A 57671-nucleotide genomic window follows, 5' to 3' on the forward strand; every position below is an offset into this window, starting at 1 on the left:
AGCTCGAAGCGCTCGATCCGCTGCCCATACCGGTATTCAGCCAATACGATATGATCAAAATCGATCGCCCGCCCGAGGTTCAGCTCAATCACGGCGTATTCCGTGCCCTCCTCAGGGCTCCAATACGTATCCTTGCTGCCATCGACAACAAATCGAGCCTCCAGCCCCGCCTTCGTCTCGGATGCCGTAACATCCGCATCAGCAGCCAGATTGGTTTCAAATGTATTTCGAATGGCGTCACCCAGTTCCTGCAGACGCTGCAGATCGTTCTCATGAACAAGTCCGCGGGTATCGGGCGGAATATTGAGCAGAAAGGTGGCATTGCCGCCAACCGAGCCGTAATAGATATGCAGCAATTCTTCCAGCGATCGGACTTTATCGTCTTCGGACGCATGGTAGAACCAGCCGGGACGGATCGAGGTATTGACTTCGGCCGGATACCATACCAGCTCCTTCTCGCCCTGAATGACGCTCCGGCTGCCGAGATCCTCTTCGCTCGATTCATAGCGGCGCGCAAACTCCCGGTCATCGGTTTGCTGCGACTTTTCCTGGATCGCTTCATTCTGACGCAGCGACGCCGGAACGACGCTCCACTCCGACTCCCTGCAATGCCCCGCTTCATTCCCGCACCAGCGAATGTCCGGTCCGCATACCGAGATGGCGGCATTTGGCTGCAGTTCCCGAATCAGGGCGTAATACGACTCCCAATCGTATTCCTGACGCTTGCCATTCGGACCTTCGCCGCAGGCGCCGTCAAACCAGACGCTGAATATCTCCCCGTAGCCGGTCAGGAGCTCTCTTAGCTGATTCAGAAAAAATTGATTGTACCGCGGCGAATCCCCATATGACGGTTCATGCCGGTCCCAGGGGGACAAGTAGATGCCGAACTTGATTCCGCCTCTCCTGCAGGCATCGGCAACCTCCTTCACCACATCCCCGCGTCCGTTTCGCCACGGGCTGCTCTTCACGGAATGCTCCGTATACTGACTCGGCCATAAACAGAAGCCGTCGTGATGCTTGCAAGTCAGGATCAAGCCGCGCATGCCGGCACTGACACAAGCGCTTACCCACTGATCCGCATCCAGCTGCTCCGGATTGAACAGGGCAGGATCTTCTTTTCCCGAGCCCCATTCCATATCCGTGAACGTATTGATGGTAAAATGAAAGAAGGCATAGAACTCCATCTCCTGGACGGCTAATTGACGTTCCGAGGGCATAATATTGGCCGCGTATTCAATAAAATTGTGCAAGCGATAAACCTCCTATACCTCTATCCTTGGTTGTCTAATGCTTTCTGATGGATCTCCAGATACTTATCCAGCTGCAATCCTTTAAATCCGCTGACATAGGCATCCCAGTCCTTCTCGATGTCCTTGCTGCCGGTTACGAATTGGGCCAGATTCGATTTCACGTAATCCTGAATCGTCTTCTGAATCTGCGCGATGAAGGTTGCGTCTTTCGGATCGATGAACACGTCCGTCGGGTACACAAGCTCCGGTTTGGCAAAAGGCTCGTATTTCTTCGCAGCCAGCCACAAGCGATATTCGTAGGCTCCGTTGCCGAGCGGATCTTCCGGAGCGACAAAGGATTCACGGAGGGAATTCACCATCAGCATCGTACCGAGCTGCCACCAGGTTACGTCAAGCGATCCCTCTGGCACATCCCGCTTCAGCGCTTCATATGCAGCCGGCTCGCCGTTGTAATCAAGCGCGCCGGACTCCGCCTTCCTCCATCCTTCTCCTTCAAAGCCCCAGGAGGTCATCACGGTGCCTTCTTCGGAGAACAGGTAATCCGCCAGCTTAATGGCCGCGATCCGCTGCTCCTCCGTCGCTTTGTTCGTGATGACAAACGATCCGTCCCCTGCTCCGACGCTATAACCTGCAAGCTGCACGCCGTTCGGTCCTTTCAGCGGCGGAACAACATCGTATTCCTTATGACGGGGCTTCGCGTCGGTCGGCTCCAGCACGCTGCTGATCAGCGCATAACCAACGGCGCCGACCACATTGTCCGCTTTGTTCCCGAGCTGCTTGACGGCATCGCCGTTTTGCGTAAACGCTCCTTTGTCAATCAGTCCTTCACTGTACAGCTTGCTGAGATATTTCAAGCCTTCCTTCCATTCGGACTCAGCCGCGGACAGAATCACCTTGCCATCCTTCACGCTTAGATAGGTCGTGCCATTGTTATATATAAAAGCATTCATCAAAAAGGCATCAACTCCTCCTCCCCACACATCAAGAGAAGTGGTCATCGGAATTTCGTCGGCCTTGCCGTTCCCGTTCGGGTCCTGCTCTTTAAAGGCTTTCAGCACTTGATAGAATTCATCGGTCGTGGTTGGCATCTCTAGACCTAACTTCTCAAGCCAGGTCGTATTGATCCACATCCGCTGGCCATACGTGCAGTGCAGGCACTCGTTCACCTTCGGAAGCGCGTATATATTGCCGTCCGGCGCGGTCATCGCCGATTTTAAATAGGAGACTTCCTCCAGCGCTTTTTTAATGTTAGGTGCATGCTGGTCGATTAAATCATTCAAGGGAATAAAGGCCCCCTGCATACCGTACTTGATCTGATCGGCCTTGGATATGCCGGCATTCATAATGAGCGCCGGATAGTCACCGCTTGCCAGCATCAGCAGTTTCTTATCGTTAAATACCGCGTCAGGTGTCGTATTCCACTTAAATGTAAGCCCCAGCTTCTCTTCGATATGCTTGGAGAATGGATTGACATCAAGACTCTCGATACCGGCGGACTGAGGAGCAAATACCGTCAGTTCAACGGGTCCCCCTGACCCCGGAGGGCTTGCCGGTCCTTCAGTTCCTGTTTCACTCGTCTTGCCGCAAGCGGATAGAGCCAGCACTGCCACGAGAACCAGACTTAAACCTAATCCAGTGAACCTTTTCAAATGAATTCCTCCCTAGTATGAAATACCTGCCCTTACTTCGTAAGTGAAACCGTGTTTGCATTTACCCCCTATATGTCCGAACATCGGAATTACCTATTCTATAGTGCCGGCATCACCTCCTTCACGGAATAGGAATCACCCTTTTAAGGATCCGATCATTACGCCTTTGACAAAATACTTCTGCACAAACGGGTAAATGATCAATACCGGGGCGCTTGCCACCACGATCAGCGAATACTTCAGCAAATCCTTCAGCCCTTCACGGACCAGCAGTTCGTTGACGTTTGTCACCATCTCGGCGCTGACGGAATTCAGGATCAGAATATCCCTCAGGAAGATCTGAAGCGGAAACAGGCTGCTGTCCTTCAAATAAATCAAGGCATTAAAATAGGAATTCCAATGGCCAACGGCATACATGAGCGCGAGCACAGCCAGAATCGGCTTGGATAGCGGAAGAACGATTTTCAGGAAAAAGGTAATGTCGCTGCTCCCGTCCATCTCGGCCGCTTCGGCCAATTCATCCGGAATCGTCGTCTGAAAAAAGGTTCTGGCGATGATGACCTGAAACACGGCTAGCGCCCCCGGTATAATCATGGCCCAGCGTGTATCGAGCATGCCGAGCGACTTCACGAGAAGATAGTTCGGAATGAGCCCGCCGTCAAAAAACATCGTAAACACCAGCAGCATCATGATGATGTTGCGAACGTAAAACGTTTTGCGGGCGAGCGGATAGGCAAGCATCACGGTGAATGCGACATTTACGATCGTGCCGACAACGGCATAGAACAGCGAATTGCCAAACCCGATCAGAATGTTGGAATTTTGGAATACCGCTTTGTAGCCGATCAGGGTCACATCCACCGGCCACAGCCACACTTTGCCGGAGGACACTGCGCCCGGAGAGCTAAAGGATGCGCTTACAATATGCAGCAGCGGAAACAGGATGACGATCAGTACGACAGACAGAAACAAATACACGATACCAAGGAAAATCCGGTCTGCAGCGGACTCCCGTACGGTTGACCTGCTCATGCGCTACCTCCTACCATAGACTTGTTGATGAAACTTTTCGGGATACGTAATTGACAATGACCAACAGAATGAAATTGATAATGGAGTTGAACAGGCCGATGGCGGCGGAGAAACTGAAGTTGGCTCCGAGCAGGCCGACCTTGTACACATAGGTAGAGATGACTTCGGACGTGTTCTGATTGAGCGGGTTTTGCATAAGATAAATTTTCTCAAAGCCTAGACTCATCAGATTGCCCAGGTTCAATATAAGCAAAATAACGATGACCGGAAACAAGCTGGGAATATCGATATTGATGATCTTTTGAAGCCGGGTTGCCCCGTCTACTCTTGCCGCCTCGTACAGATCCGGGTTGACTCCCGCCAAGGCCGCAATATAGATGATGGCACCGTAACCGGTGAACTGCCACACATCAGACCAGACATAGATTGACTTAAACAGTTCCGGCACGCCAAGGAAATCTACGGTCTCAAGCCCCAGTGCACGGAATAGATTGCTCATCAGCCCCGTGTTGGGCGAGAGGTTCACGATGAGAATCGAGACGATGACCACCGTTGATATGAAGTACGGTGCGTATGTCACCATCTGGACGGTTTTCTTGAAGCGGCCGTTCCGGATTTCATTCAGTGCCAGCGCTAACAGAATGGGGGCCGGGAATCCGACCAGCAGGCCGTACAGGGAAATCTCGAGCGTGTTGCGGACATACTGCCAGAAGAACGGAGCGTCGAACAATTGCTTGAAATAATCGAACCCTACCCAGGGACTGCCGAATATCCCCTGTACGACGTTGTATTCCTTGAATGCAATCAAGACGCCGAACATCGGAACGTATTTGAAGAGGATGATGTAGACTAACGGGAAGAACACGAGCAGATAGAATTGCCAATGCTTCATCAGCTTCTTCCTCGTTCGGTTCATGGGCTTGTTTGGTGGTAAATTCGTTGGCGCCTGTGCATCTGCAGGTACTGGGATTGCGCTGCTCATACGAGCCACTTGGGTCACCCTCCTTCGCTTTGTGTTGATCCCAAGTCTAGGGCCGACAACGCCATCCGATCAATAAACAAGATTCTCCGAATCAACGTATTTCCGCGAGCAGAGGGAACTTCAGGGCCGACAGGCCGTAAGGGCGAATAAACCTTTTTCCGTCGCTAAACCTATCTCCGTTTACAGCAAAAAGCCCGCGGGACGGTTCATCCGCAGGACTCTTTTGCTTGGTTATATATGCATGACCTAGTCAGAAGATTCTCTACTAGATTCAGTTATGCATGAAGCAGTCAGAAGGATCGTTAGTTCCCGTAATTCTGCTGCTTATAAGCAGCCTGCTCACGGTAATCCCCCGGTGACATCCCCATCAGCTTTTTAAACATCCGGCCAAACGAGATGGCATTGGAATACCCAACTTCGGTCGCGATATCTTGTACAGGCAGCAAGGTCTCCTCGAGCAGCTTCCGTGCATGGTTCATCCGCAGCTCAATTAAATAATCAACGAACTTCTGACCGGTCTCCTCCCGGAACAGCTTGCTCAGCGTCTTCCAGTTCATATTGAAGCGTTCGCTTAAATAATTGAGAGACAAATCCGGATTGCTCGAGTTCTGCTCCATAAACAAGCGCACCTTCTGAATCGTGTCCGCATGATTCCGGCCCTCCATGAGAGCGAGCATACTGTCGTACAGAGCGGATAAAGCCTCCCCGAACTCCTGTTCCAGTTGCTCCAGTGTATCGGATGATTGGAGCGCGTTCCGTAACGCAGGCTGCCCCTCTGTCAGCCACAAATCCTGAAATTCTTTTGCCATGCACGACATTTCACGTCCGAGCGAGTACACCATGTAATCCACCAGGTTCACCACGCCGTCCCGGTCCAGCATGTTTTGACCAATGTTATGGATGAGAGCATTGTATTTCTCCTGCCAATCCCTGTTGCCGAGCCGGAAGGATTGAGCCATCGAACGGATCAGGTTCAAGAAATCAAAGGCATGGCCCCGCTCCTCCCCGGATACTTGGGTGTAATGAATGATTCGGTTCTCGCCGAGGATCATTTTGTATTTCAATGCGGTGCGTGCCTGCTCATAGGAGTCCGGGATATCCGTATATCGCTCCGTTTTCTCCCCGATACCAACGGTTATGGTCAGCTTCAGATGCTGCTCCACCCACTGGCGGGTCTGCTCAAGCAGCGTGACCACATACTGTACTGCGTCCTGGTCGTCCGCCATCGCCATCACGCCCAGTTTCGAAGCGGATATCCATTCTGTCCAAACACTCGTTTCCTGCCCGGCTGCAATTTCTTGAACGACGCTTTTGAGGGCAAATTTGATCAAATACTGGTCCTGCTGCGGGTACTGCTCGCAGAACAATGGATATTTATCGATTTCGATGACATTGACGATCTGTGATTCGGACAAGTCCGGCAGTCCCATGACATCCCGCTGCTCGTTCCACTGCTCCATATGGGACGGGTACTGTCCCTCCATCAGCTGCTGGAACAGATACGCTCTGCGCAGCAGCAAATCCTCTCGATGCTGCTGTTGAAAACTGCTCGCCTGTTCCAGCATACTTTCGAGTGCCGATTCGATAAATGCGAACTCATCCTGTTTACTGTTATGGATCAGCGCGCTCGTTTTAGACTGCGAATAATTATGAATCCGGGACACGATGGCTTCAATCGGCTTATAGTTTCGGCGCGTAACCAATACGATCCAGACCACCCCGGCAAGGCACATGAGCAAGCCAACGATAAACCAGATATTGTACAGCTGGCTGACGATACCGACCACTCTGCCTTGAGTAAGACCTCCCTCATATACCCATCCGGTATAAGGCGAAATCGTCTTAGAGACAAGCTCACCACTCTCTGCCATGGAGGTACCGGAGAGCATGGACTGCCCCTGCGTATCCTTCATATGAATAAAACTAACATCGGGATTTACCATGCCCTGAATCATGTTATGTATGGCGTCCACCTTGATATTAACGGCAATAACGCCTTTCCCATGGGTAACGAAGGGTGCATCTCGAACCAGGGTTACCACATGCTGCATGCTGTTGAAGCTGAACTCCCGGAAATTCCGCATAGAACTCCACTCTGCTTCACTATTGACCTGGCCCAAATAAGGCTTGAGAAAGTCATAATCCGCATAATCCGGCAAGTTGAACGAGGACGAAGTACTCAACACGAACTCATCCTGGGTCCGCACGAGCACCATGGAATCCACAAGCGGATTGGACACCTTGAACTGCTTCATGGCCTTCACCGCCTGCATGTTCAAATAGACGTTGTCCTGATCCTCATGATTGAAAAATCCCGACATATCGGGGTTGAACAACAATTCCTGCACGAGCATCTGATCGATGGCCTTCAGCGAGTTGTCCACCGAACGCATCGCCTGATGAATCATCGTCTCATTGGCCTGAATCGCACCTTGCCGGGACTGTTCCCCGAGCATTTGGAAAAAGACAAAAAACACAAAGGAAATCACGATAAAGAAGACCGGCATATACGATAAAAGCTGACGGTAAAACCACGCTTTTCTTCCCATAGGCATCCCCCCGAGCGAATAATTCCTTATCACATCGTCGATTTGAAGTAATTTCATCATAGAAGAATGAGCGGAGTTTACCAACACTTTTTTAAAGCGCGGAACAAAAACAAGTCTAAAGCATCACGACTTCCATAGCATGGACGGGGTCATTAACCATATGTTATTTGGTTTTATGCATGTAGACAGAAATATTAACCAATCTGCTAAAAAACAAGATTATCTCCAAACAATTGTAGAAACTAATACAAAACCCTGGCATACATCGCCAAGGTTTTTTCCTTAGTCCTCTTGGAGAGAATTATGTCCTGTAAAATCATCCTGGATCTTTTTCATTCTTTTAAGGTGTGGTTTCAACTGCCGTAGTATCTCCGCTTTGTGTGACTCTATTTGATCTTGGAAAAACATGTGATGTGCGTCACCCTTAATCGACGTAATCGTTTCGTTTAACGCACGGAGCTCAGTCGCCAATGAGCGCAAGGTTTCTCTAGTCTTGGCGTCTATTGTTTTAGGATTAGACTTCCAATACAAATAGCTTATATGGTATAACGGTGGCCATGTCCTTGCCTGAGTTGCAAGATAAAACATATCCTGCTGCATATCCGTTGTCATTGCCGCATTATTAACTGAAAGCTGTGGAACAGCATTGTTTCTGAAGGTATCGCTAAATTCAATGATTGTTAACAGTAACTCATCGATTTCTTCCGCTTGGATCTTCGCCCTATCGATCAATTGCCGAATCTTAGCAGGATCTTCATTTTCCTTCGACTCACTGATCGCCATCAAAGTATCGGCAAACGGATTCGTTTCAGAAGCCTGCTTTACTGAATAGACAAATGCCGAGTCATTCTTCTGCTGATACAGTGAATAGAGGTCATTGTATTTTACAGATGATTGGTTTTCCAAATGTCTGTACATCGCAGCGTTTATTAATATGAAAATAATAAGCATTAGTGCGTAGATCTTCATGTGCTTGGGCAAAGGGGACTTCCTTTCTGAAACATTTAATTGTCCTGCTATCGTAAAACATTCAAAAAAAATAGTTTAGCATGGAATTCACCACCCATAAATGGATAATATATTCCACTAAACTGCCCGTTTGCTTTAATAGGCTGCCAAGATGGATTGACCTTAGGCAACCTTGTAATCGGGTATGCTTTCTCCTGAACTTACTCCGTAATCATTCAATAATGAAAGAATTTGTACATCTTTCGCCTACAGGCCTGATTTTCATCAGGATACAATGAGAGCTATCAATAGGCGAGAGGTGATTAATCATGAATGCACAAACGGTACAGCCGGCGGGCAAGGCCAGGCTGGACAAGAATATGAAAGCGGTTGCCAAGACGTTCAAAGGGCGCTGGAACGCTCCGTTAGCCGGCTACCTGTTCATCGCGCCCTGGCTGCTGGGCTTTCTCATTTTGCAGCTGTGGCCCATCATCCAGTCCTTCTATTTATCCTTCACCGAGTATTCGCTGCTGGAGCCGGCCCGCTGGATCGGACTCAAGAACTACCAGGACATCGCTCACGACCGGCTCTTCTTCAATTCGCTAAAGGTGACATTTCTGTACGTGATCGCTTCCGTGCCGCTGAAACTGCTGGTGGCGCTGGCTGTAGCCCTGCTGCTGAACCGGAACATCCGGGGCATATCCTTCTACCGGACGATCATTTACCTGCCCTCTCTGATCGGTGGGAGCTTGGCGGTAGCTGTGCTGTGGCGCAATATTTTCGGTCTGAACGGCTTCATTAATCAGCTCGTGATTTTGGTCGGGATCGCCCCCAAAAACTGGATCGGCACCCCCTCCACCGCCCTCGGCACCCTGGTGCTGCTGACGGCCTGGCAGTTCGGTTCATCGATGATTATTTTCCTTGCCGGTCTCAAACAAATCCCTAGTGAATTATATGAGGCCGCCTCCGTGGACGGGGCCTCGCCGCTCCGCAAGTTCATCCGGATTACCCTGCCTATGTTGTCCCCGGTCATCCTGTTTAATCTGATCATGGGCATCATCAACGCATTCCAGATGTTCACATCGGCTTTTGTTGTCACGAATGGAGGACCGGTTAATTCAACCGAAATGTTTGCCCTGTTCCTGTACAATAAAGCCTTTGGATCCCTGCAGATGGGCTACGCCTCGGCCCTGGCCTGGATCTTGCTCGTTATCATCGGCATCGTCACGGCGCTTAATTTTATCGCGTCCAAATACTGGGTCTTCTACGAAACCGAAACGGAGGGTCGCAAATGACAGGTGCTCATAATAAACAAAACTGGCTGGTCCATGTGCTGATGATTGCATTCTGTTTTGTGATGTTTTATCCCGTCCTGTGGTGGATCGGCGCCTCCTTCAAATCAACACCGGAAATCAGTCTACCCACTCTGTTCCCCAAAGTATGGTTGTGGCAAAATTATACGGAAGGCTGGATGGCACTGCCCAAGTATACATTTACACGCTTCTTTATGAACAGCCTTAAGCTCAATGTGGCGACCACGATCATTCATGTCATTTCAGCCAGCCTGGTGGCTTTTGGCTTCGCTAGGCTGACCTTCCCGCTGAAGGGGTTATGGTTCTCCATCCTGCTGATGACCCTGATGCTTCCGGGACAGGTCACGCTCATCCCGCAGTATACGATGTTCCATTCCTTCGACTGGATCAATACCTATCTGCCGCTGATCGTCCCGTCAGCCATGGGCGGAGCCTTCTTTATATTCCTGATTGTCCAATTCATCCGCGGTATTCCGCGGGAGCTCGATGAGTCGGCAAAAATCGACGGCTGCACCTGGTTCGGCATTTATCTGCGCATCATCATGCCGCTGACGCTGCCGGCGCTCATCACGGTTACGATTTTCTCGTTTATTTGGGGCTGGGACGAATATTTTGGGCCGCTGATTTATCTGAATACCGTGGACAAGTATACTGTCCCGCTCGCGCTAAGAATGTTCATCGACTCCCAGTCGGCCGTTCCGTGGGGGCAGCTGCTTGCCGTATCCCTGCTCTCCGTGCTGCCGCCGGTGATCATTTTCTTTCTCGCACAAAAGCATTTCGTGGAAGGGATCGCCACATCCGGGCTGAAAGGTTAGGTTTCAGAGCGGTAAACGGATACTGTGCCGTGTTCTTCCAGCTCTTCTTCAGGCAGCGGCCAAGCCGGACGATTTCAAGCATCCGGCTTCCGCCAACAAGGACATTGAGGCAGCAGCGCGAATGCAGAGTCCTCATGGCTTCTTAAGGGGAGGGGAAAACGCATGAATCCGTTTCGTACGTTCCGTATCGATTACGTTTTTTTCTTCAGCTTTGCCGGTTTTATCGCGGTTCTCATCACGATTATGATGATTGTCAGCTATCGGTTTACGGCCGATGAGCAGGCGGACAGCGCCTCCATGTACCAGCAGGCGGTGCTGCAGCAGCTCAACAAGCAGCTTACCGACCAGATGAGCGCTGTAGAGCAAACCTCGCTAGCCGTGTCCATCAACTCGCCTCTGGTCAACTATGTAACGATGAAAGGAGATTATTATGCACGCAAGAAAGCCAGGGACGAGCTGAACCGGGATTATTTGGCGCCGATGCTGAACAGCTCGCGCTCCATGTTTTCCTTTCAGATTTATATGAAAGATCCGCTTCAGGTCGATCCCAACGCCAACATTCAATACCTCCCGCTCGCCTCGGCCGGCGGGGAGAGCTGGTATCCGGCCGTCGACAAATCCGATTTTCTCTGGATCGGCCAGCGCGAGGTCGGTTCGCCGCAGGGAAAGCAGCAGGTGATCAGCTTCGTCCGTAAAATCACCACGCTGGATGGCGTAAACCGGGGAATTTTGATCATCAATGTTCGGGTTAAATTTTTGCAGGAAATTCTGACGGAAGACAACTCCTCGGCCAGTCGGCTGCTGCTCGACTCCGGCGGCCGGATGATCATGCACACCCGGATTGCTCCGCCCCCCGGGGAAATCAACGCCATCCTGGAGCGGGTCAGCGGGGACACCGGCCATGCGCATCAGCTGCTGGCCGCCGCCGGCTCGCTCCCGGAGAAGGACATGCTCACCGTGTGGTCACGAACGTCCCCGGGCAGCTGGATGCTGGTGGAGCTTACGCCCTGGAAGGTAATCACCAGCGGGAGTGTCCGCCTCGCGTGGACGATGGCCGTGGTTGGAGCCGCCGCCATACTGCTGTCCCTGTTCTTCACGTTGTTCCTTTCCCGAAATTTCACACGGCCGATTCGGAAGCTGGTTCAGCTAATGCAGGCGTTCAATCCCGGGAAACGCGGGCAGACGCTGCCGACGGAATACCGCAACGAATTCGGCAGCCTGTTCAGCGGCTACCGCAAGCTCACAGAGCGGATCGAAAGGCTGTATGAGTCGCTGGAGCAGCACTATAAAGCGCAGCGCGAAGCGGAGATCAAGGCGCTTCAAGCGATGATTAACCCCCATTTTCTCTACAATACCCTGGACCAGCTGAACTGGATGGCGCTTGAAGCCGGCCAGGAGAAGATCAGCCACGTACTCGAGCTGATGGGGCAGATGTTCCGCATCGGGCTGTCGGGCGGCGAATCTATGATTTCGATTCAGGAAGAGCTTCTGCACGTTGATTGCTATCTGAAAATCCAACAGTTCAAGTGGGGTGAAGGATTGGAATGGCACTTCGATTGCCCGGAAGATTTGCGGCAGCTGATGATTCCGAAACTGACCCTGCAGCCCTTTGTGGAAAATGCCGTTATGCACGGTTTTCATGGCAAACGCCAAGGCCGGATCCATCTGATTTGCGCGGAAGAGGACCGAGGCATCCGGATTAGGATTCGGGACGACGGCATCGGACTGCTTGAAGACTGGAAAACGCGCAAACGCCATCCGACGGGCGGATATGGCATTCGCAACGTGACGGAGCGCATCCAGGTTTATTTCGGTCCGCCCTTTGGCGTTTCGCTTCGAAACCGTACCGATGCGCCGGGCACCGAAGCGGAGATCTATTGGCCGAGGCTAAATCAGCAGTGGGGTCAGGATCAGGAAGGGGGAGGAAACCATGTGGACCATCGCTATCGTGGATGACGACCGCCAAGTGCTCGGCGGCATGTCCCGGCTGATTCCCTGGGAGCAGCTCGGAGTTCGGCTCGTAGGGGAGGCCATGGATGGTGAAGAAGGACTGCGGCTGATTGAAGCAAGCCAACCCGACATCGTCATCACGGATATTTATATGCCGGTGATGAACGGTCTCGACATGATCGAACAGCTCCGTAAGCAGCAGTACGCCGGCAAAATCATCATTTTGAGCGGGTACTCGGATTTTGATTACGCTCGTAAGGCGCTGCGGCTTCAGGTCGACGATTATTTGCCCAAGCCGGCCTCACCGACCACGATCCGCGAGGTGCTGCAGCGCGTCACCCGCGAGCTAACGGAGCGCCGTGCGCTGGAAAATAGAGAGCGGGAGCTTCAAAGCCAACTCATGGAGTATGAGCCGTATCTGGAGAGGGAATGGGTCAAATCCATCCTCATCGGAGGGACCTCCTCCCCGCTGACGGATCCCTCTCGAATGCTGGAGCGGCTCGGTTGGAAGAATGCCCAATTCATGATGCTGGCCTTAGAAATCAAGCGCCAGGGACGCATGGAAGGCATCTCCGTCCGGGACTGGCACCTATTCCGCTTCGCCGTAGGCAATACGGTGGAAGAGCTGGCCGGTCAGGACGGGCTGCGCAGCTATTTCCTGGAGCTGCACAGTCACCATATGGCACTGCTGCTGTATAAGCCACTCTCCTGGCCGACAGAGGCGTTCCGCTCGGAAGTTCTGGCGCTGGCTGGGCGAATCATTTCGTCCGTGCATCGATTCCTCAAGGTCAAGCTGCATATCGGTGCCGGTCTTCGCAAGGACGACTGGCTTGCCATCTCCGACTCCACCGAAGAAGCGTTTCAAGCACTCGCCGAGCGGCACGAACCGGATGTCGCCCATCCTTGTGTTTACGTATATAGCGAAGGAGGCTTCCGGCTTACAGCCCCCCGGAACGTGCGCCCTGTGCGTTTTTTCCAGGAAATGACCGACGCCGTGCGGACCTTTGACGAGCCCAGGGCGCTGCTGGCGCTGGACGACTTCTTCCTCAAGGACGACGGCGCGGCTCAGCTCCAGCCCGATGAGCTTACTGCCATCGGTACGCAGCTGTTCGCCATCCTCTCCTTTACCCTGTACGAGTCCGGCATCCGGCTCGACGATGAGCTGCCTGTGACGGACTTGACCAAGGAGCTCGGACAAATAGAAGATGCCCAGCAGTGGAAAGCATGGGTAGCGGAAAAAGTGAAACGAATCTGTTCGCGTTACACACCAAATGAAAACCTCAAGCATAAGGAGACGGTCGATTATATCATTCAATACATTCATGAGCATTACGCCGAGAACATCCATCTTCAGGATGTGGCCGACCAGGTGTATATCTCCAAAAACTATCTCAGCACCTTATTCCGCCAGTTTACAGGTGAAACCTTTGGCGATTATCTGACTAGGGTGCGCATGGAAAGAGCCAAGAGCATGGTTCTCGAGAAAAAGCTGCTGATCGCCGAAATCGCCGAGCGGGTCGGTTACCGGAATGTTCCGTACTTCACCACCCTGTTCAAAAAGCATACCGGGCGCAGTCCAACCGAGTTCCACAAAGCCCAAACCGCCGGTCCGCTTTATTCTTGGCGCCTGTGCATCTCGCCCCTTTTTCGATAATCGTAAAATACTGAAACGATTTGTTGTTTTGTCCCCTACGAGAAGGACCCTGGACTTGGTACGTTAAAGGAAGAAGAAGATCAGTTACTTAAGGAGGTTCATCCAATGAGAAATTCATGGCACCGTCTCGCCGCCGGCGCTGCGGCCGTGCTGTCACTGTCCCTGGTTCTCTCCGCTTGCAGCGGGATCAAGAAGGAAGAAGCCGGATCCGCGGAGTCGGGAGACGGCAAATCCATCACGCTCCGAATCATGTGGTGGGGCTCGCAGGCACGGCATGACGCAACTTTGAAAGCGCTTGATTTGTACTCTGAAAAGAACCCGGGCATCACGTTCGAACCGGAGTATCAGTCTTTCGACGGGTATCAAGACAAGCTGTCGACCCAGTCTGCCGGAAAAAACACGCCGGATATTTTCCAAATGGATGCCGCCTGGTTCAACGATTGGGCGTCCAGCGGACGGCTGGAGGATCTCTCCTCCATTCCGGCGGACCATATCGATAAGGCGCTGCTCGAGACAGGCACCTACCAAGGCAAACTGTACGCGATGCCGCTCGGCAACAACGCCTGGGGCATGGTGTACAACAAGACGATGATGGACAGCCTCGGCGTTCAGCCGCCGAAGACATGGGACGAATTTTTCGCCATGGCGCGTGACCTGAAGCCGAAGCTGGCCAAGGACCAGTACCTCACGCGGGATCTCACCGCGGACGGCGCGTTCTACATGTCGTATCAGCTGAGCATGGGCAAAGGATTCTCCATGAGCAAGGACGGAAAATTCCATTATGACGAGGCTACCTGGAAGGATTGGATGAACAAGTGGGCGGAGCTGCGCAAGGACAACCTCGTGACACCTCCTGACGTAACCGTATCGGATAAAGCACAGGACGCACAAATGGACCTGCTTATCCAGGAAAAGATTCTGCTGCGGGGTGCGCATGCTGCGGAATTCGGCGGAACGGATGCGTTAAAGCCCGGCGTGATGGCGTTAACGACCCAGCCAAGGGGAACGCAGGCGGGCGGCTGGCTGAAAGCGTCCATGTACTGGAGCGTCAGCCCCAACAGCCAATATAAAGAGGAAGCAAAGAAGTTCATCGACTGGTTTGTCAACAGCGAGGAAGCCGGAGAAATTTTGGGCACTTCGCGGGGGATTCCTGTCAACAAAACCGTAGCCGATGCCCTCCAGCCCAAATTTACGGACGTCGATAAAAGCTCCCTGGGACTAATCAACGAGGTGTCCAAGGACGGCGTCGCGTTTGACCCCGGCCCCGGGAATAAGGGCGGCTGGGCCAACTTCACGAAGGAATACGACAACATCACGCAGTCGATCATGTTCGGTAAAATCAGCATCGACGAGGGCTGGGACCAGATTGTCAAATTGAGCAAAAGCCTGGAATAATCCATGCCGAAAAGCTGCTGTTATAAGTTTGGATAGAAACCGTCATCGAAGCGGTGGCACGCCAAAAAGCACCTGAAGGAATCGGGTGCTTTTTTCTCGTTTTTATTTTTACAAATCTGAGCAGCATCTCGCAAAAAATCGTCTGCAATTCGTTCTGCCTGTGTAACTGTCTTTTGAATATGGCCTCACGTCATTCACCAGTACATATCCCAATCTTTAAAGACCCTCACCAACGCCTCGAAATAGAAATAGTCCCCCCAAATGCAGCATTCGTCGATGCCGTTGCCAAGCGGCTTTCCGTAGACCGCATGCTGCAGAATGCCGTTGGATTCAGGGAGCGTTGCCGTCGTATATCCATCGCTTAAAGACGCCAGGATGCGCAGTACCGCGTTCTCGTATGTACGGCGCTGCGGGTGCGAGAGCGGTACATGCTTGGCCAGCTCCAGCATTCCGCATACCGATATGGCGGCTGCCGAGCTGTCCCTCTCTTCCCGCCCTTCGGTGAATATCAAATCCCAATAGCACACATCATCCTCAGGCAGCCGATTCAAATAGTAATTCGTGACTCGCTCGGCATCATGCAGCCGTGTTTCTTCCTTCGTGTAGGCATAGCTGAGCGGCATACCGTAAATAGCCCAGGCCTGACCGCGGGACCAGCACGAATGATCCGCATATCCTTGGGACGTTTGCCCAAACCTTGGTTCTCCGCTCTCAACATCCATATAATACGTGTGGTATGTTGAGGAATCCTCGCGAATCAAATAGCGAGCGGATTGCTGTGCATGGCTTATGGCGGCGCGCCGATACTCCGGTTTGCGGGTTTCCTCCGTCGCCCAATAGAGCAAAGGCAAATTCATGCAGCAGTCGATGATCATTCGGCCGCGCTGTGACGGCCTGTCTAGCTTGCCCCAAGCCTGAATGATCCCGGCTTTCTCGAAATACCGCTCCATCAGCAGGTCTGCTGCGGCCAAGGCAATCCGTCTCGCTTCTTCATTCCCGGTCAGCTTATAAGCGGCAACGCAGGACAGGGAATACAAAAATCCCAGATCATGCGTCTCGGTGGCGATGCGCTGCTTCACGCGCTCCTTATAGCTGTGGAGCTGAAGCTCCGCTATCGACCGGTACTTCGTTTTCCCCGTGACCTCATAAGCAAGCCACAGCATTCCGGTCCAGAAGGACGAGGTCCATTCCGTATTGCTGATTGGCTCATAAATATGATTGCGGCTTGCAGGAGATGGAAAATGGTCCGAAAATGTGTCTAAATTCTCATCGATCTTATCCAGCACGAATTCGATGGCGGCTTCGGTCCTTTGCCGCGTCCATATCGTTGCCTCGCCGTATTTTAAAGGTTCCCGGATCGCTTCCATGGCTAATTGGCCACTCCTCTCCTCGTTTAAGCGTTACTGCCCGCTTGCGCTCACCCGATATTTGCCAGGGGTGACCCCCTCCAATTTCTTGAATGCCCGGATGAACACAACATCATTGGTATAGCCGACCAGTTGGGCCAGCTGCGCATTGGTCAGTTCCGATTGCTCCATCAATGTCTTCGCCTTCTCAATCCTCGCGCGTGTAATATAGTCGGTGATATTGCATCGATTCATCTTTTTGAAGAAACTCGAGATATACTGCGGCGTCATGCCGAAATGATCGGCAATCATGCCAAGTCCTAAATTATAATCGGTTAAATTCCTGTCGATGAATGCCATCATATCCTGCTGCAGCTGGATGCTGTGATCGCTATGCTCCGTATGAAAGAGACAGGTCAGTTTGTCATATAACCGCTTGGTCTCGGCTTGCATTTCATCACTTGTGGAACAACCGAATATGTGCTTTACGGGATCAAAGCTCGGGCCCAGCAGGCTTTCATGATCCGTGTTCGTCAAGTTCAGTATTTTCAGAAAGGTGCTGATGATATTAAAGAACAAGCATCTTCCCAGTTCCGGGGTCATCCCCGCCGATTTAAAATTCATCGTATAAATATTGTCCAGCAGCTTAGCGACATTTTCCGTATCGCCGCCTCTCACATGGTTGACAAGCTGCGTCTCGAATTCGATCGGATAGTAATAATGATGCTTGATGTCGCGCACATGCCCGAAGTGAATGATCGAATTTCTTCCGCTGAACATACGGTAATCCAGGGCGGCCATGGCTTCGAGATAAGCGCTGCCGATTGTTCCGTTTCCTGTGTGTACGCTGCTGACGGCAATCGTCACGGAAATATGGAAACGGTCCTCCAGTACCCGGAGCAATCGCTCTGCAATCTCATGAAGGAAGAGCTCGGCTTCCGCCTCCTCAACCGGATGAAAATTAACCAGGATCGCTACCCGGTCGCGTTCCATATCGACGGCGAATCCCTGGTGACCCGAATTTGCGATTTCCGTGCCGATATTCGAGATAATAAACCGAATTTGCGTCCAACCTTGCTCGGATGGCTCCGGCGACAGCCTTGTAATATCCACGGCTTGAACAATGATTACGGCAAACTTGTCGGACTCGAAGCGGATGCCCATGGTCGCTAATGTCGGACCCCCTTGATCCCCCGCATGATCCGGATCGATGTATCCCCGAATGAGCCTTGACAGAAAATCAGCGCGGATGACGGGCGTCTGCCTGAACAGGCGCTCCCTCAGATGCCGCTGCTCAACGAGCGAGCCTTCGATCGTTTGCAATATGAAGTCATATTCGTTCGCGGCCGGCTTATCCTGAATCGGCTTTCCTTGAAGAATGGCATCCACCACCCGTTTGACGGGACTGTATTGTCGGTATGCAAACCAACAAGCAACGGCCGCTCCTGCGACAAGCGATGCAACAAACACCGTCAGCGCCATTCTCTTCAGTTGTGCTACTCGTTCCATGACACTGCCCATCGGCATGACGGACACATATTGCCAGCCGGCCTCCTTGGATTCCGTAAAGGTTACCATGCTGTCCGTGCCATTCAATGCTGTCTTGAACAATCCCGATGGACCGGCCAGTCTTTCCGTCACCTGCGTGGACAGCTCCGAGTCCGATGAGCTTGCAATCACGCCCCGGTCCTTATCGAGGATATAAATCTCGCTGTCGTTGGCGGACTCGATTTGGCGGAACATCTCTTGAAGCTGCTGTCCATCGATCATAATGACCAGCGTTCCGCGGATATTGGACACGTCATGAAGCGGAAGGGATTGCGCATAGGTAATCACATCCGCCGGGTTGCCATTTCCTTGGTTCGGGTTCTGCAGCAGCACATCGGAGGGCAGGAATGCCTTGTTGTGGTAGCTGTCAAGCATCGTCCGCTTCCATGTTTCAAAGTCCATATGCTCAAACCGGTAATACTTCTCGTAAAAAGTTCTGGCATCCGTCCGCAATCCAGGCTTCAGGATGACGTCTCCGGCCTGCAGATGAACATAGTAGTCTCTCACGAATCCGCTTACAAAAGATTGATAGCGATTTAAGTAATCGCGAACGAATTCTACCTGGCGGTACGCCCCTCCTTGATCATGCCGATCAAGATTCAGCAAATAAGTTAGTTTAGAGTTAAACATGATTTGCTTAGCCAAGATATCCACTTCTTTAAGCTTGCTGTCCACGGAAAGCCGCAGCTGCTCCAGCATCGCCGAATTTGATCGTTCCGCATTGTTTTCCATCACGTTTTCCACCCGTCCATATAGAAAAAGCCCCACGGTCATAGGCAACAAAAGGATGAACATATACGAAACGATCATGGTTTTCAAGACGCGTCCCCGGCTGCTCTTTCGCTTGCCGGGAAGAAGGCCGGGTATCGAGATCATGTGCATTCCTCCAAGAAAATGTATGGAAACCTATTTCTTGAATCCTTCGCCGAACGGACTAGCAAACCCTTTAATCAATTCGGTCACCCAAGAGAGAAGCGCACCGTTATAAGGAATGTTTACATTTTGGGTACAGCGGGGTATTTAAAGCACCTGAACTAATCGCACGGAACGAAGCTTCACGGCAGCCGCCTGCCAAATTTCCGGTCCAAAAGGTTTCGGCTTCGCAAGCTTGCTCGATAAGGTCAACGCATACGTGCCCGGATTCTCTATTACGATCCGCCCGATCGATGAATGAATCTCGGTGTACGGATGCTGACAAGAAATGGAGTCGCTGACGACCTTATCCTCTCGGGGAATACACGCAATCGTCTGTCCAGCTGCCCGTACGGTGACTTCATGATCATATTCCTGTTCCCAAACGGCATCGGATTTTTTGAAATTGACGAGGTTGACTTCATATATGCCGGACGACGCTGCCTTGAAGGTCCACCGGGCCTCGTTCAACCCGTTGCCTGTCGTTATTTCCGACAGTACAAGATCCAACTTAACAGCGCCGTTCGCCTGTTGGATAAACCCCTGATCTACATCGATCCTGCCCTTGAGTTCCAAAACAATAACCGACACATGGTCTTCTGGCGGAAGTTCAGGCAAGCGGATCCGCATCTCGTGATGGTCCGTTTCCGGCCGATAGCTCTGGTCCACAGGAAGACATGTGCTGGAGTCCGTGAGCAGATAAGCTTTTTCAACCGTATTTCTTACACCGTTCAATACCAATTCTTCCGCAGGCCAATAGCGATTGTACACATGTAGGAAGAGCGTATTCCCTTTTACCGTAACCGCTCCCCATTCCAGCTCATAAGGGAACGGGCTTGCGCTTGTGCCGTAGACCGCCTCTCCATTTCGCGCAAGCCATTCGCCGACTTCCTCCAGGCGTAGAGCGGATTTTTCCGGAATGATGCCTGTTTCCGTAGGGCCGACATTGAGCAGCAGGTTCCCTCCCTTGCTTACGATATGCACCAACTTTCGGATCAGAGCATCCGTGGATTTCCACACTTGATCCTTTGTGCTGTACCCCCACGATTGATTTAAGGTCATCGGTGTCTCCCATTCCCGCGTTTCCTCGCCTTGCATCGGGATTTCGTTGTCACCCTTGGATTGGTAGTCACCGAAATCAGGCCAATGGCTTACCCTGCTGTTAATCAGGCAATCGGGCTGAAGCTCGCGGATCATGTTTACCATCGCTTCGCTCTCCTTCTTCGACAATCCCCCGGATGTGTCGAACCAGAGCAGCCCGACCGGACCATATTCCGTCAGCAGCTCACGTACTTGTCCCTTCGCTTTATGGTTCCAGTAACGAAAGAACGCCTTCTTCTCCAGCTCATAGTCCCATAGATTGTTAAACGTATCGTGAAGCGCATGCGGGTGATGCCAATCTATGACATGGGAATAGTAGAAGCAGAGCCGGATTCCTTCCTCCCTGCAAGCCTCGGATAATTCCTTCAACGGATCCCGGCCGAATGGAGAAGCATCCACGATATTGAACGGGTCCGTCCGTGAATGATACATGGCGAAGCCATCGTGATGTTTGGCTGTGATGACGATATATTTCATGCCTGCCCTTTTGGCGCAATTGACCCAAGCCTTGGCATCAAACTGCGTCGGATTAAATTCCTTGGCGAGTTTTTCATATTTCTTTACCGGAATTTTGTTGGCATACATGACCCACTCCCCTTTGCCGAGCAGCGAATATACCCCCCAGTGGATGAACATGCCGAATTTGGCATCCTTCCACCACTGCATCCGGCTCTTGCTTTGCGTTACGATATCTAATGAGTCAGCCATCGTTCTCCTCCTATTCCTTAATGGCGCCGATCAAAACGCCTTTGACGAAATATTTTTGCAAAAACGGATACAGAAGCAGTATCGGCAATGTGGAAACGATAATCGTTGCATATTTAATGGTGTCCGCGATCGCCATCCGGTCTCCCGAGGCCTCCGTCATCATGTTGTCGGTCGTATTGGTTATGAGAATTTCCCGGAGCACGAGCTGGAGCGGAAATAGCTCCCGATCCCTCAGATAGATGAGCGCCCCGAAATATGAATTCCAGTGTCCCACGGCATACCACAGAATCATGACGGCGATAACGGGCATGGACAGCGGAATAATGATCCGGAACAGAATGATCAGGTCGTTCGCCCCGTCGATTTTCGCCGATTCCTCAAGACTTATCGGAACGGACTGAAAGGCGGTCCGCATAATGATCATATTGAACGTCCCGATCATCCCGGGGATCAGCATCGCCCAGATCGTGTTCAGCATTCCCAGGTTATTGATCAGCAGATAAGTCGGAATCAGCCCGCCGCCGAAAAACATGGTGATGACGATCAGCATCATCAGGACATTTTTGAAGTACAAATTTCTGCGGGACAGCACATATGCGCCGATCGCCGTGGCCACCAGATTGATGGCCGTTCCTGCCACGACGTAGATCAGCGTGTTCCGATATCCCGTCGTAATCATCGGGTTGTTAAACACCGCCTTATAGGCTTCGAAGTTAATATCAAGCGGCGCGAACAGCAGCCCCCGGTGCTGGGCCAATGAAGCGGGATCGCTGAACGAAGCGAAGGCAACATACACGAACGGATATAAGGTGACGAAGCAGAGGCCCGTCAGGATCAATGCATTCAGACAGACGAAGGTTATCTCGCCTGCGGATCGTTTGTTAGCCATGGACGACCTCCCTCTCTACCACAGTTTATGTTCGCTGACCCGCTTGCTGATGGAGTTCGCGAGTACAAGCAGGATAAAGCTGACTACCGCATTGAATAATCCAACGGCGGTCGTGAAGCCGTAATCCGTCTCCAGAACCCCTCTCCTGTAGACAAAGGTCGAGATCACGTCTGCCGTTTCATAAGTAAGCGGGCTGTACATCAGCAATACTTTTTCGCTGCCAACGCTAAGCATGGAGCCCATATTGAGAATAAAAATGATGATGATTGTCGGCAGCATGCCCGGCAGCGTGATGTGCAGCATCTGTTTCCAGCGGCCTGCGCCGTCCATCTTGGCCGCCTCGTACAGGGTCGGGTCAATGGTGGCGATGGCGGCAAGATAAATGATCGAACCCCAGCCTACGCCTTGCCAAATGCCGGAGCCGACATATATCGTACGGAACCAGCTGGCCTCGCTCATGAACGGAATCGATTCGATGCCGAAAAAGCCCAGAATCTGATTCACCAAGCCATCTCTTGCGAGAAAATCGAACATGATCCCGGTTACCACGACGATGGATACGAAATGCGGCAAATACGATATCGTCTGAACCGTACGCTTAAACAGCCGGCTGCGGATTTCGTTCAGCAGCAGGGCAAGGATAATCGGTGCCGGAAACGCGAAGATGAGCTCATAGATATTGATCAGAACGGTATTGCGCAGAAGGCGTTCGAAATAATAGCTGTTAAAAAAATTACGGAAATGCTCAAATCCGATCCACTCGCTTCCCCAAATACCATCGGCAATGCTGAAATCTTTGAAAGCCATCAACAGACCGTACATCGGTCCATAGTGGAAGACGGCATAGTATAGAATGACGGGAAGCGCCAGTATGTAGACGTATTTGTTCCGTTTCAAATCGTTCGCAATCGTTGTCCATTTCCCTTTGCGATGCTCGAAGGGATACTCCTGGGTTGCTGACAATCGAATCCCTCCCTCCAAATCAATTTATATGGCGCCAAGAGCGGCGGAGCTGCATGTTTCCGCCGCTTCAGGACGTTTCCGTTTACCGCTTACCGTAACGCTCCAAGGCTTTCTGCTGTATTTCCAGAGCTTCGGCAAGACCCATGGATTCAATGGTTTTCACATACTTGTCAAACTGATCCAACGGCTCGGCGCCCATGACGAACTTCAAGTACATCTCGTCCTTGTACGTGTTGATATCCGTCATGATGGAAGCGTAGCGGCTGCTCTCGGATTGGGTCGGCGTTGTGCGCGGCATTTTCTTCTCCATGGTCGGCTCTGCCCAGATGATCTTGGACTCCAGCTGATCCGGCTCGGTCGTATATTGTTGATCGAACCGAATATCAAGCATGAACGGCCCGCTGAAGGTTGCGCGGTTATGCTTGGACATGGACTGGATCACCGGCAGTCCCGAAGGGTCCTTCAATACATCGGGCTTAAACATCGGCTTGCCGTCCTCCATCGAGTAGCTGACGCCCTCTTTTCCGAAGTTAAACAACAGGGTGCCTTCCTCGGAATAGCCGTAATCCAGCCACTTCACCGTTTCAATCGGATTTTTGTTGCTGGTAGTAACTGCTGCCCCTATTCCGTTAAATGCATAGTCTTTATATCCCCAAATCTGCTTGTCGCCTTGGTTCATGACAGGGTAGGGGGCTGCCACCAACCTGAAGTTCGGATCTTTATCCTTCATGAGCGTTCCATACTTGCCGATCCCGCTGCCGGTGTATAGAATCGCTGATCCGATCTGCCCGCCCGTAATTTTGGCCTCCAGCATTTTCTCATCGGTCGTCGCAAAGTCTTGATCAAGCAAGCCTTCCTTGTACCACTGGTTCATGAGCGTCAAGAACTCTTTGAACCTCGGATCCGTCGGGCCGTATTTAACCTGACCCTCCTCTTGATAAAATCCGGCATTAATGCCCCATGCCCCGAGAAAAGCGGTCGTTGTATCGACATCTCCTTTCGTCAGATACAGGGGAATCTCATCCGCCTTGCCATTGCCGTTCGGATCTTGCTCCTTAAAAGCCTTCAATACGTTGTACCATTCATCAACCGTGGTCGGCATCGAAAGCCCCAGCTTATCGAGCCAATCCTGCCGGATCGTCGGTCCGAGAAATACCTTAAGCTTGTCGTCGGTGCGGAGGAACGGGAACACATAGATGCTGCCGTCATCGGTCATAATTTCCTTCTTCCACTCCGGATGCTCCTCGAGCACCTTTTTAAAGTTCGGGGCATATTGGTCGATCAAATCATTGAGTTTGATGATTTTACCGTCCTTGATCGCCTTCTCCGGTCCTCCCGGATAGCCGGCCCATGAATATTCGATCACGTCCGGGAGTTTATCCGAGGTCATCATCAGATTGAACTGCTCCGTCGCCTGCTGGCCCTGCGGAGGATGCTGAAAATCCACTTTCACCCCGGTGATCCTCTCCAGCTCCTTATAAGCCTCGATTTCGTTGTAACTCTTCATCGTAGCGGACACCTGGCTAACGATTTGCACCCAATACGTCAGTTCCGATAGAACCGGAGGGGCTTCCGGGTCCGACGCTACCTCCGGTTGTTCCTTGGCAGGGCCGCCGCACCCTGCCGCCGTTATGGCCATGGTGACAGCGAGCAAAACAATCCAGAATACTTTAAACCTGTTGACCTTCATTATCATTTGCCTCCCTTTTCCTTTGTTTGTTGTGCGAATTTCTGGTTTGTTAAGCACCACCTTACTGAACATTTTGTCGATTGAACACCGCCGTGTTTTCTAATTGTGCAATATATTTTTAAGGCAGTACATTGTCTATATTTAATCTTGGACTGATTTATTTCATGATGGATGGCCATTACAGAAATGAAGGGCGGCCGAAACGGCCGCCCTTTTCATTAAGTAAGCTGCTAGGAAGCCGAGCTGCGGCTTCGGATGTAGTCTATGTCTCCAAGAAGCAGCTCCGCGAAGCCGAAATCGAGATGCTTGCCCTGCTGCGCCTTAATGGCATTCTCCAGCGAAGTGATTGCATCCTCAGCTACTACGCTTCCAGGCGAATGCTGCTGGAGATTCGCAATTTTGGCCAATAAGCTTTGCGTGATGCCGTGATTATCGATCCAGCCTTTCTCTTCCCCTGCTCTTACGATATCGTCGAGCTGTTCCAGATCGACAGCAACCTCGAATGGGTATTCGCGAACCGTGATATTCCCGGCTGCATCTTCTGCCGTTATGCGAAGGATGTGCGGACCGGCAGTCAGCGTTAACGGCTCTATAACCAGCGTTTCCGCAGCTTCCTTGTCATCCAGTTCCACGATGACGGCGGATACGCCGCTTAATGCGTCCGTGATGTGAGGTGACATGGTGAAACGCTCGGTTTGGTATACGGACTGGGTCACGTTTGTCGTGATTTCCGGTCCGCTCCGGTCGATCTTCACCGTCTTAATCGCTTCATTACTTGTCACTCCGGACAGGGCAGCTGCCCGAGCGTATATCGTTGTCTGACCTTCTGTTTCTACAATTATGGGAGCCGTGTAATCGGTCCATTTGCCATTGGAGTCCATTTTGTACTGGTTCCGCATGCCTGCCGCTTCAGCTTCCGGTGTCATCGTGATGGTGACCTTCACTGATTCGCGGCTCCACTCGGAATCCTGATCGACCTTGATCTCGGGAGGAGCATTTAACGAGTGGGTCTCCCTTAAGCGCCAAAGCTCCTGCTTAGGTAAGGGTAAGTTCAAGGCGGCGATACGGGATTGAACCTCAGCCTTAGAATACGGAAGCGCCCATTTATCGAAGAACTCCGTCAGGTTTTCGCCTGCGGTTTTCGAGGCCATGATAACAAACGTGTCGATCTCTTCTTGGTTTGTCGCTGGCAGCTGGGATGCCGGCAGCTCCCGGTACGCCTGATGAAGCTCAGCATAAAAGTCCCATCCGTAAGCCAGGGAAAGCTGGCGGAACATTACGAGATAGCCGAAAAGATCGAGCTGGCCCGAGGTGCCGAACGACTTGCCCGGAAGATCGCTTTCGATATATTCAAACGCTAAGTCATAGAAATCTTTCCCATCGGCATTGCGAATCAATAAGTTGCTGCTGTTGCCGAATTTCTCTTGGACATATAAGGAGTAAATATTTACCGTAATTTCACCCGTTACGTTCCAGTTCCAGGCTCCTTGCTGATATTCGTGACCGGTCTCGTGCCAGAAGCCCCATCCTCCCTGAGTAACTCGGGATATGTCCACGGCGTGGCCCGCCGAAGGATCGATGTGGAACATGATCGGATAGCCGGCATGCATATAACCCGCACTAATTTGGCGATCCGCAACGTAACGGAACGGAAGGTCTATACTTTTGTGCGGCAGCGGTTGATCCGGGGAAAGCCCCGCGACTTCCTCTGTGTAGTCCACGATTGCATCCCACTTCTCCACTAATTGCTGCGGATCTTCAAGCTGCCTGATATACTCGGACGGAAGCGTCAAGATCACTCTGCGTCCCTGAAGCTCTGCCCATGGAGCGGGATGATGCCGAATCGTGTCTTCCCATTCAGCCGAAGAGGTCTCGCCAAGGATATAATACGGAGCGCGAACTCCGCCGCTGATTTCAATATCCTTCGCAACGCCCGGCTCCGGCTTGGTCGGAATCAGGTAAATCAGGCCGCCATAAGGACTGCGGATCCGGTTCTCGCCCGGAAGGAGCGGCTTTCGCTGCGAGATGACCGGAGGTCGTTCCCATTCCGTTTTACTTGTCAAATTATCCGTGTGAGCCCCTACCTGCACATCTAAATTCTGGGTGCCTTCAGGAACATGAATCGTTACCCATTCTCCGGCCGGTGCGTATAACCCCGTGCTGATCCAATTCTTCGGAACCGTCCCTTGGCGTAAATAGTCAAAGGTTGAATAATCAAAATTCACGTGAACGGATTGTCCTGACACTCGCGGTGCGTCCGCCGGAACGGTTCCGGGAAATTGATCGGCATAAGGGGATTTGGGGGCCGTCAGGTCATTGCCGATCCGTCCCAATTGAAAAGCTAACAATGCGCTGGTATAGGGCGCTTTGGAACGGTCGAGCGGAAACGTAAGCTGGGACTCCAAATCGCTGGCATCCTGCTCGATCACAGCATATAGCGGACTTTGCGGGGAGATGCTGCTGACGGTTCCGCCGGTCACCGAAGCGATGACTTGCAGCTTCTTGTCAGCGCCGGCGCCAGGCCGTCCGACGTTCACCTGATCCGGTGACAGCGTTCCAGCCTCAATCGCCTCGGCCTGCTCCAGCAGCTTTAGGGAATGTTAATTGGCCGATTGCTCCGGTGTCAATGTGGGCAAGGTTTCCGTTCGAGTCGACGCCGTATTGTTCATCAGACCAAGACCCATCCGGTTCAATAGGCGCTGCACCGGAAAATCTTCACTGAGCCTGCCCGAACGGCCCTGATATTCATTCCCGAGGAAGACATGCGGATATTGCTCCATCACCTATCCTTTTAAGGGGACAACGACATGACCTCCTTGCGCGACGTAATGCTCGACGGCATCGACCTCGCTATCCTTCAGCGTCCCGTCAATATAAGCTACGGGGTAACGGGAGGGATCCAGATGCTCCTCCGTGAATTGGTCCAACCGAACCAGATCGATCGGCACATCGGTTTCGATGATATAATTCTTCCACGTTGCCGACAACATGGGCAATCGCCCCTTGCCTTCCAACGCCTCCTGATAAGTCAACGTCTCGGAATCCTCTGTTAACCACAGGAGGATGTTGCGTGCCACCGTCTTCCGCTCATCGGTAATATCGGAGGTGAATTTGAAATAGGAGTCATCGCCTGCAACAACGACTTTGCCCTTTCCGTAGCGAGCCGCTGCAAGTATCGGCGTCGTGTCGGGGTTGACCGCCAGAACGAAGGCTTGATCTCCGATGGCCGCGACACCGCCGTTATAGGTGGCCGATACCGTCGGATAACCGGACAAATCCTTATAAATTACATCAAGATCATGCTGGATTGCCAGGCTCGCTGCGGTATTCGTGCCTAATGCATGAACGTCGGCCTGCTCCGTCATTCCATCCGCCGCCATCAGTGTCTTCCCTGACGGCGGAACGGCTGCAAGCGTGCAAGCAACCCCCAATAACAGCTTCAACCACTTTTTGGTGTGGAAACCCATCAACCGCTCAACTCCTTTGCCGATGATTTCGTAATAGCAACGAGAAACGAACTGCTTCCGTTTCGCCTCCCCCTCCCTCCAATTTCCTTTTTCCCTGCGTCCTAAATATAAAACAGCCGCCCGGAACACCATACAGTCGATATTTAAGATCGGACTGTATTTTTTCCGGGCGGCACTAACTTTTTTTAATATTTGGTTGTCGGTAATCAATAAGTGCGGCTGTTTATCAAGATCATCCTCTGGCTGCGGCATCCGCATAGAATATAATCGTGTAAAATTTCGTGGTTTCATTCCCAGGGTTAACGTACCGATGTGGCCGATTAGCCGAGAAATGCACAGAGCTTCCGGCAGGGACGGTGTAGCTTTCGTCTTCGCGCCACAGCTCCAGCTCTCCCTGATGCACAAAAATATATTCCTCCACGCCATCATTATGCGCTTCTGAACCATGGTCACAGCCGGGATCCATGATGACCATATAGGACTCGAATTTGGTGCGCAGGTTGTAGGAGAACAAAGGGTAAACCCGGTAAGCGCCTTCGGCCTCGTGAAAAGGCTCCACGTCCTCCGGGGATACCACGGTCACTTCGGTTTCCGCCTCTTCGATGAGCGTGGTGAATGAAATGCCGAGGCCGCTGACGATGCGCCACAATACCGAAATCGTCGGGTTGGAATCCCCCCGCTCGATCTGTCCCAGCATGGCTTTGCTTACACCGGTCAACTCGGCTACGTTATCGAGGCTGAGGCCCCGTGATTTGCGGATAGCTTGCAGATTTCTCCCTACTTTTTTATGAATGGGTTCCAAGTGTAACCATATCCTCCTTCTGAAACTAAGCCGTTAACTGATCTTGCTCTGATCCGCTTGCGGCTTCTCCATAAGCTTTGACACCATATCATCGGTCATATGGTTCAAATCATATTGTACATCAAATCCCCATTCTTCGCGTGCCGCAGTTGCATCGATAGAATCCGGCCATTCGTTCGCAATCGCTTGACGGACAGGATCCACGTGATAGTCGAGGCTGAAATCGGGTATATGGCGGCGGATGCTGGCCGCAATCCCCTCAGGGTCGACGCTCATCGCCGTAACATTAAAGGCATTACGGTGCTTCAGTTTAGCCGGATCTGCTTCCATCAATGCAATGATGGCGGAGATCGCATCCGGCATGTACATCATGTCAAGGTAGGTCCCTTTATCAATGTAGGAAGTATAGCAGCCGCTGCGAATAGCGTCTACATACATCTCAACCGCATAATCCGTCGTTCCCCCGCCCGGAGGGGCGGAGTGGGAGATCAGGCCAGGAAAGCGCAATCCACGGGTATCCACTCCGAATTTATGGTAATAGTAGTCACACAACAGCTCGCCGGAGACCTTGCTGACACCATACATCGTTAACGGGCGCTGCAGCGTATCTTGCGGTGTTGCTCTTTTCGGGGTGTCCGCCCCGAATGCTGCGATAGAGCTCGGTGTAAAGAACTGGCAGGATAATGCCCGTGCCGTCTCGAGCCCGCTTAACAAACCGCCCATGTTCAGGTTCCACGCCAGTGCGGGATTGGATTCCGCCTTGGCGGACAACAGGGCTGCAAGATGGATAATCGTATCCGCGCGGTGTTCTTTAGCTGCTTCATGGAAAGCTTGGTGGTCGGTTACATCCAGTATTCGGAACGGTCCTGATTGCACCGTTTCATGATGGATTTGGCGAATGTCCGTTGCAAGAACAGCTTCTTCGCCGTAAACTTGCCGCAATTTCGCCACCAGGTCCGAGCCAATCTGCCCGAGCGCACCGGTTACCATAATTCGTTTCATCACTTGTGCCCCCTTATTAGATCAGACCCAGTTCGCGTCCGATGGTTTCATATGCGGAAAGTGCGCGATCCAGCATCTCCTTCGTATGCATGGCGGTAGGCATGTTCCGAACTCTACCCGTGCCTTTTGGCACCGTAGGGAATACGATCGATTTGGCATACACGCCTTCTTCGTACAATCTGGTGCTGAATTTCTGGGTGGTTGCTTCATCTCCAATAATGCAGGGCGTAATCGGCGTTTCCGTACGGCCGACGGAATAGCCAAGACGCTTAAGGCCTTCCTGCAGATAACGGGTGTTCTCCCACAGCTTCATTTGCAGATCTTTGCTGTTCTGCAGGATGTCGATAGCGGTAATGCAAGCGGCTACGGTACCTGGAGGGAGCGCCGTGGAGAACAGGAACGGACGGCTGCGGACCTTAAGCCAATCGACCAGATCCCGTGATCCGGCAACATACCCGCCGACAACGCCAACCGCTTTGGACAGCGTGCCGATCTGGATATCCACTCGCTCCGACAATCCAAAATGCTTCACGGTGCCTGCTCCGCCGCCAAGAACACCTGAGCCATGCGCATCGTCCACATAAGTGATCAGATCATAGGTCTCGGCGATCTCCACGATTTCGGGAAGCTTCGCAATATCGCCGTCCATCGAGAACACGCCGTCGGTAATGACCATAATTTTGTTATATAAACCGGATTCTCTCGCTTCTTGCGCTTTCGAACGCAAATCGTCCATGTCCGAATGGTTAAAACGAATAACCTTCGCCTTGGTCAACCGGCAGCCGTCAATTATGGACGCATGGTTCAGCTCATCCGACAAAATCGCATCCCCGGCACCCATCACCGCCGAGATCGCCGCCATATTGCAGTTAAACCCGGATTGATACGTAAGCACAGCTTCCGTTCCCTTGAACTGCGCAAGCTTTTCCTCAAGCTCAACATGAAGCATGAGCGTTCCGTTAATGGAGCGAACGGCGCCGCTTCCGGTTCCGAAATCGGTCGTAGCCCGGATGGCCGCTTCTTTCAATCGCTCATCATTCGCCAGTCCCAGATAGTTGTTGGAAGATAAATTCACGAATTCACGACCCTGAATGGTAATAAGCGGACCATTCGGACTTTCAAGAGGCTGGATCGTATTATAGAGTCCTTGCTGCTTGAGTTCTGTTAGATTATCCTGTAAGAAAGCGCTTAACGATTGACTGGACATATGAAAATTCCTCCCGTGGATCCGAAGTATCTTAACGTACATATCATTTACCATTCCATTGTATGCAAAAAGTCACTTGTATGCAATATCATGTACAAAAATATGCTATATTGCATAACAGATATAAAGAAGCCAGCCTTCCTCAACCGGAGGAAACCTGGCTTTTTCATGTTTACTCTCTTAACGTCCATATTTCGGTTTGCGGCTCAGGTAAATTCAATGAGGCAATCCTTCCTTTTCCGTCTTCCGTCAGACCTATTGCCCATTTGTCGAAAAATTCAGTCAGGTCCTCCCCCGCTGTTTGAGAAGCTATGACGGCAAAAGTATCCACCGTGCCTTGAATTTCGTCGCGAGATAATTCGCGGTATTTCTCGAATATCCGGGTATAGAATTCCCAGCCGTAAGCAAGCTGAAGCTGCTTGAACATCACCAGTCTTTCATAATTGCCGATTTGGCCGTATTTTTTGGCCGGGTCATTGTTCTCTACGAATGCGATCCCCCGATCATAGTAATCCTTGCCGTCATTTCCGACTTTCAGCAGTTCGGAGGTATTGCCGTACTTCTCTTGGGTGTATAGAGAGAACAGGTTTACGGTGACTTCCCCGACATCGCCCCACGTCCATGTCCGCTGCTGGTATTCGTGCCCAAGTTCATGCCAGAAGCCCCAAGCACTTGTTTTAATATAATCGACATCCAGCAGGTTGGCCGCATAACTGAACGGCATCATGATGGGATATCCCGCATGCATCGCCCCGGAAGAGATCTGTCCGTCAGCGACGTAACGGCGGTTCAATTGATGGGCAGTATGAGGCATTGCCCTGTCCGGATCAAGTCCGACCAGTTTATCATAACTGTCGTAGATTTCATCCCAGGTCCGCATCAATTCTTCCGGGTCGGTCACTTGGCGGATCAAATCCGAGGGAACCGTCAGGATAATACGTTCTCCCTGAAACTCGGCAAAAGGAACGGCAACCGGTCCCGTGCGAATCCTCTCCCACTCCTCGAGTGTAGTCTTGCCGAGTACATAATACGGGGCTTCCGCCGCACCGCTGATTTTGACGGTTGCCCGGAAGTTCTCCTTCGCCTTTAGCGGAATGAGATAGATGAAACCGCCATACGGGCTGTTCACTTGATGGATGCCCGGTGTCAGCTTCAGGTGGTTTACGATAAGCGGAACTCGTCCCCACTTGCCGGATCCCCTCAAATCGTCGTCATGCGAACCGATTTGAACCGTTAAATGCTCAACGCCTTCCGGCACTTCAAGCGTAATGACTTTACCTGGGGGTGCATACAATCCGGTGCTGATCCAGTTTTTTGATGGAAGCGCATGCGTGTACATCGTATTTGGAAAATCAAAGTCGACCTCGATTTCCCGGTCATTGACGATGGTCGCTTCCTCTCCGACCATTCCCGGAAATGCGTCGGCATGAGGAGATTTCTCGTTGGCGGGATCCAAGGTGAAATGACTAAAACGGAAGTTATGCAGTGCATTCGTATAGGGCTGTTGGAATTTTTGAATCGGGAACACGGCAGGCAGCAGACTTTCGGCCTCCGATTCTGCCCAAGCATACAGCGGGGATTCGCTGGTTAACGTTTCGATTGTCTCGTTTAGTATATTGTAGAGCCGCTCCTGCTTTTTGTTCGCGGGTGTTTCCGGCGGACCGATATCGATTTGATCGTAAGTGAGCGTCCCTTTTTCCACTTCCTTACCTTGCGTGAGCCGTGCCCTGATATGATGATTATCGGCTTGATCATAGGTTAATGCGGATTCGCCGACACTTGACTCAGAGCCTCTGTTCATCAACGTCAACCCTGCCCGATTAAGCAGCTTTTGAATCGCAAAATCGCGGCTGAGTCTAGCTCCCCTCAAATTACCGACCTGGAGCACGGTTTCCTCGGGAGTATCGCGCGTTATTCCCTCAATACCGCTCAGGTTATCCGCCACGATGATGGCGCCCCCTAACCGTAAATATTGATCCAGCGCTTCGAGATCCTTATCCTTCATCGTCTGGTCTACATGGGCTACCGCATATTTTTGCGGATTCAGGTTTACGGAATCCCAGCTGTCGATTTTCACAAGCTCAATAGGCAAACCCGGATTAACCGTGAGCTCGTCGGAGGTCGTTATCAGTCTAATCTTCTTTCCCGGCTGCTCTAATGCATCTTCATAGCGATTCGTACGGTCATTGCCTTGGCCTTGATTTGTGGAGGCATCGTCCGTCAGCCACCATAAAGTATTCCGGGCCAGCTTACCCGCAGCATCACCCGCCGACTCGGACAGATTGAAATACTCCTTGCTTCCGGCGACAACGATACGCCCTTTGCCATAACGGGCTGCCGAGATGGCTGGAATATAATAATCGGGCACATTGATATTGAATGCAGCATCCCCTACTGCAGCAACGCCGCCGCCAGCGAAATATGGAATCGCTTGCAAATCCTTATAAAATATGCTGAAATCGTTCTTAAGCACGTCCAACGGCGTTCCGGCCGACCAGGGAGCATCAGCCAATCCGGATGATTGAAGTTCGGTCGGTCCGGTAGCATTTGCCATTGCAGGATCTTTTACCGTCCGTTTACTGATCTCCGCAGGTTCGGCAGCTGCAATGGATGCGGTCATTAATAATACCGCGGACCCGATTACTGCGAAATTCTTAATCCGTTTCATCATCTTCATTCCTTAACGATTCCTCCTTGATTTCCTTTGATATCCTGATGGAATGGCAGATCAGTCCTAAGCCTTGATGTCATTACCTCCCCCTTGATATGTCATTGAATGGGATTTCTCATCTAGCTTAATAAAAACCACTCGGATTTGAAATGCATAAAAAACACATCAATGTATCCAAAATACACAACCGGTAGGGGGCAGCCAATGGATATAAACCACCTGAAGTTAATTCAGAATTACCTGGCTAACGCGAATCTTCGCTTATCCATTGCCAAGGTTGATAAAGTGTCCCAGAACTGGCGCTTTTTTAATATGAGACCGTCCTATAACGCCCTATATTTTATACGGGAAGGGGAGGGCTGGATTAAGATCGACGAACAAGAATATCATCCCTCCCCCGGGCAAATCGTTCTCATGCCAGCTGGATCGCTTCATTCCATCTCTGTCGTGGGCGACAACACCTACAGGAAGTTTTGGTGCCATTTTACCGCCAAGGTGGATACGCTGAACTTGTTTCAGCTAATTCATCTTCCCTACGTGCTGGATGTGCCGGACGAGTCATATATGGAGCAGTTATTCAAGGAATTGATCGATGCATATGGGAGCAGCGCTTGGACCGCCCCGCTGCAAAGGAACGAAATATTGATGAAGCTTGTCCGACATTATCTTGACATCGTTCCCGATCGTCAACTCTCGCTGTCCATGCTGCCCGATATGCAGAAGCTGAACACGGTATTCCAGTATATTGAGGAGCATATCAACGATAACGTCAGCGTGGAACAGCTGGCGGGACTTATCCATTATAATCCCAACTATTTCATCCGCTTCTTCAAATCCAAAATGAAGATGACACCTGTGCAGTATATTATTAAGGTCAGGATCGAGAAAACAAAGGGTCTATTGATGACCACCGATTTGACCCTGGAGGAAATCGGGAGAAAGGTCGGAATGGAAGTCCATTATTTATGCCGGGTATTCAGGCAATTCACCAACATGTCGCCGGGGGAATTCCGTAACCAGATCATGTCCAACCGCTAATAAAAATCCCCTTGGGAGTTATCGGAATCTTTTTCCGATAACTCCCAAGGGGATATATGAAGAGCGATTATTTGATTACGAATTCCAAATCGTCCGCATCCGCCGGATGATGCCCATGTTGAATGATAGTTGCCACTGCATACGTGAGTCGTAAAAATGAGATCCTCTAGGAATCCCTTCACCGTTTTCCCATCAAAATCAAGTGGCAATCGCCTCATGCAGCGCCTCGACATAAGCTGCCGCCAGCTTGGACAGAGTCGCATTCTTATGACTGATCCATCCGACGTTAATCGTCTCATCGCATGCGAGTGGAACCGGAATAATCTCGTTCCCGTTCAGGTCAGCGCTCAGCACCCCGGTCGAAATGGTATAGCCATTCAAGCCGATGAGCAGATTGAACAGGGTCGCACGGTCATTGACCCGGATGCTTTTTTTGTGAGACAGCGTGCTGAGGATTTCCTCCGAGAAGTGGAACGAATTGTATTCCCCTTGCTCGAAGGATAAATACGGATAATTCTGAAGCTCGTCAATGGTCACGATCGACTGTTTGGCCAGCGGATTTTTGATGCTGATAAAAATATGCGGCCTCGCCGTAAACAAGCTGGTAAACTGCAGCCCTGCATCCTTCAGCAGCTTGTTGATCACCTTGGAATTGAATTCGTTCAGGTATAGAATGCCGATCTCGCTGCGCAAGGTTTTGACGTCCTGAATGATTTCGTAGGTTTTCGTCTCTCTCAGCGCCAATTCGTATTCGTCCTGCCCGTATTCCTGAACCAGCTTCACGAAGGCATTGACCGCAAAGGCGTAGTGCTGCGTGGATACCGAAAAATGCTGCGGGGAAGGCTTTGCGTTCAGATAACGCCCCTCCAGAAGCTCGGCCTGCTCCACCACCTGCCGCGCATAGCCGAGAAACTCCGCGCCTTCTTTGGACAAGGATATTCCTTTGTTGGTTCGTTCGAATATCGTAATGCGAAGCTCTTCCTCCAGATCCTTGATCGCATTGGACAAGCTGGGCTGGGATATAAATAATCGTTTGGCCGCCTCGTTCATGGAACCACGGTTGGCTACTTCGATGGCGTACTTTAATTGTTGTAAGGTCACAGTGATTCCCCCTTTTTATATCTACAAGGATAACATTCGCACGTTAATTTTTACTGCTATCATGGCTCCAGGGAAGGATTACCGTAAATTCCGACCCCTTGCCAAGCTCGCTTTGTACTTGGATGTAGCCACCGTGAGCCGCTGCAATCTGCTTAGCAATCGAAAGCCCCAGACCGGTGCCTCCTGTCGACCTGCCTCTTCCACTATCCACCAGGTAGAAACGGTCGAATACATGAGGAAGCGCATCAGCAGGTATGCCTGTGCCCGTGTCCGTTATGCTAATCGCAACCTGTCCGGACAGGTCCCTAGCATCGATTCGAACCGAAATGCTGCCCCCTTCCGGCGTATGCCGCAGCGCATTGGTTAACAAGTTAAGTAATACCTGCTTCAGCCGTTTCGGATCGACCCGGGCCCATGCTGAATCCCGATATTCAGGCCCCTTTAACGTAACCCCGCAAGCATCCGCCTCCGGCTCTATGAGCTCCATGAGATTGCCCAATAGCAAGTTCAGATCCGTCTTCTCTTTATGTAAGACTAACTGCCCCGCTTCCGCCGTATTCAGAAGATGAAGCTCATCCACCAAATGCACCAGACGCAGCACTTCGTCGTGAAGGGGAAGCAAAACTTCCGGCTTCACATCGGTTGGGGACTGCTGAATCAACTCCAGCTTGGATTGGACGATGGATAACGGCGTCCTTAATTCATGCGCTATATCTTCGACAAGTCTTTTTCGGAGGTCCATGGCCTCTCGTAATTGGTGCGTCATGGAATTGAACGCCTCCCCAACCTGACCATACTCGTCCTTTCGCTTGATCGGCACTTCCGTTGTCAAATCTCCATCGGCTACTTTTCGCATGACCGCGATCAGTTTATGGAGCGGATGAATGATTAGACCTGAAAGCCAATAACCCAAAATGACCACAGCGCATGCAACAAACAACGTCACCATAAGAGCTTTCATCTTCATTTCGCCAAGCACATAGTTGCTTAACTCCTCGAGATGGTCCCCTCCGAGGCCACCCCCGCTTCCCTCGGGAACATACCGGGCAAACAGGCTTCCCAAGTAGCCTTGTGTTGTACCGATATACGCGGCCGTTACAAGCATGACCAGGACGCCCATCGCCATGAATATTTTGCCGCGCACCGTCATCTCGGCTCACCGAATCGATATCCAAACCCATACACAGTTTGAATGTATTTCATATGGTCAGGATCAGGCTCAAGCTTCTTACGCAGTTTACTGACATGAGAGTCCAAGGTACGTTCATAATTCATGAAATCATCGTCCATAGCTGCCTTCATAAGCTGCAATCGACTGAACACAACCCCCGGCCTGTTGGCCAGTGTCAGCAAGATCTTGAACTCGGTCGGGGTCAGCGGGATGAGCTCCCCGTTTCGCGTAACCTGGCATTTGGTTTCCGATATCAACAGATCCCCACGCTGCAAGGGCGACGCCTCAAGCTGGATTGGAGCCGTTCGTCTGAGAACCGAGCGAATGCGGGAAGTCAGTTCCCGCAAACTGAAGGGTTTGGTTATGTAGTCATCCGCACCAAGCTCCAGGCCAATAATTTTGTCCGTTTCCTCTGATTTCGCCGTTACCATGATGATTCCACAAGCACTGGATTGCCTCAGCTCCTTGCACACTTCGATTCCGCTCTTTCCAGGCAGCATCCAATCCAGCACCACAAGCGAAGGTTGCTCTCTTCGGGCGCACTCAAGCGCATCTTGACCATTGGTCACAGCAAGAACCCGGAACCCTTCGCCCTCTAAATAAAGCTTCATCGTTTCCAGCATCGCCACTTCGTCTTCCACAAGCAACAGCGTCATCTCCATTGCGAATAACCCTCTCACTTTTTAGAACCATTATAACCCGTTTCCAGCATAAGAAGTGATCCTACACAGAATGAAAAGATCATCTCCAACAGTTCTACACATTTGATCTGTACACTGAATGCAAAACAAATGTAAAGGGGCGTACACAATGGTGAGAAGCTGGCTCATGTTTGAATACGTATTAACGTTTTTAAATTTTTTTATATGGTGGGTCGTCGATTACAGGGCAAAAAAAACATGCCTGCCGCAACCGAAGGAAGTCCTGCTTAAGCATCTAAACAAACTTCGCTTCTGGTTGTGGCCCGCCATGATCATGACAGGGCTCAAATTCGCTGCGGGTGCGGTGCTGTGGAATACCGATTGGACGTTTGTCGAAGACAAGGTGTTCATCCAGTTGCCGCTTTATGCGCTCTCGATTTCCGCCGTCTTTTTCTTCTCACTGCCCGTATTAACGAGTCGCAAATTATCGGAGCTTCATGTAAAGATAAACGACGGTTCAAGCGGTTACCTGAACAACCGCATCCTTGTGGCGCCTTTTTCGGCAGCGTTCTTCGCAGCAGCATGCTCCTGCTTATACATGTTGTTTTTATCCCAATCTCCACTCCGATTCAGCAGTTTTATAACCGTCTTGATTGCATTCGGTATTCTGATGGGCATGGCGTGGGTTACCCGCAGAAGACAACTCAAGGAATTGCAGCATTCATTGAACATGGATCACCATGTAACCTACAAGCAGAGACTTATCCGATTCTCATGGAAGAGCCTGCTCGTCATTGCCATCACCTCCATAATGGTTTCCGCCGGCTTGATCTCGTCCCGGCTGCCGGACCGAATGAGCATGATGGAGCATGGCCGTCATGATAGCAGCGGAAGCCCCGGGAACCATAGCCATCATGGAAGTCACGCGGAAGCATCAAGCATATCTGCAGAGAATATAGAATCGATCAGTGTAGCCAGCTTGCGCGGACCGCAGACCTCAACGCCTGACCGCACATTCGAATTAAGCGCACAGAAAAAGCTGCTCACCATGCCCTCAGGCGAAACCGAAGAGGTGTGGGCTTTTAACGGCCTCGTTCCCGGTCCGGAACTCCGTATTCAGGAAGGCGAACTGGTCGAAGTTACCCTGGTCAATATTGATGTAGAGGATGGCGTTACGATCCATTGGCATGGACTAAATGTTCCGAACGGAGAAGATGGCGTGGCAGGATTAACGCAGAATGCCGTCATGCCTGGAGAACAGTTTATCTACCGGTTCATCGCGGAACAGACGGGCACATACTGGTATCATTCCCATCAGCAATCCTCGGTGCAGGTTGCCAAAGGGTTGTATGGCACGCTTGTCATCGAACCGGATGACGCTACCGTTTTGGAAGACGTCGATATAACCGTGATGGCTCATCCGAAAGGAACGAGCAATGGAACAACGATCACCTTAGGAGCCACGGGAAAGCTCCAGCGACAGACCGTAAAGCCGGGCAAAACCGTGAGGTTAAGATTAATCAATGCACATAACATGCCTAAAATGTTCTATTTGTCAGGAGCATCCTTTAAAGTAACATCCATTGACGGCATGGATCTCAACGGTCCCGAGTGGATACAAAATCAAAAGATGCTGCTGGCTGCCGGCGGACGCTACGATATTTCCTTTGCCATGCCGGATCATGCGGTATCCCTGGCGCACACTGCCGATGCGATCAACGAACGGAGCGAGGCGATTGTTATTGCCGGCAATGATCGGGATCAGCCGCTTCCTGGCCAGGAGGGCCCGGTATTCAATCCGGCCAAATACGGCACACCGTCCTCGGTTCCTTTTGACGCTCATACCGTCTATGACCGTAACTTTACGCTTGTTCTCGACAACCGCGTGGGCTTCTATAACGGCATGATGACCAATGTGCAGACCATCAACGGTTATGTCTTTCCGAATACGCCGTCTCTCATGGTACGTGAAGGGGATATCGTAAAAATGAAGTTTGTGAATCGGGGCTTCATGGATCATCCGATGCATCTGCATGGTCACCATATTCTCGTCTTGAAGCGTAATGGAAAACCTGTCGAAGGAAGTCCCTGGTGGACGGATACGCTAAATGTAGCGCCCGGCGAGACGTATGAAGCTGCGTTTGAAGCCGACAACCCGGGGCTTTGGATGGATCACTGCCACAATTTGGACCATGCCGCGGCCGGGATGTCGATGCATCTCATGTATGAGGGGGTTTACACGCCTTACGAAATCGGGAGTGCCACCGTAAATAAACACGAATGAACAAAAAAACAAGCGCCAATCACCAGGCTTCCCGAGCCAGCGGTAATCGAGCGCTTGTTTGCAATTGTTAACACTAGCTAAGCCTCTAAATATTCACCTTATACCCTAAAGCCAGTTCATCGCCGGGAAGCCCCCGGATTCCCCAGTTGTGCTGCGGCGTTTCGAATATCGTAATCTCCACATCCTGGGAAGAGATATGCAGCGAGTGCTCGATCCGTTCGAACAACAATCGAATCAGCTGTTTCTTGGCCTCCACGGTCCGGCCTTCAAATATGCTGATCTCGATCACTGTGTAACGGTCCGTTCTCCCGTCAGGGAAGAAGAAATCCTCGCGACTCATGGGGAAAAAACGATGGAATTTCTTATCCGCCGGAAGCTGAAAAACGTCTACCACGCATGAATGTATCACTTCCGACAGCTGTTCCTTCACCGGGTTCAGCCGCTCCCGGACGCCATAAATTTTGATCTGCGCCATGCTCAGCTCATCTCCTCTACTCTCCACCCTACTCATCTATGCCAAGGTTACTCTACCTAATATTATTTTTATTCGACCTTGGTCGAAACAAAACCTCTTATCCTAATTGCACAAGTTGAACAAGGTATGCGAAACGTTTTGTCAATCACTGTTGTTCCCCGGCTCAATCCCCCATGTGCCCCTATTCCCCGGTCTGGAACTGCTTCTTCGCCCACTCCACGTAGGACGGATGGCTTCGAATCAATTCTTCATGCGTCCCGCTTCCCGTAATGTGTCCCTTCTCCAGGACAATAATCTGATCCGCCTCGACCACGGTGGATAACCGGTGGGCAATGACCACGGTCGTGCGCTCGACCATCAGATTGTTCAGCGCTTTCTGCACTTCATGCTCGGAGTCGCTGTCGAGGCTTGCCGTCGCTTCATCCAGAAGCAGGATGTCCGGCTTCCGCAGCAAAGCCCTTGCAATCGCCACGCGTTGACGCTGACCTCCCGATAACTGGATGCCTCGCTCCCCAACCTCCGTGTCATATCCTCGCGGCAGTGCCTCGATAAATCCCTCCGCATAGGCCAGTCTCGCCGCTTCAGCAATTTCCTCGTCGGAGACCGGCTCCTCCCGTCCATAGACGATATTGTCCCGGATCGTTCCGGTCATGAGCGGGCTGTCCTGGGACACATACCCGAGCTTTCGCCGCCAGGACTCCAGAGTATAATCGCGGATCGCTTCGGAGCCAAAGTAAATCTCCCCGCCGGATGGCGCGTAGAACCGCTCAATCAAGGAGAACACCGTGGTTTTGCCGCTGCCGCTGGGTCCTACCAGAGCGGTGACCTTCTTGGCAGGGATCGAAAAGGATACCTCGGACAGAATGGTCTCGCCTTCATGATAAGCAAACGTCACCTCTTTAAATTCAACATCCCGATGCCCATCCGGTGCAGTACGCACCGCACGATTGTCGCTCTCCGGCTCATATTCGAGAATCAGCCGCAATCTCTCGGTGGCCGCCATCACCTTCTGGAGTTGGGAATAGAATGTAGCAAACTGGCTGAAAGGAAACATGATCTGGAACAGCAGCAGGATAAACGATACCAGCTCGCCTGCGCCGGAAGAAACGCGAACGCCGCCGTATCCGATGATGACCACCAGCAGGACGACCATGACCATCGACATCAACGGAATCAGGACCGAGTTGATTTTGGCTTCCTTCATGCCGAATCGGTACAGGCTGTCCATATCGTCATACCCGCTTTTCTCCTCCCTCCGCTCTGCATTGGAGGCTTTCACCAGACGAATCTCGCCGATCACCTGGGTCAGCATGGCGGACAGCTGGGCCAGCTGTCCATACATGCTGATGGAGATTTTATACATCTTTCCGCCGATGGGCATTAATATGCCGAACCCGACCGGAACGGCAATCAGGATGATGAGGGTCATCCGCCAATCCAAGTAAAACAAGATTGCAACGGCCCCCAAAACGGTCAATAGATTCGAGCAAAAAGCAATCAAATGATCCGTGATCAGGGTTTTCACTTCATTCGTATCGTTGGTCACCCGGCTCATCGTTTCTGCCGAGCGGTGCTTGTCAAAGAACGGAACCGGCAATGCCAGAACCTTGGTCCAGAGCCGTTTACGAATTTTGTTCACCGTCTGGTTCCCGACATAGGCAAGCATATAGTAGGAAAGTCCGCTCGCCACGGCTTCCAGCAGGAACAGAACGGCCAGAAAGCCGACCGTGCGAATATTAAATGAATCTGCAGCAAAATTATCGATTAATTGGCCGGTGATGAGCGGGACGACCAGTCCCGTCACCGCACCAACCAAACTGAGCACGATGGCCAGAAAGAGCACCAGCTTCGGAATACCCGAAGAGCGCAGCAGCTTAATAAAATATCGAATCGTGGTTTTTGTAACCTTACCCTTCTCTTCTACGGTTTGCTCCATATGGAATTCCTCCCTTTTTTGCATCCAGCCGTCACATATAGATTTCTTTGATAATACGGCCGGTGAACGAGGCTTCCACAGCCGCTACTTCCTCAGGCGTTCCTGTCGCCACGACAGACCCGCCGGCAGCTCCTCCGCCAGGCCCGATATCGATGAGCCAATCCGAATGCCAGATCAGGTCCAAATTGTGTTCAACCAAAATCACGGTGTTCCCCGCATCCACCAAGCGGTTCAACAGAACGAGCAGCTGCCGGACATCTCCGGGGTGAAGCCCGGTTGAAGGCACATCCAGCAAATACAGCGTGTGGTTTTTGGTCTTTTTGCTCAGCTCCTTAGCCAATTTAATCCGCTGTCCCTCACCGCCGGATAAAGTGCTCACCGATTGCCCCCACTTCAAATACCCAAGCCCGACATCGCAGAGCAGCCGGGTCAATTCCATGATTTTCGGCCGATCCTCCAGAATCGACAGACTTTCCTCAATCGTCATATCCAAAATGTCGGAGATGGTGCAGCCGTTATAGGTCACACGCAGAACCTCTTCCTTAAACCGCTTGCCCTTGCAATCCGGACAACGTACCTCCAGCTCCGGAAGGAAGTGCATATGCACCGACACAACGCCAAGTCCTTGGCATGTCTCGCAGCGCCCGCCTTGTGTATTAAAGGAAAAGTGCTTGGCCGTCAATTGACTCTCCTTGGCTTCCGGCAAGCTGGCGTACCAGTTTCTGATATGAGTGTAAACATCGGTATACGTAGCAATGTTGGAGCGCTGCATTCGGGATACCGGTGATTGGTCAACCGTAATCAGCTGCCCTACCGATTCCCAACCCGTGATGGCCTTGCAGCCGATTGGAGTTGATTGATCGCTTCCGGATTCCGCCAGAAGATCAAACAAAAGCGTGGATTTACCAGATCCCGATACGCCTGTCACCGATATGAGACAGCCGAGCGGGAAAGAGGTCGTGATGTGTTTCAAATTTCTTAAATGTGCATCCTCGATCGTCAGCAGGCTTCCGTTTCCAGCCCTGCGCCGATTCGGTGCCGTAAGCATCGTGTTCTCGCGGAAGTAGGATCCGGTCACGGATGTGGGATGATGGATAAGCTCCTCCAGCGTTCCTTGACCGACAACCGTACCGCCCATCGTTCCCGCACCCGGTCCGATATCAATGATATGGTCAGCGGCCCGCATCACTTCTTCGTCATGCTCGATGACGAGCACCGTGTTGCCCAGATCCCTCAGTTGTTTCAAAACCTGGATCAGTCCCCTGGTATCTTTGGGATGCAGTCCCGTTGTCGGTTCGTCCAAAATGTACAGTACCCCTGTCAGGCCTGATCCCAGAATCGATGCGAGTCGAAGCCTCTGGGCTTCTCCGCCTGACATCGTGACGACCTGCCTCTCCATGGACATGTAACCCAGCCCGACATCCATAATGCGTTTTAGTCTGACAACGGAATCATGAATGAGCGGTTCCACAATCGTTAATTGGTCCTCCGTCAGCTTCCTCAGCAGCGCCTCCATCCAATTTAAGGCTTCCCCGATCGACCAGGCGTTGACTTCGTTAATGGAGACTCCATCCACCCGGACGCGGCGGCTGTCCTCCTTCAGCTTCGTACCGTGACAATCCGGACAAAGGTGCTCATGAAACAGGGACGCTTCACCGGACTCGCTTCCCTTCTCCCGGTACCTTCTCCATATCCCGGTGACTACACCCTCGTACTTGCCTTGTCCTACGGACTTCGGCGATTTGACGTCAGGAAAATGCCGGCTGAACTGCTCGCTCTCTACGCCGTAATACAGGAGATCACGCTGAACCTCGTCATAGTCCCGAAGCGGCATGAACTCATCGAACGCGAACCCGTAATACTTGGCTGCCGATTTCAGAATGGTGGTGTTATAATCGGTAAGAGCGCTGTACCACGTTGCCACCCCGCCGTCCCTTAAACTTAATTCCGGACGAAACACAGCCTCCATGTTCAGACTGACCGTTTGACCGAGTCCGCTGCATGTTTCGCATGCGCCTTCCGGCTTGTTAAAGGAAAAATGCGACATCGTCAATTTTTCGAGACCATGGCCGCATCGCCTACAACGAACCGTCTCGTGAGAATCGCTGATCTCTTCCTCCTCAGCCAGACCGTGATAGGCTTCTCCCTCCACATGAGGTATCACCGTATCGCCGCACGACGGACAAGTACGTTCACCAAGCTTAGAAAACAGAATTCGAAGCAGTGTGTAGATATCCGTCACCGTTCCGATGGTGGATCTTGGGTTCCGGTTCGTAATGTGCTGTCCCACGCTGATTGACGGGGATAGTCCTTCAATCGAATCCACCTTCGGCTTGCTGACCGAGTCCGACACCATGCCCATGGATTCCATGTACTGCCGCTGGCACTCCCGCTGCAGCGTATCCATTGCGAGCGTGGACTTGCCCGAGCCGGACGGGCCTGTCATGACAACCAGTTTGTACTTCGGGATTTCAAGCGAGACATTCTTCAGGTTGTTCTCCCGGGCACCGCGAATCTTAATCGTTCCTTCCATTTATCCCAACCTCCTAAAAGTTTTGTGGAGCTTAGCTTCATTGAGAAACCTCGCAATAAAACTCGCTTCGCAAGCATACTGTTTCGTTTTGGAAGCCTGGCTCCAATCCTTCAATTTACAAACCCATCTTACAACATTGATGCAAGTACAAAATTCCAAACGGAAAAAGGTTGATCTATCGCCGTTTTCGAGATCAAAAGCCGTCACGGAGCTTTAAGGTTTATGTATAATGTTTGATGCCGTTCCATTTGTATAAACACAGCATTGACTATATAATGGGCTACAAATAATACTTATCGTATGTTTTGAGGAGAGCGGTAACCATGCCGAAAAAAATCGCACCCGAATTTTATTTTATTGGCAACCATCCCATGCTGGATTTCGTGAATACCAAGATTGCGGTTGATGGACAACCTCTGGATTTGCTTGATACATTCGATTCTTTATTGGATTGGATGGTGAAGGCCAACCTGCTGTCCGAGGTTGAGCGCAACCTGCGCAAGGCGGTATATAACGGCGCCGAGGAGGAAGCCGGAATCGTGGAAGCTGCCCGGTTGCTCCGCGGCCACCTCTTTAATCTGATTCAGCCGGGCAGCGTGAACGAGACCTCAACGGAAGCTAGCCTGCAGTATGTCAATGGGCTGCTGAAGGAGCAAATCCTTCGCACAACGCTGGTGGCAGAAGGGAACGCGTACAGCCGCAAAAGCCGAATGCTTTTTCGCAAGCCGTTGGATCTGTTGACCCCGGTCGCCGCATCTGCCGTTGATTTTTTAACTACCCATGACCTGAAATTGGTGAAAAAATGCGAAAATCCGGCGTGCGTGCTTCGCTTTTACGACAATAGCAAAAATAGTACAAGGCGCTGGTGCAGCCCAAGAACATGCGGGAACCGCATGAAGGTCGCTGCCTATCTGGAGCGTCAGAAACAGCAGCAACCGAAGGAATCTTAGATAAATCATCTAAGATTCCTTTTTTAATACCCAAAATAATGCTTTACAGGTTAATAATTAAGGTATATAATCCCCTTAATCACATTTAGATGGTTAATAAATTAAATGAGGTGGTGTTTTTCTTCTTATCATTACGACCATTCAAAAGGCTCTACATAACAATTGCATCATAAAAATTCGTAGATAATTCAAGGAGGCATTTATCCGATGAATCATAAAATCCAGTATCGCACGGCTCAAATCGAAGGTTTGGATATTTTTTACCGTGAAGCGGGGGCTCCCGGCTCGCCTGTTGTCCTGCTGCTGCATGGTTTCCCGACTTCCAGTCAAATGTATCGTCAATTGATCCCGGCTCTTGCCGATCAGTACCACGTGATTGCACCGGATTATCCTGGATTTGGTTACAGCAGTGCGCCTGACCATGAACAATTCCAGTACAGCTTTGACCATTTCAGTCAGCTCATCGAGGAATTGCTCGACCAATTAAATATCCAGAGCTTCTACGTCTACCTTATGGATTACGGCGCACCTGTTGGATTCCGGATTGCAGCACGCCATCCCGAGCGGGTTCGGGGGCTGATCATACAGAATGGGAATGCCTATGAGGAGGGGCTCGAGGAATTCTGGAATCCCATTAAAGCGTACTGGGAAGATCCCGCGAATCCGGATAAACGCGAAGCCCTCCGCTCGTTAACCAGCATCGAGGCAACAAAATGGCAATATACCCATGGCGTCCGTGATACGTCCCTCATTAGCCCCGACACCTATACGCTGGATCAAGCGCTGCTGGATCGGCCCGGGAACCAGGAAATACAACTGGATTTGTTCCTGGATTACGGATCAAATCCGCCCTTATATCCGGCTTGGCAGCAGTATTTCCGCGATGCGCAGCCGCCGACCCTTATCGTGTGGGGGCAAGGCGACCATATCTTCCCTGAGAACGGGGCCCATCCGTATCTGCGCGATCTGCCCGATGCCGAGCTTCACATCCTGAAGGATGCCGGGCATTTTGCGTTGGAGTCACATGGACCGGAAATCATTGGTTACATCCGGGCATTCCTGGAACGTCAATCTTCATAATATGAGCATGACAATGATATAAGCTATTTCCCGGCAGGCTTTTCATTGAGCCGTTCTTCATGATACAATCCCCCAGAAACAAGGATTCAGAAGATCCGGCATGAGGTAAGGGGGACCGTCATGGGTATCAGACCGATTGATATAGCCAAGAAACTGGGGATTACCACAAGTGCGCTCAAGCATTATGAAAAATGGGGGATTGTCCCTCCTGCGAAGCGTGCCCCGAACGGATACCGGGTGTATACGAAGGAGCATGCCGCATACTTCGAATGCATAAGAGCCATGTTTCCCGGCTTCGGCGTAGACGTCACGAAGCAAGTGATGATCAAGCTGCAGGAGAACGAGCTGGATGAAGCGCTCTGGATTGTAAACGAGGTGCAGGCCAATCTGCAGCAGGATAAAGTCCTTGCGGAGCGGACCATCCGCATTCTGGAAACCGAGCAGCTTGACGTTGTCGATGCCCGTGGGCGGAAAAGAAAGCTGACCATCGGGGAGGTTGCGGCCGAAACCGGCGTTCCGACCTCGGCTATCCGCCACTGGGAGAAGGAAGGCGTCCTGATTCTGCCTCGGGATCGGGAAAACGGCTATCGAAAGTTCGAAGGCGCCCAGATCCGGCAGATCATGATCATTCGGATTCTCCGCTCGGCCAATTACCCGTTGGAAGTCATCAAAGACGTACTGCATGAACTTGAGCATCATCAAGTCGATAATGCCAGACGCGTGCTCAAGGACACGCTTGTATACCTCAACTACCGCAACCATAACCAGATACGCGGCGTGCACTATCTATATCAGCTGTGCCAAGTGCTGAAATTAATGTAAAGTCCACTCCCTATGTACATTGTTGTTTAACATACAAAAAAAACAATCAAGGATGAACTACATCCATGATTGTTTTTTTATGTTTATTGATCCTTGATCCCCCTCATCCTGTGCCGATTATGGATTAACTTTAATGGAACCGACGGAGGTCGTCAGGGATATTTTCGCTCCCCCGCCGTTTACGTCGCTCTGCCCCCAGCTTGCTCCAGTAATCTGTCCAAGCTCGGTTTCGGTATCCAGCGTGAATTTCATGGACGGCGCAAACGTGGCCGTGATGCTACCTGCCGATGTGTTGGCCGTCAGCGTGCTGTCCTTATCGATCTGCTCAAGATCCAGCTTCACGCTGCCCGCTTCGGATACGATCTTGGAATTGCCCTTGATTTCCGTTTTGGCCAGCTGAATTTCCCCGGCTCCCAACTGAAGTTCAAAAGCCCCCTTCAATTCGTTCACCCGAATCTTCCCTACATCATTCTTGATGTGGATATTCCGCATGTCTTCCGGCACTTCGATTACATAATCTATCATGAATCCGGAGTCTCCAAATTGCTTCTGCGACCAATCCCATAAACTCTTGCTGGAGTCCTCCCTAGGGTGCGTTCTTAATTCCAGGATGTCGTCCTTGAGCGTAAAGGAAGTAGCGGCCTGCTCCGTAATCTGGGTACGAATGTTGTCAGTGGTTTTCACTTTGATCTCATGACCGGGTACAGCGATGAGTTCAATATTGCCTACCGCATGATCGATGGCCAATCCCTCGGCTGCTCCGGCTTCCTGAGCCGTCGTCAACTCGAACTCTTTCCCTTCACGCTTTACTTGATCACTGATAGCTAGCGCTGAATCGCCGGCCATATTCCCGACTTGTGCCAATTGATCAAGCTCCCGCTTTACTGCTTCCTCCGCGTCATTGGCGGCATCGCAGCCTACCAGGACAGCAAATATCAACAACGATGAGATTTTCACTGCCATCATACTCTGTTTCTTCATTAAATCCTCCACGTCCATTCCTCTATATGTATATGTCCATTATATCGTGAAGGAAAAAATTGACACGCTGCCACGGACCAGTTTCTACCTGGACCTTAGTCTGGGACGCCTCCTCCGCCTTTTGTATGACGCCGCGCATCCGAATCATGCCTCCATCGCTGCTGCCCCCAAATGTCAATCGTTGTTTTGTAACGGCTGAAATTCGGGGACAAAGGCGATGACTTCCATCTCATGGCTGGTCTATCCGCAGCACGACCTTCCCCCGAACATGGCCGGACTCCACAGTGCGATGCGCTTCTGCTGCTTCGCTCAGAGAAAACGTCCGGGACACATGGATCAGCAGTTTGCCTTGTTCATATAACTGAACCAGGTCGGCCAATCGATCCTTGGATCGCTGACTGCGGATCGCGAGAACTCCCAGCTCTTCTACCCGATCGAAGGCTACAATCGTGCCGATGCGGCTCCGGTCGCCGACAAGCTCCAGCGAGGCCAGCAGCGCTTCTTCGCCAGCGGCATCCAGTGCGGCACTGACTCCCTCTGGGGCGGCGGTCTTGACCCGGTCTACAAGGCCTGGGCCATAGACAACAGGAACAGCACCCAGTGAACGAAGATAATCATGATTTCGCTCGCTTGCCGTTCCGATGACCCGGGCTCCCCAGGCACGAGCGAGCTGGACGGCGAAAGAACCGACGCCACCTGCTGCCGCATGAATCAGAACGGTATCGCCTTGACCAATTTCTAACGCCTGAAGAGCCGTATGGGCAGTTTGCCCGGATGCAGTTAGCACACCCGCTTCTTCCCACGGCATCGAATCCGGTTTACGAACCACTTGATCGGCGCTAACCACGACATACTCCGCGTAACAGGCGAGTAAAGACCAGCCAATGACGTCCTCACCAACCTCAAAACCTCTGACCCCCTCACCTACCTGATCTATCGTTCCGGCGAATTCATTGCCCAGGATTTGCGGCATCCGCAATGTCACATTAGGGGGTGCCCAGCCGCTTCCCCTTATCCCGCAGTCGGCTGGCTGTACGCCAGCTGCCTTGATTTTAACTCTGATCTGACCGTTACCGGCCTGAGGATCTTCAAATTCCATGACATGCAGAACATCCGGCGGTCCAATCGTACTAAACGCCACGGCTTTCATATCGATCATCCTTTCATGAATCTCTTGATCTTGTTTCTGAGATCATTCTATAATCATCGATAGATAATAAAAAATACAAAAATATCTATGTATACATATACTGGAGTATATAAGCAAGGACGGTGAACCGGAATGGAAATGTTACAGCTGAAGTATTTTATAACCGTAGCAAGACTTGAACATATGACCAAAGCCGCAGAGGAGCTCCATATTGCTCAGCCGGCGCTCAGCAAGACCATTGCCAGACTTGAGGAGGATCTTGGCGCTCCGTTATTCGAACGCCAAGGCCGGCAGATCCGCCTCAATCCGTATGGCAAAGCATTTTTGGCAAAAGCCAAAGCAGCCCTGCAGCTGCTGGAGGAGGGACGGCGTGAAGTCGAGGATCTGGCGGGGCTGGAGCATGGGCGTATTCATTTGGCCTTATCCAACATGGAGCAGCTCCGCGAGCCCTTAAGATTGTTTCTAAGCATACATCCGAAGGTCAACTTTCATATCATCCAGTCTTCGATGGAGGATATGGTTCAGACGATTGAACATAACGAGGTTGATTTCTTTCTCACCTCCATGCCCATCCGGCACCCGGATATACGCAGCTTTCCTTTGCTCGTCGAAGAGGTGTTCTTGGCCGTTCCCCCCACCCACCGCTTAGCTGGAAAAAATCAAATTCACTTAAGCGAGGCTGCAGGTGAATCGTTTGTCGGATATAAAGAAGGTCATCCGTATCAGAAGATGAATAATGAGTTTTGCAAACAAGCCGGTTTTCTGCCGAAGGTTGTCTGCGAGGTGGAGGACCCCGGAACCATAGCCGATCTGGTACGTTCCGGATTTGGCGTGGCTTTAATCGGGGAATGCAGAAGCGGCGAGGAATTAAAGCTGACGAAGCTGAGCATTCGCGAGCCTCAGGCCCGCCGCAGATTCCAAATAGCATGGCTGGAATCCAGGTACTTGTCCAAGGCCGCGATTTCTTTCCGTGATTTCCTCGTGGAATACTACGCGGAATCACGGTAAGACGACCGCAAGGGGCTGTCCCAAAAGATCTTTGATCTTGCCGGAGGCCCTCTTCTTGCTGTTAGAAGACGCTCCGTGTACCAATCGTTCCTCCCATCGCTGTTGCCCCCACATTTCTTGGAATGGTTTTGAACAAGGATGAAATGTGGGGGCAAAGGCGAACGCTGACGCTTGTCCGGAATCGATTTGTCCTCTCCGCTACGCCGTGCAGATACGTGCTGGAGAAGATCTTCACGAGCTTGCTTCAGTTTCTTGCCCAGGAGGATTACGTCAAAGACGGAAATGGCGGTACAGGGCTGACCTCCCTGGAACCGCCATTTTTTGCTATTTTTTTCATCAATTGAGCCGTCTCATGGAGTAAGCAGACTTGCTTATGGGACGGTCCCTAAAGTACCGGAAACAACGTAAACTCTTGGATGTTTACGTTATATCCGAATGCCAAAGCAACAGGATTCCAGTCAAATCCTATACTCGAATTCCATCATGCCCGTCTCTAATATTCAAGCCAACTTGCTACCGCATTTTAACGTCATCGCCATATTGCGCACTGTACGCTCCATATTGGCGGCGGCTTGACTTATTGCATCGTCCAGGCTGCATACGCCGGGCACGATCGTGAACACCATATCGATGCCATGCTCAAGCACCGCTTCATGCCCGTCCGCAAGAGAGCCTGCGATCCCGATGACCGGCACTCCGTACCCCTTGGCCGTCTTGGCCACGCCCATCGGCGTTTTGCCGTAAATCGTCTGGCCGTCGATGCGGCCTTCTCCCGTAATGACGAGATCCGCATCCTTCACATGCGAAGCCAGCCCCGTCGCTTCGATAACAATATCCACGCCCCGCTTCAACTCAGCGGCCAAAAATGCGAGCATACCGGCGCCAAGCCCTCCGGCTGCGCCAGCGCCGGGAATCCGGGCCACGTCGCGGCCCAAGCATGCCTGAATCATCGCCGCATAATGGGCGAGATTGCCATCAAGCTGCTGTACCATGGCCGGATCGGCTCCTTTTTGGGGGCCAAATACGGCCGAGGCGCCGCGCTCTCCGGTCAGCGGATTGTCCACATCGCACGCGGCCACGAAGGCAACCTGCTTCAGCCGTGGATCGGCTCCCCCCGTATCGATGCGGGCAATGCGATGCAACTCTCCGCCGCCATGACCAATTTCCGAGCCATCGGCGTCAAGCAGCCGCACCCCGATCGCCTGCGCCATGCCAGCGCCGCCGTCGTTCGTGGCGCTGCCGCCCAAGCCTAGAATAATCGTGCTGACGCCTTCGTTCAGCGCCGACGTAATAAGCTCGCCGGTGCCGCGCGTCGTCGTCGCAAGCGGATTGCGCTGCTCCGGCGGCACAAGCGCTAGTCCCGAGGCGGCCGCCATTTCAATAATCGCGGTCTTCCCGTCACCAAGTATGCCGTAGAACGCGGTCACGGGGGTGCCAAGCGGTCCCGTCACTTCGGTGTGAACCAATCGTCCACCTGTCGCATCTACCAAAGACTGCACCGTGCCCTCCCCGCCGTCAGCCATCGGCACCTTGACGATATCCGCATCGGGATACACGGCGCGCATTCCCTTCTCTATGGCATGACAAGCCTCTAATGCGGATAAACTCTCTTTAAATGAGTCTGGAGCAATTACAACCTTCATTATCTCCACTCCCTCTCCATCAGTTTTAACCAACTGTCTGAACAATCATTTTGCCGCAGATTACAAGAACCAGCCGAACACGCCGAACACCAATGTCGATACGACGGCCAGGACGAGACCGATTGCGGTCTCATACGGAATAAGACGCAGCCGCTCCTTCATCGCCATATTAACGCTTCCGCCCGTTGCGTGGAAGAAGCTGCCGTGCGGCATGTGGTCGAAGACGGTCGCCCCGGCGTGAATCATCGCCGCAGCGCCCAGGGATGCAACACCAAGCTCCATAATCGTCGAGCCGAACACCGAGCTGGCGACCGCGGTACCTGCTGTTGTCGAAGCGGTGGCCAAGGACATGAACGCGCCGCTTATCGGCGCAAGCAAGTAAGCCGGCAAGCCGGAGGAGGCCAGACTGTCGATGATGACATCCTTCAATTGCGAATTCGATATAATGCCGGCCAACGTCCCCGTGCCGAGCAGCATGATAGCCACGCTAGACATTTTGCCCAAGCCCGATACCGCAAATTGATTGATCTGCTTGATGCGGCCCATGCACAAGGCCCCAACGAGGCCGCCGACCGGCAGGGCGATCACCGGATCGATGACGATGCCGGCCAGCGGGCGTAGCGCCAACAGCACAATCGCCGTGATCGGAGCCATCATCGCCGCCAGGAAGCTCGGAAGCTGCTCAGCGCATTCGTCTACGCTTTCCTGGCCCGTGATCTTCGTTCCCTTTTTGGACAGGCGCTTCGCGATCAGATAAGTGGCAAACAGCCCAAGGACAGCCGGTATGATTCCTGCCATCATCATCGATGTCAGTGGAATATGGAATGCCTCTGCCGCCGAGATGGCGTTCGGATTCGGCGACATAATGTTGCCGGCCTTCCCGCCGCCGATCATGGCAAGCAATATCGCCATGCGGGACAAGTCGGCGCGCTGCGCAATTGCGATCGCAATCGGAGCCACCGTAATGACCGCGACGTCGATAAATACGCCGACCGCCGTCAGTACCATTGTCGCGACCGCCAGCGCAAACAGCGCACGCGTCTCGCCGACCTTGCGGACCAACGTTTCGGCAATCGTCTTCGCGCCGCCCGATTCAATCAGGACGCCGGCAAGCACGCCGGCTGCCAGGATGCGCAGCACGGCCGGAATCATGCCCTTCGCGCCATCCATCATCAAATTCACCGAATCAACCAGCCCGATTCCGCCGACGATTCCCCCGGCAAGTGCCCCAATCATCATGCCATAGGCCGGAGGGACTTTACGCAATATAAGCACAATCGCCACAACCAATGCCGTCAAAGCACCAAGTACAGTTACAGATACGTCCATAGTCAAGACCCCCTAATGTGTTGTCTCAATTCGTTATACTGTTACTGTACCTGTAATCTGAAAGCGCTTCATCATGCATAAAAATGAAATAAAGCGCTTTATAGAACATGTTTTTTGTTCAAATGCACAAATCATGCATGTTCCTTCCAGACGTCCTCACTCTCCGGCTTCCTCTCTTCCAGCGCGCTTAGCCACCGGGCCGTCATCAGCGTATATAAATCGGGAAAATGCTTCGGGTCTTTGCCTGTCGCCTCATGAATGCGCTGCAGCCGGTAGCGAAGCGTATTCCGGTGAATCGACAGCCGCTCGGCGATGCGCTGCTGCTCGCCGTTCTCATCGTAATAGGCCTCCAGTGTCTGCTGCAGTTCCCCGCTCTTATCCTCCTGCGCGAATCGCCACCATAGCCGCTTCAGCTCTTCCGCCACCCACGAGGGCATAACGTTGGCTGCCACGGTCTCATTCGGCATATCTTCGCCGTAGTATACCGTCTGCTCCGGGAATATCGCCTGGCCTGCCCGCATCGTATCTTGCGCGGAACGGTAAGACGCGATTAAACCTTCGATGCCGGAATACGCCTTGCCAACCGCAATGCGGAGCGGCGCAATCCGCTTCTCTTCCAGCAGTCTACGAATGTGACGGATGCCTTCGCATATATCGGCGTTCGGCTCCCGCGGATGGAGATGGGGCTTATACAACACGATTTGGCGCGTATTGCGAATGGCGATCAGGTCGATGGCGGGCCGACCCTCCAATATTTCGACCACCTGCTTGAGCGTAGACAATGAATTCGCGTCCTGCGCACCGGTCAGCTCCATAATGCATGCAACCCGCGCCTTATCCGGATGGAAGCCAATCCGTTCCGCCTGGAGGCGCAGCATGGCATTATCCTTGCCGTCCGCATGAATGACGGACAGAAGGAAATCCTCCTTCATCCGCTTGTCCCATTGGGCTTTTTCCAGCAGATCTGCTTGCTCCAAGTACATTTCCGCCGTCATTTTCACCAACTCCCCGTACTTGGTCACCTCGTTCGGATCGCCGGTAATGCCGATGACCCCAACAACTTCGCCCTGGAAGTGAATGGCCAGATTCGTTCCGGGCAGCACCCCTTGCAGCTTGCGCGCGCTTTCCTCGTCAATCTCGAAGCGACCCTTCCTCTCAATCGCAATAAGCGCCCCTTCATGCTTCTGATATAAGCGCGAGCGGTCGCCAGAACCGATAATCCGCCCCCGTTCATCCATGACGTTCACATTATAATGAATCACTTGCATCGTCCGCGTTACAATTTCTTGCGCCAATTCCTTCGTCAATCTGCTCATCTTATCTATCCCCTGTCTATGTTCGCCACGATATGAAAAAACGCCCTCCATCCGATAAGCGCGATTAATCGCATTCTTGCCGGGATAGGGGCATTCAGCTTGGAATAACGTTATATACGCCCTAAATGTGAGTGTTAACACGAGGAAGGGTATTTCCTTGCGAAGTAGCTGTTATTCGGTGAGGTACTATAATTAACGGTTATTTTGTCTGAGTATACGCTTTCGCGTTTCTTTTGTAAACTCAAACACCACCAGTATGGCCTCAAGAGAACGCAGGTAATCATGATTCCGTCGCTTGCGGTTGAGGTGGATTTCTTTCTAAGAATGTATCGCTTAGGCGAAACTGCCGGTGAATCGTTTGTTGGCTGAGCATATCATGCCACGAACCAACAAGCCGATCCTGATGGATCGGCTTGTTACTCCCTGTCTTTCCTGAGTTTGAGGCTCCCCATCTATGCTATTTCACGGTACGGTTATAATCCTGGATTTTGGTCGTAATTTCTTTTGCTGCGTCATCCAGTGCCTGCTGCGGTGACTTTTTGTTGTTCAGCACCTCTTCAATCGCACCTTCCACAATCTGTCTTGCCTCGGGAAATACGCCCATCACAGCACCTTGGGTCGCTTTAACCAGCTTCGTCTGGTGCAGCTGATCAATGGCCGTCTGGAATTGCGGGAACTTCTTCAGATTCTCCTTTACGCTTTCTTCTTCATACGCCTTCGTGGTAATCGGGAAGTACCCGGTATTGATATGCCAGTATGCCTGTTCCGATGGAGAGGTTAGGAATTTAATGAACTCCCATGCGGCTTTTTGCTCTGCTTCAGGACGACTGTTCATCATCCACAGGCTTGCACCGCCCACGATAACACCACCTTCTCCCGCTCCTTCCGGCTTCGGAAGGAAGCCTGTGCCTACTTCAAACTTGCCTTCGGCACTATCCACAAGTCCCTTCAAGGCTGCGGTTGAGTCCAGAATCATGGCGACCTGACCTGCCGAAAATGCCTTCTTGGAATCATCGGTTTTACGTCCCAGGTTATTGGCTGCCTTCGAGTCGATCAGATCCTTCCACCAAGTCAGCACCTTTACGCCAGGCTCGGTATTGACGAGCGACTCGGTCGCCAGATCATCCCGGCCGTTGCCGTTGTTCACATACTCCGCACCCTGATTAGCAAACAACTGCTCCATAAACCAGCCGTATATAGCAAAATTCGCCCCTACCGCTTTCCCTTTTTTCGATATCGTGTCTGCCGCGACTTTCAGTTCTTCAAACGTCTTGGGCGGACTTTCCGGGTCGAGCCCTGCATCCTTAAACAGGTCTTTATTGTAATACAGTATCGGATTGGAGGAGTTGAAAGGCATGGAATACAGCTTATCATCAAACGTATAATACCCGCTGATGTTAGGTTCCAGCTGCGACACATCCCACTGATCCGCATCGATGAACTCCTGCATGGGTGTAATTAGTTTGGAATCGATCATAAACCGGCTGCCGATCTCGTACATCTGGACCACGGACGGTCCCTCGTTTGTATCCATCGACGCCTTCAGTTTACTTAACAGGTCATCATAGGTTCCCTGATACACCGCCTCTACCTGCACCTTGTCCTGCGAAGCGTTAAAGTTAGCGACTAATTGATCAACCACCTTGGTTGTCGCTCCTCCCATCGCATGCCAGAACACCACTTTTTGAGTGCCAGCCTCCGTCTTTGGTACGGGTTCCGTCCCCTTTTCAGGCTCCTCGCCCATGTTAATGTTACATGCACTAACCAGCAGCATGATCGCAGCTAACAAGATACTTACCAGCCTCGTTCTTCTTCTCATCCGTGATTCCTTCCCCTTTCGTTCGTAAAATGCATCCTATGATAAACCTGCATATGACAGGTCAACCACCGCACTAACCTTTCAACGCGCCAGCGGTAATTCCGCGCACCAATTGTTTGACGCCAAAAGCCAGCAGCACAAAGGAAGGAATCAGCACGATGGTCACGCCGGCCAGAATCAGGTTCCATGACATTACCTCAGCATGCTGCAGCATAGCCACCCCGATCTGTACGGTTCGCATCGAGGCCTGATTCGTGATCAAAAGCGGCCACAAAAAGTGATTCCAGTGCGTGAGGAAGGTATACACCGCCAAGGTGGCAATGGAAGACCGGGACAACGGCAGCACCATGGACAAATAGCTGCGGATATGACCACATCCGTCGATTTTGGCCGCATCAAACAGCTCACGCGGAAGCTGCAGAAAAAACTGGCGCAGCAAAAACACGCCAAAAGCCCCTGCCATAAACGGCACGATCAATCCCTGGTAGCTGTCCATCCAGCCCCAATCCTTAATGGTCAGATAATTCGGAATAATTGTGACTTCCCAAGGA

Annotated in this window: 44 protein-coding genes (2 of these 44 running past the window's edge); 12 read left to right on the plus strand and 32 right to left on the minus strand. The window is 51.8% G+C overall.

The genetic code is table 11. The features are described 5' to 3' along the window. The 6 genes from ACPV3A_RS02940 to ACPV3A_RS02965 form a co-directional block, all read right to left on the minus strand. Positions 1 to 1250 carry the 5' portion of an alpha-L-fucosidase gene (locus tag ACPV3A_RS02940; protein WP_426198081.1) on the minus strand. Its footprint begins 178 nt before the window's first position, so the window shows 1250 of its 1428 coding nt (coding positions 1–1250); the start codon lies at positions 1248 to 1250; its stop codon lies off the left edge, out of view. Positions 1251 to 1270: 20 nt separating this feature from the next. Then, a complete protein-coding gene (locus tag ACPV3A_RS02945) occupies positions 1271 to 2899 on the minus strand; it encodes an ABC transporter substrate-binding protein (protein ID WP_426198082.1) in 1629 nt (542 codons plus the stop codon). A 135-nt stretch (positions 2900 to 3034) separates the two neighbouring features. Further along, positions 3035 to 3931 (minus strand): carbohydrate ABC transporter permease, encoded by an 897-nt coding sequence (locus ACPV3A_RS02950; protein WP_071223167.1) that lies wholly within the window; start codon positions 3929 to 3931, stop codon positions 3035 to 3037. A gap of 10 nt (positions 3932 to 3941) precedes the next feature. Next, complete coding sequence (locus ACPV3A_RS02955; protein ID WP_253300292.1) at positions 3942 to 4913, minus strand: ABC transporter permease; 972 nt, start codon at positions 4911 to 4913, stop codon at positions 3942 to 3944. A 302-nt stretch (positions 4914 to 5215) separates the two neighbouring features. After that, entirely contained in the window at positions 5216 to 7462 is a 2247-nt protein-coding gene (locus ACPV3A_RS02960; protein ID WP_426198083.1) for a helix-turn-helix domain-containing protein, read from the minus strand. A gap of 282 nt (positions 7463 to 7744) precedes the next feature. Next, the gene (locus ACPV3A_RS02965; RefSeq protein WP_426198084.1) at positions 7745 to 8443 is read right to left on the minus strand and encodes a hypothetical protein; all 699 of its coding nucleotides are present in this window, start codon (positions 8441 to 8443) and stop codon (positions 7745 to 7747) included. Positions 8444 to 8739: 296 nt separating this feature from the next. On the opposite strand from ACPV3A_RS02965, the gene ACPV3A_RS02970 reads away from it, so the two are divergent. The 5 genes from ACPV3A_RS02970 (at position 8740) to ACPV3A_RS02990 (ending at position 15537) form a co-directional block, all read left to right on the plus strand. Then, positions 8740 to 9705, plus strand: coding sequence for a carbohydrate ABC transporter permease (locus ACPV3A_RS02970; protein WP_220684310.1), 966 nt, complete (start codon positions 8740 to 8742; stop codon positions 9703 to 9705). Continuing rightward, the gene (locus ACPV3A_RS02975) at positions 9702 to 10538 is read left to right on the plus strand and encodes a carbohydrate ABC transporter permease (protein ID WP_194543942.1); all 837 of its coding nucleotides are present in this window, start codon (positions 9702 to 9704) and stop codon (positions 10536 to 10538) included. Before ACPV3A_RS02970 ends, ACPV3A_RS02975 begins: the two co-directional genes overlap by 4 nt. A 162-nt stretch (positions 10539 to 10700) precedes the next feature. Continuing rightward, entirely contained in the window at positions 10701 to 12494 is a 1794-nt protein-coding gene (locus tag ACPV3A_RS02980) for a cache domain-containing sensor histidine kinase (protein ID WP_426198085.1), read from the plus strand. Beyond that, positions 12469 to 14142 (plus strand): response regulator transcription factor, encoded by a 1674-nt coding sequence (locus tag ACPV3A_RS02985; protein WP_426198086.1) that lies wholly within the window; start codon positions 12469 to 12471, stop codon positions 14140 to 14142. The genes ACPV3A_RS02980 and ACPV3A_RS02985 overlap by 26 nt, the downstream gene beginning before the upstream one ends. Positions 14143 to 14247: 105 nt before the next feature. Further along, entirely contained in the window at positions 14248 to 15537 is a 1290-nt protein-coding gene (locus ACPV3A_RS02990) for a sugar ABC transporter substrate-binding protein (protein WP_339218925.1), read from the plus strand. A gap of 194 nt (positions 15538 to 15731) precedes the next feature. Here the strand turns inward: ACPV3A_RS02990 and ACPV3A_RS02995 are convergent, their stop codons facing one another. From ACPV3A_RS02995 to ACPV3A_RS03055, 13 genes are all read right to left on the minus strand, one after another. Next, a complete protein-coding gene (locus ACPV3A_RS02995; protein ID WP_426198087.1) occupies positions 15732 to 16904 on the minus strand; it encodes a glycoside hydrolase family 88 protein in 1173 nt (390 codons plus the stop codon). Between the two features lie 33 nt (positions 16905 to 16937). Continuing rightward, the gene (locus ACPV3A_RS03000; protein WP_339218929.1) at positions 16938 to 19307 is read right to left on the minus strand and encodes a helix-turn-helix domain-containing protein; all 2370 of its coding nucleotides are present in this window, start codon (positions 19305 to 19307) and stop codon (positions 16938 to 16940) included. Between the two features lie 144 nt (positions 19308 to 19451). Continuing rightward, positions 19452 to 21152, minus strand: a complete 1701-nt coding sequence (locus ACPV3A_RS03005; protein WP_426198088.1) for an alpha-L-fucosidase — start codon at positions 21150 to 21152, stop codon at positions 19452 to 19454. A 10-nt stretch (positions 21153 to 21162) separates the two neighbouring features. Next, positions 21163 to 22041 (minus strand): carbohydrate ABC transporter permease, encoded by an 879-nt coding sequence (locus tag ACPV3A_RS03010; RefSeq protein ID WP_194543948.1) that lies wholly within the window; start codon positions 22039 to 22041, stop codon positions 21163 to 21165. 15 nt (positions 22042 to 22056) lie between these two features. Beyond that, the gene (locus ACPV3A_RS03015) at positions 22057 to 23004 is read right to left on the minus strand and encodes an ABC transporter permease (protein ID WP_194543949.1); all 948 of its coding nucleotides are present in this window, start codon (positions 23002 to 23004) and stop codon (positions 22057 to 22059) included. 82 nt (positions 23005 to 23086) lie between these two features. Further along, positions 23087 to 24694 (minus strand): extracellular solute-binding protein, encoded by a 1608-nt coding sequence (locus ACPV3A_RS03020; RefSeq protein ID WP_426198089.1) that lies wholly within the window; start codon positions 24692 to 24694, stop codon positions 23087 to 23089. 230 nt (positions 24695 to 24924) lie between these two features. Further along, complete coding sequence (locus ACPV3A_RS03025) at positions 24925 to 27231, minus strand: M60 family metallopeptidase (RefSeq protein WP_426198090.1); 2307 nt, start codon at positions 27229 to 27231, stop codon at positions 24925 to 24927. A gap of 63 nt (positions 27232 to 27294) precedes the next feature. Then, positions 27295 to 27474, minus strand: a complete 180-nt coding sequence (locus tag ACPV3A_RS03030; protein WP_426198091.1) for a hypothetical protein — start codon at positions 27472 to 27474, stop codon at positions 27295 to 27297. A 3-nt stretch (positions 27475 to 27477) separates the two neighbouring features. Next, positions 27478 to 28419 carry a hypothetical protein gene (locus tag ACPV3A_RS03035; protein WP_426198092.1) on the minus strand — a complete coding sequence of 314 codons (942 nt, stop codon included), beginning with the start codon at positions 28417 to 28419 and terminating at the stop codon, positions 27478 to 27480. After that, the gene (locus ACPV3A_RS03040) at positions 28394 to 28963 is read right to left on the minus strand and encodes a helix-turn-helix domain-containing protein (protein WP_036660138.1); all 570 of its coding nucleotides are present in this window, start codon (positions 28961 to 28963) and stop codon (positions 28394 to 28396) included. Before ACPV3A_RS03040 ends, ACPV3A_RS03035 begins: the two co-directional genes overlap by 26 nt. 33 nt (positions 28964 to 28996) lie before the next feature. Continuing rightward, positions 28997 to 29965, minus strand: a complete 969-nt coding sequence (locus ACPV3A_RS03045; RefSeq protein ID WP_426198093.1) for an NAD-dependent epimerase/dehydratase family protein — start codon at positions 29963 to 29965, stop codon at positions 28997 to 28999. 16 nt (positions 29966 to 29981) lie between these two features. After that, complete coding sequence (locus tag ACPV3A_RS03050; protein WP_426198094.1) at positions 29982 to 31172, minus strand: glycine C-acetyltransferase; 1191 nt, start codon at positions 31170 to 31172, stop codon at positions 29982 to 29984. 172 nt (positions 31173 to 31344) lie between these two features. Further along, positions 31345 to 33849 carry a M60 family metallopeptidase gene (locus tag ACPV3A_RS03055; protein ID WP_426198095.1) on the minus strand — a complete coding sequence of 835 codons (2505 nt, stop codon included), beginning with the start codon at positions 33847 to 33849 and terminating at the stop codon, positions 31345 to 31347. A gap of 198 nt (positions 33850 to 34047) precedes the next feature. Here ACPV3A_RS03055 and ACPV3A_RS03060 point away from each other — a divergent pair, with 198 nt between their 5' ends. Continuing rightward, the gene (locus tag ACPV3A_RS03060; protein WP_426198096.1) at positions 34048 to 34881 is read left to right on the plus strand and encodes an AraC family transcriptional regulator; all 834 of its coding nucleotides are present in this window, start codon (positions 34048 to 34050) and stop codon (positions 34879 to 34881) included. A gap of 198 nt (positions 34882 to 35079) precedes the next feature. Here the strand turns inward: ACPV3A_RS03060 and ACPV3A_RS03065 are convergent, their stop codons facing one another. The 3 genes from ACPV3A_RS03065 to ACPV3A_RS03075 are packed head-to-tail and all read right to left on the minus strand — an operon-like array spanning position 35080 to position 37815. Next, on the minus strand, positions 35080 to 35982 hold the full coding sequence (locus ACPV3A_RS03065) for a LysR family transcriptional regulator (RefSeq protein WP_426198097.1): 903 nt from the start codon (positions 35980 to 35982) through the stop codon (positions 35080 to 35082). A gap of 43 nt (positions 35983 to 36025) precedes the next feature. Beyond that, positions 36026 to 37132: a sensor histidine kinase gene (locus ACPV3A_RS03070; protein ID WP_426198098.1), complete on the minus strand. Its 1107-nt coding sequence runs from the start codon at positions 37130 to 37132 to the stop codon at positions 36026 to 36028. Continuing rightward, positions 37129 to 37815, minus strand: coding sequence for a response regulator (locus tag ACPV3A_RS03075; RefSeq protein ID WP_426198099.1), 687 nt, complete (start codon positions 37813 to 37815; stop codon positions 37129 to 37131). Before ACPV3A_RS03075 ends, ACPV3A_RS03070 begins: the two co-directional genes overlap by 4 nt. A 148-nt stretch (positions 37816 to 37963) precedes the next feature. Between ACPV3A_RS03075 and ACPV3A_RS03080 the strand changes: the two genes are divergently transcribed. After that, positions 37964 to 40078: a multicopper oxidase family protein gene (locus tag ACPV3A_RS03080; protein WP_426198100.1), complete on the plus strand. Its 2115-nt coding sequence runs from the start codon at positions 37964 to 37966 to the stop codon at positions 40076 to 40078. A gap of 85 nt (positions 40079 to 40163) precedes the next feature. Here ACPV3A_RS03080 and ACPV3A_RS03085 read toward each other — a convergent pair whose 3' ends face one another. The 3 genes from ACPV3A_RS03085 to uvrA all read right to left on the minus strand — a co-directional run bounded on the left by ACPV3A_RS03085 (position 40164) and on the right by uvrA (position 45022). Further along, a complete protein-coding gene (locus ACPV3A_RS03085; RefSeq protein WP_260066310.1) occupies positions 40164 to 40553 on the minus strand; it encodes a tautomerase family protein in 390 nt (129 codons plus the stop codon). A gap of 181 nt (positions 40554 to 40734) precedes the next feature. After that, positions 40735 to 42489, minus strand: coding sequence for an ABC transporter ATP-binding protein (locus tag ACPV3A_RS03090; RefSeq protein WP_426198101.1), 1755 nt, complete (start codon positions 42487 to 42489; stop codon positions 40735 to 40737). 31 nt (positions 42490 to 42520) lie between these two features. Beyond that, complete coding sequence (gene uvrA / locus ACPV3A_RS03095) at positions 42521 to 45022, minus strand: excinuclease ABC subunit UvrA (protein ID WP_426198102.1); 2502 nt, start codon at positions 45020 to 45022, stop codon at positions 42521 to 42523. 323 nt (positions 45023 to 45345) lie between these two features. Here uvrA and ACPV3A_RS03100 point away from each other — a divergent pair, with 323 nt between their 5' ends. From ACPV3A_RS03100 to ACPV3A_RS03110, 3 genes are all read left to right on the plus strand, one after another. Then, positions 45346 to 45972 (plus strand): CGNR zinc finger domain-containing protein, encoded by a 627-nt coding sequence (locus ACPV3A_RS03100; RefSeq protein WP_426198103.1) that lies wholly within the window; start codon positions 45346 to 45348, stop codon positions 45970 to 45972. A gap of 207 nt (positions 45973 to 46179) precedes the next feature. Continuing rightward, on the plus strand, positions 46180 to 47052 hold the full coding sequence (locus ACPV3A_RS03105) for an alpha/beta fold hydrolase (RefSeq protein ID WP_426198104.1): 873 nt from the start codon (positions 46180 to 46182) through the stop codon (positions 47050 to 47052). Between the two features lie 120 nt (positions 47053 to 47172). Further along, positions 47173 to 47874 (plus strand): MerR family transcriptional regulator, encoded by a 702-nt coding sequence (locus ACPV3A_RS03110; protein ID WP_426198105.1) that lies wholly within the window; start codon positions 47173 to 47175, stop codon positions 47872 to 47874. 117 nt (positions 47875 to 47991) lie between these two features. Here ACPV3A_RS03110 and ACPV3A_RS03115 read toward each other — a convergent pair whose 3' ends face one another. Both ACPV3A_RS03115 and ACPV3A_RS03120 read right to left on the minus strand, forming a co-directional pair. Beyond that, entirely contained in the window at positions 47992 to 48855 is an 864-nt protein-coding gene (locus tag ACPV3A_RS03115) for a DUF4097 family beta strand repeat-containing protein (protein ID WP_426198106.1), read from the minus strand. A gap of 229 nt (positions 48856 to 49084) precedes the next feature. Beyond that, entirely contained in the window at positions 49085 to 50005 is a 921-nt protein-coding gene (locus ACPV3A_RS03120) for an NADP-dependent oxidoreductase (protein WP_426198228.1), read from the minus strand. A gap of 132 nt (positions 50006 to 50137) precedes the next feature. Here ACPV3A_RS03120 and ACPV3A_RS03125 point away from each other — a divergent pair, with 132 nt between their 5' ends. Further along, positions 50138 to 51013, plus strand: a complete 876-nt coding sequence (locus tag ACPV3A_RS03125; RefSeq protein ID WP_426198107.1) for a LysR family transcriptional regulator — start codon at positions 50138 to 50140, stop codon at positions 51011 to 51013. A gap of 128 nt (positions 51014 to 51141) precedes the next feature. Then, the gene (locus tag ACPV3A_RS03130) at positions 51142 to 51357 is read left to right on the plus strand and encodes a hypothetical protein (RefSeq protein ID WP_426198108.1); all 216 of its coding nucleotides are present in this window, start codon (positions 51142 to 51144) and stop codon (positions 51355 to 51357) included. A 156-nt stretch (positions 51358 to 51513) separates the two neighbouring features. On the opposite strand, the gene ACPV3A_RS03135 is transcribed toward ACPV3A_RS03130, so the two are convergent. The 5 genes from ACPV3A_RS03135 to ACPV3A_RS03155 all read right to left on the minus strand — a co-directional run. After that, positions 51514 to 52656 carry a glycerate kinase gene (locus ACPV3A_RS03135; protein WP_426198109.1) on the minus strand — a complete coding sequence of 381 codons (1143 nt, stop codon included), beginning with the start codon at positions 52654 to 52656 and terminating at the stop codon, positions 51514 to 51516. Positions 52657 to 52716: 60 nt separating this feature from the next. After that, positions 52717 to 53985 carry a GntP family permease gene (locus ACPV3A_RS03140; protein ID WP_426198110.1) on the minus strand — a complete coding sequence of 423 codons (1269 nt, stop codon included), beginning with the start codon at positions 53983 to 53985 and terminating at the stop codon, positions 52717 to 52719. Positions 53986 to 54116: 131 nt separating this feature from the next. Further along, positions 54117 to 55301: a sugar diacid recognition domain-containing protein gene (locus tag ACPV3A_RS03145; protein WP_426198111.1), complete on the minus strand. Its 1185-nt coding sequence runs from the start codon at positions 55299 to 55301 to the stop codon at positions 54117 to 54119. 457 nt (positions 55302 to 55758) lie between these two features. Next, positions 55759 to 57120, minus strand: a complete 1362-nt coding sequence (locus tag ACPV3A_RS03150) for an ABC transporter substrate-binding protein (RefSeq protein WP_426198112.1) — start codon at positions 57118 to 57120, stop codon at positions 55759 to 55761. A gap of 73 nt (positions 57121 to 57193) precedes the next feature. After that, positions 57194 to 57671, minus strand: the 3' portion of a protein-coding gene (locus ACPV3A_RS03155; RefSeq protein ID WP_426198113.1) for a carbohydrate ABC transporter permease. The gene runs 347 nt beyond the window's last position; only the last 478 of its 825 coding nucleotides appear in the window; its start codon lies beyond the right edge, outside the window — the gene reads right to left on this strand; its stop codon occupies positions 57194 to 57196.

This window comes from Paenibacillus sp. Dod16, assembly GCF_049893405.1.
In the GTDB taxonomy this organism is placed as follows: Bacteria; Bacillota; Bacilli; order Paenibacillales; family Paenibacillaceae; genus Paenibacillus_AQ.

What these genes read in the sequence shown, in the direction of transcription:
- ACPV3A_RS02950 (WP_071223167.1), bottom strand. Translation starts at nt 3,931, where the DNA reads ATGAGCAGGTCAACCGTACGGGAGTCCGCTGCAGACCGGATTTTCCTT.
- ACPV3A_RS02955 (WP_253300292.1), bottom strand. Translation starts at nt 4,913, where the DNA reads ATGAGCAGCGCAATCCCAGTACCTGCAGATGCACAGGCGCCAACGAAT.
- ACPV3A_RS02960 (WP_426198083.1), bottom strand. Translation starts at nt 7,462, where the DNA reads ATGGGAAGAAAAGCGTGGTTTTACCGTCAGCTTTTATCGTATATGCCG.
- ACPV3A_RS02970 (WP_220684310.1), top strand. Translation starts at nt 8,740, where the DNA reads ATGAATGCACAAACGGTACAGCCGGCGGGCAAGGCCAGGCTGGACAAG.
- ACPV3A_RS02975 (WP_194543942.1), top strand. Translation starts at nt 9,702, where the DNA reads ATGACAGGTGCTCATAATAAACAAAACTGGCTGGTCCATGTGCTGATG.
- ACPV3A_RS02980 (WP_426198085.1), top strand. Translation starts at nt 10,701, where the DNA reads ATGAATCCGTTTCGTACGTTCCGTATCGATTACGTTTTTTTCTTCAGC.
- ACPV3A_RS02985 (WP_426198086.1), top strand. Translation starts at nt 12,469, where the DNA reads ATGTGGACCATCGCTATCGTGGATGACGACCGCCAAGTGCTCGGCGGC.
- ACPV3A_RS02990 (WP_339218925.1), top strand. Translation starts at nt 14,248, where the DNA reads ATGAGAAATTCATGGCACCGTCTCGCCGCCGGCGCTGCGGCCGTGCTG.
- ACPV3A_RS02995 (WP_426198087.1), bottom strand. Translation starts at nt 16,904, where the DNA reads ATGGAAGCGATCCGGGAACCTTTAAAATACGGCGAGGCAACGATATGG.
- ACPV3A_RS03000 (WP_339218929.1), bottom strand. Translation starts at nt 19,307, where the DNA reads ATGATCTCGATACCCGGCCTTCTTCCCGGCAAGCGAAAGAGCAGCCGG.
- ACPV3A_RS03005 (WP_426198088.1), bottom strand. Translation starts at nt 21,152, where the DNA reads ATGGCTGACTCATTAGATATCGTAACGCAAAGCAAGAGCCGGATGCAG.
- ACPV3A_RS03010 (WP_194543948.1), bottom strand. Translation starts at nt 22,041, where the DNA reads ATGGCTAACAAACGATCCGCAGGCGAGATAACCTTCGTCTGTCTGAAT.
- ACPV3A_RS03020 (WP_426198089.1), bottom strand. Translation starts at nt 24,694, where the DNA reads ATGAAGGTCAACAGGTTTAAAGTATTCTGGATTGTTTTGCTCGCTGTC.
- ACPV3A_RS03030 (WP_426198091.1), bottom strand. Translation starts at nt 27,474, where the DNA reads ATGGAGCAATATCCGCATGTCTTCCTCGGGAATGAATATCAGGGCCGT.
- ACPV3A_RS03035 (WP_426198092.1), bottom strand. Translation starts at nt 28,419, where the DNA reads ATGCGGATGCCGCAGCCAGAGGATGATCTTGATAAACAGCCGCACTTA.
- ACPV3A_RS03045 (WP_426198093.1), bottom strand. Translation starts at nt 29,965, where the DNA reads ATGAAACGAATTATGGTAACCGGTGCGCTCGGGCAGATTGGCTCGGAC.
- ACPV3A_RS03050 (WP_426198094.1), bottom strand. Translation starts at nt 31,172, where the DNA reads ATGTCCAGTCAATCGTTAAGCGCTTTCTTACAGGATAATCTAACAGAA.
- ACPV3A_RS03055 (WP_426198095.1), bottom strand. Translation starts at nt 33,849, where the DNA reads ATGAAGATGATGAAACGGATTAAGAATTTCGCAGTAATCGGGTCCGCG.
- ACPV3A_RS03060 (WP_426198096.1), top strand. Translation starts at nt 34,048, where the DNA reads ATGGATATAAACCACCTGAAGTTAATTCAGAATTACCTGGCTAACGCG.
- ACPV3A_RS03070 (WP_426198098.1), bottom strand. Translation starts at nt 37,132, where the DNA reads ATGACGGTGCGCGGCAAAATATTCATGGCGATGGGCGTCCTGGTCATG.
- ACPV3A_RS03075 (WP_426198099.1), bottom strand. Translation starts at nt 37,815, where the DNA reads ATGGAGATGACGCTGTTGCTTGTGGAAGACGAAGTGGCGATGCTGGAA.
- ACPV3A_RS03080 (WP_426198100.1), top strand. Translation starts at nt 37,964, where the DNA reads ATGGTGAGAAGCTGGCTCATGTTTGAATACGTATTAACGTTTTTAAAT.
- ACPV3A_RS03085 (WP_260066310.1), bottom strand. Translation starts at nt 40,553, where the DNA reads ATGGCGCAGATCAAAATTTATGGCGTCCGGGAGCGGCTGAACCCGGTG.
- ACPV3A_RS03090 (WP_426198101.1), bottom strand. Translation starts at nt 42,489, where the DNA reads ATGGAGCAAACCGTAGAAGAGAAGGGTAAGGTTACAAAAACCACGATT.
- uvrA (WP_426198102.1), bottom strand. Translation starts at nt 45,022, where the DNA reads ATGGAAGGAACGATTAAGATTCGCGGTGCCCGGGAGAACAACCTGAAG.
- ACPV3A_RS03100 (WP_426198103.1), top strand. Translation starts at nt 45,346, where the DNA reads ATGCCGAAAAAAATCGCACCCGAATTTTATTTTATTGGCAACCATCCC.
- ACPV3A_RS03105 (WP_426198104.1), top strand. Translation starts at nt 46,180, where the DNA reads ATGAATCATAAAATCCAGTATCGCACGGCTCAAATCGAAGGTTTGGAT.
- ACPV3A_RS03110 (WP_426198105.1), top strand. Translation starts at nt 47,173, where the DNA reads ATGGGTATCAGACCGATTGATATAGCCAAGAAACTGGGGATTACCACA.
- ACPV3A_RS03115 (WP_426198106.1), bottom strand. Translation starts at nt 48,855, where the DNA reads ATGAAGAAACAGAGTATGATGGCAGTGAAAATCTCATCGTTGTTGATA.
- ACPV3A_RS03120 (WP_426198228.1), bottom strand. Translation starts at nt 50,005, where the DNA reads ATGAAAGCCGTGGCGTTTAGTACGATTGGACCGCCGGATGTTCTGCAT.
- ACPV3A_RS03125 (WP_426198107.1), top strand. Translation starts at nt 50,138, where the DNA reads ATGGAAATGTTACAGCTGAAGTATTTTATAACCGTAGCAAGACTTGAA.
- ACPV3A_RS03135 (WP_426198109.1), bottom strand. Translation starts at nt 52,656, where the DNA reads ATGAAGGTTGTAATTGCTCCAGACTCATTTAAAGAGAGTTTATCCGCA.
- ACPV3A_RS03140 (WP_426198110.1), bottom strand. Translation starts at nt 53,985, where the DNA reads ATGGACGTATCTGTAACTGTACTTGGTGCTTTGACGGCATTGGTTGTG.
- ACPV3A_RS03145 (WP_426198111.1), bottom strand. Translation starts at nt 55,301, where the DNA reads ATGAGCAGATTGACGAAGGAATTGGCGCAAGAAATTGTAACGCGGACG.
- ACPV3A_RS03150 (WP_426198112.1), bottom strand. Translation starts at nt 57,120, where the DNA reads ATGAGAAGAAGAACGAGGCTGGTAAGTATCTTGTTAGCTGCGATCATG.